The organism is Zoogloea sp., assembly GCF_030157465.1.
GTDB lineage: Bacteria > Pseudomonadota > Gammaproteobacteria > Burkholderiales > Rhodocyclaceae > Zoogloea.
Genome location: NZ_JAOAUU010000174.1, coordinates 1 through 55,408, shown reverse-complemented (window position 1 = coordinate 55,408; position 55,408 = coordinate 1). Strand labels below are relative to the sequence as shown.

Below are 55,408 nucleotides of genomic sequence, written 5' to 3'. Positions count from 1 at the left end.
TTGAGGGGTTTGCCGGACGCGGCCTTGAGCACTCCCTGCCAGCCAGAGAAAGCCGGTTCGCGGCCGGGGGCGTCCCCTTCGCTGTGCTCGCAGTCGAGGCGCAGGGCGCACACGGCCAGCCGGCTTGGGGTGCCGTCCGGTGGCGCCAGGGCGGGGCCGGCCTGCACGTCTTGTTCGGCATCGAGGCTGGCCTGAATGGCGGGTAAAAGCAGGTTTTCGATGGCGCCGAGCATGGTTCAGCCTTCTGTTGTGATGGGGCCCAGCACGCCGGCCTGAAGTTGCAGCCACGGCATGTCGCCGGGTTCGTCCAGGGGCAGCCAGGGGCCGCCGGCCTTGCGGAAGAAGCTGCCGGTGACGGTATCGGGCCGGTTTTCGTCGGCGTACCACAGGGCTTCGCCCTGCGTGACGGTGAGCACCAGCCACCAGGGCCGGGCGGGCAGGTTGAGGGGGGCGGGCAGGCGCACACGAAACCATGCGGCCGCGGGTGCGGCGCCTGCCAGTTCCAGCGCCCAGGCCAGGAGGGGCGTTTCGACGGGGCCTGCGCTGCTGTCGGCGTGAATGCTCAGGCGGCCCACGATCTGCGCCGCGAGGGGGCGCAGGCGCAGCGCGACGCTGGATAACGCGATGTTCTTGGGCAGCGCGGCCAGTTGCACTGCGGCCGCATGCTGCGGGCTGCACAGGCGGGCGATGCGGCTTGCGCCGGGGCCGGCGGGCAGGTGTTCGTGCTCGCCCTGGCGGGGCTGGTCGACGGGCTCGACAGGCGGCTCCGGCGGCGTGGCGGGCCGGGGCGGCGCTTCCAGTTCGGCCTCGAAGGCCACGATGCGCAACAGCTCGGCGTTGGCGGCCCGGAGCTGCAGCGGCACGGCCGTGGCGTCCGGGTGGTCGCCCAGGTAGCGGTTGGCGGCGCGGGCCAGGCCGGGCACGTCGAGGGCGGCGGCCGGCAGCGGGCCGTCGGGGCTGAAGAAGGGTGGATCGTCGCCGATGGCCAGGCTGACAAGGCAGGGCTGGCGGGTGAAGCGCAGGCCTATCCGGCGGCCGGTGAGGGCGCCGGGAATCAGCACGCCGGTACGTTTTTCCGCGGCATCGCCCTCGATCAGCATCTCGGCCATCAGGCGCGCTGCGCACTGGGCTGGAAAGCGCTGCTCGGTGCCGGCGGGCAGGGTGTCGAGGGGCGCCAGGGGCAGCCAGTTGCTGCTGCTGAACAGGCGGATGCGGGCGCCGGTCTTGCGCGCCGGGACAAGGGCGCCGGCGGTCGGCGGCGAGGCGTCGAGGATCAGCCCGACGAGGGCGCGGGTCTGGCCCCAGTCGGCGCCGGCCCACAGCCACGGGGCGTCGGCCTTGCCCGCCATCGGGCCGGAATCGGCCACCAGCGCCGGGAATTCGGGCGTCAGTTCGCTGGCGTCGGCGGCGGCGAGTTGCAGGCGGACGCGGGCCAGGCGGCGCCCGGCCGGCACGTTCAGGCTGAGTGCCAGGCCGCTGCCGGCGGCAAAATCGCGCCCTGCGGCGGGTTTGCCGTCGGGGGCGAGGAGGGTGGCCGCGTCGCCCACGGTGGCAGGCTCAGCGGGCCACCAGGCGCGGGCCGGGTGGGTCGGCGCTGTCGTCTTGCGGGGCATCCGCGGCGAGCACTTCTTCGAGCACCTGGATGGCGCCGCTGATGCGCATCAGGGTGGTGCGCAGTTCGTCCTGCTTTTTTTGCAGGTCGTTCATCACGCCAACGCCGGTTTCGTACTCGGTGCGCAGTTCCTGCAGACGGGTTTCGATCTGGGATTTCATGGGGGCTCCTGGTGGTGGCGGTCAGCGAAGAAAGACGAAGACGTCGATGATGCCGGTGTGGCCGTCGAAATCTTCGAGGGCCTTGCCGATGGTGGTGCCGGCAGCGTTGGCGTCGGCGCGCATGGCGTGGCCCGGCGGGGTGGCGGCGGTGAGCAGGTCGCCCCGGCGGATCGGGCCGTTTTCGCCGCTCACCTTGCAGGGTACGCGGCCGGCGAGGGCCACCGGGTATTCGCCGGGCTGGGGCACCCGGCGCGCCGGGTCGACGCCCAGCAGCACGCCCGGTTGCGAGGAGATCACTCCCAGCACCAGCGGGTCGCGGCAGCGCCGGCAGCGCAGAATGCCGCGGCCGTCGGGGTCGAGGCTGACGACGTCGCCGGCTTCCAGCACTTCACGGGTGTCGAAGTTTTCGGCCAGGTCGCGGTTGCCGCTCTGGTAGCCGTTCCTCGACCAGATCGTGCCTTCGGCCTCGACGTCCCAGGTGTGGATGCCGCCGGCCCAGCCGGGGGTCTTGGGTGTTGGCGAGAAGCCGTGGGTGCCGAGATTGCCGTCGATGAACACGTTGTCCCACATCTTTACGACACGGTTGAGGGGCGCGCCGGTGGAGCGGCCGAGGATCATCAGCGCCTTGTAGTTGCCGCCGTCGTTCTCGATTGCGGCGTAGCCGGCGGTGTTGCCGAAGCCGGTGTGATTGTGGGTGGTTTCGGTGAAGTAGAGGTCGGAGCCGCCGGCGTGAATGGCGCCGCGCACGTCCAGCCGCCCGGCCGGGGCGTCGGTGCCGATGCCGACGCTGGCGTCGTTGAAGGCGCAGACCTTGCTGCCCAGCGTGACCACGTTGTGGGCTCTGCTGCCATCGGCTTCCATGCGCAGGAAGCGGAACTCCTGGCCCGCCCCGTCGGCGCTCATGTGCAGGTTGACGCCGGCCCGGGCGGGGTCGAGGCGCTTCCAGGCGCCGTCGAAGTAGGTGTTCCAGCCCAGGTTGGACCAGGCGTTGCCCTTGGCGCCGGCATCAAGGGCGGTCAGCTCGCCCAGTTGCAGGCGGCAGGCGCCGGGCTTGTCGTTGCCCACGGCGAGGCGTTCGGTGATGGCGAGGCTGCCGCGGATGGTGTCGCCGTTGCGGCTGACCAGCGTTTTAATGCCGGCCAGGATGCCGTCGATCTCGGCCAGCAGCACGCGGGCGTTAACTTTCAGTTCGCCACGCACGTCGAGGGCCTGCACGGTGACGCTGGCGGCGGGGTCGATGCGGCTGCCGTCGATGGCCTTTTCGCGGATGCCTTCGCGGGGAACCGGTGCGCCGCCGCTGTGGTCGTGGCGGGCGAGCTCTTCGCGGGCTTGCACCTGGGCTTCGTTCCAGTCGTCGGCGCGGATGATGTCGCCAGCGCTGCGTTTGACGTAGGGGTCGGGGCGGTCGGCCATGGTCGTGCTCCGTCAGCCCTTGGCCGGCAGGCCGGCGCGCAGTTGGTCGATCATGGCTTGTTGTTCCTTCACCGCCTGCACCAGCAGCGCGATGACGCTGGCCGAGTTGATGCCCTTCCAGCCGTCGGGGCCTTCGGTCACGGCTTCGGGCAGCGCGGCCTCGACGTCCTGGGCGATCAGGCCGATGGTCTTGCCGCCCTCGCCGGAGCGCCAGTCGAAGCTGACGCCGCGCAGCCGGCATAGCTTGCCGATGGCGTCGCCGATCTCGTGGATGTTGTCTTTCAGGCGCAGGTCGGACTGCTGATACTGCCCCTGCATCGTCCACATCTTGGATGTAGCGAAGCCGCCCCAGTAGGCGTTGTTGGCAACGTTCTTGAGGCGCAGCCAGTCGTCGTTGGCTTCGTGGTCGCCAATGCCGGACAGCCGCCACTTGTCGCCAAGCCGAAGGATGTCGGTCTTGAAGATGCCGTTGGTGGTGTCGAAGTGCATGCGCACTTTGTTGCTGGGGATGTCGCGGATATACAGGTTGTCGTCCACGCCGATGTAGGCCTGGCCCTTCCAGCGGTAGAAGACGCCGTCACTCTTCAGTGGGTCGGCGACCTCTGCGCTGACGTCGATGCCCTGGCTGAAGATGCTGCCGTTCACGTCAAGCCGGTCCCACACCGATACGCGCCGTTCGGCGCCGGCGCTGCGGTTGCCCACCAGCATCAGGCTTTTGTAGGTCTGGGTGTCGTTGCTGATCTCGGCGCCCCGCGGGCTGGTGTCGAATTTTCCGGTCCAGGCCGAGGACAGGCGCAGCGGGTTGTGGGCCGGAAAGAGATCCAGCACCGGGGTTTGCGAGCCGTCCTGGGCCGTGTCGGAAAACAGGCGTGCGCGCAACTCGCCACCGGTTACAAAGGTGAGCGGGTGGGCGCTTCGGGTGCCGACGATCATCCCCGGCTCGGAGCCGAAGATGCCCTCGGTGTGGGCCATCAGCCGCGCATCCACGTCGCCGGCGCGCACCGACAGCTTGGCATGGGCGCCACCCAGCACGTCCACCACGCGGCTCCAGCCTTCGGCGTTCTCGGGGGCGTCGGTGCCCACGCCCAGGTCGCCGGTGGTGGTGAGGCGGGCGCCCGAAAAATTGGCCAGCGCGGCCTTGATGTCGGCCAGCTGGCTGGTGCCGCTCACCTTGAGGGGGCCGGCAAGGGTGAGGCCCTTGAGCGTGAGCTTGCTTTCAGGGTCTACCTTGCTGCCGTCGATGGCCTTGTCGGCGATGCCCTCGCGGGGAATCCGGCTGGCGGCGTCGTCGCTGTGGTTGTGGGCGCGCAGTTCGCTGCGGGCGCGCACCTGCATTTCGTTCCAGTCGGCGGCGAGCATGATGTCGCCGGGTTCCTTCCGGACGTAGGGGTCGGGGGTATCGGCCATCAGAAGATCACCTCCCAGCTGAGCGTCATTTCCAGGTTTCCGGCCCGATTGACGAGCGGAAAGGTGACGCGGTTGTAGAGCACGGGTTCCATGCCCGGCAAGCTGACCACGATGCCGGCCTCCTGGAGGGCCTGGGGGTCGGCGCTGCCGGTGGGCGGCAGGGTGGCAACGACGCGGGCGATGACCCGCGGCTGGCCTTCGTAGTCGCCAATGGCAACGCTCGGAATGGTGGCGGGTGCGGCGTCCAGCTGGGCGCCGAGGGTGGTGTCGCCGGGCTGCACCTCGCCCCCCTGGCTGCCGACGGCGATGCGCAGTTCGGGGCCCTGGGCGGCGCCGGTGAACAGCCGGGCCAGCAGGTCGCGGCCGGCCCGGGTGATGAGGTTGTCGATGCGGCGCTGCTCCACCACCCGTCCGGCGGGGTCGCGCAGTTCGATGGAGAGGCGTCCGGCGAGGCCGTTGCATTCCTTGATCGGCATGTCAGTTCACTCCTCGGTGGGTTGGGGCGGGGTGGGGGTGGGTTTCATCCGGCGTGGCTCCAGTCGAGGCGGGTGGTGTCGAAGACGACCTGCAGCGAAAACGGGCCGTCTGCCGTGATGTGTTCTTCTTGCTGGCTGGCGGTGACGCCGAACTGGAGTTGGCTGTCGGCGACGCCGTTGTCTTCCTGCCAGGTTTGATGCGTGGCCGCGGCGAAGGCTTCGCCCGGGGCCACGGCTTCGCGCCGGGTGGGCTCCGGGAAGTCCACCAGCGCGCGCACGCCGGCAGCCGTGGCGCGGGCCACGTCGGCGCGTAGCAGCGGCAGGGCGCCACGGGCTGCGGCGGCCATCACCCATTCGTTCTTGGGCACGCGCAGGCGGATGCTGGCGGGCGGCCGGGTCATCCAGTCGAGGCTCAGGCTCAGGCGGGGCGCGTTGGCGGTGTCGCTTTCACTGGTGTTGCCGGTGTCGGTCTTGCTGAAGGATTCGAACAGCACCGAGGCGTAGCGCGAGTCGCCCTGGCCGATGCTGCCGTCGAGCAGCGCGAAGCGGGTGCCGTCCGGGTCGTCGCTGCCGGCGAAGCGGGAGCTGTGCACGGTTTCGGTGCTGTCGGCAAAGGCCGCGTCGGGCTGGGCGAAGGTGAGCAGCATCCAGCTGTTGCTGCCCGCTTGCAGGCGCGGGGTGACGACGCGCTGCTCGAGCACGCCGCAGCGCATGCCGCCAAAGGTGGAGTCGGGGTCGTCGAGGCGGTTGCCCCACAGGTAGAAGATGGCCGAGCTGACGTCCCGTTCGTTGCCGTTGCGGTCGACCAGCAGCGCCTGCCCGTTTGGGTGGGCCGCGCGCCAGGCGTGGTGGCCGGGCGAGTCGAAGCCGTCGAAGGGGGCGGTGTCGGCGGCGCTGACGGCGGGATAGAGAACCAGCGTTTCGTCGGGCCGCAGGGTGCCGGCGTAAAGGGTGATCTCGCCGCTGTCGATGCTGCGCACGGCGGGGTAGGCAGCGGGCTGTTCGCGCACCGTGAGGCTGAGCACCGGTCGGTCGGGGTGCAGGCTGGGGTTGGCCACGCTGAACACGCGGCGCAGGCGGGGGGCGGGTTCGGTGTGGCGGGCGGCGAGTACGGGGTTTTCGGTGAGCCAGGCTTCGACGACGGCCTTGTTGCGGTTGGGGCAGGGGGTGGCGTCCTTGCCGCCGCAGGCTGCGCAGCGTTTGCGGGTGCCGGGCGGCATGCCGAGGGCGAAGGTGCTGTCCTGACGCCGCTGGAGGCGTGGGCAGGGTTCGGCGCCCAGGTCGGCAATGGCCAGCGAGAGCAGCGCCCGTGGCGTGGTGAGGCCTCCGGTGCGCACCCGCGCGGTGACCTGCAGGCGCTGGCGGAAGATCTCGCCGGGTTCCGGGTCGAGCACCGCCTGAAAGCGTGCCAGGGCGGCCGGGGCGGCTTCGGGGGGCGTGTCCGGATCGGGCCCGGCAAGGAGGTTGGCGACGAGGGCAGCGCTGTCGTCGCCAAGCCGGAAGCTCAGGCCCGGAAACTGGGCTTTGAGCTGCGTGGCAGGGTCGGCGGCGGGCTGGCCCTGGCGGGGGCGCCGCCATTCGGCGCCGATCAGCTCGTCCAGGGCGTCGGAAAGGGGGGCGGTGTGATCGAAGCGCACGTCCAGTTCGCCGGTGCCGGTTTTCTCGTAGCCCGCGTGGCGAACCCGCGGCGGCAGGCGCTCGACCTGCAGCAAGCGGCCCAGCCCTTCCAGCGCGCTGGGCGATTCCGGATCGGGCTGCTGCGGGCTGGCGAGGCCGGCCCAGCGGTCGTACTGCACGCGGGTCAGCGCGTCGTCGAGCCGGGAGAGGGCGGCGGCCATGCTGTCGATGATGGCGCCCACCGCGCTGTTGCCGGGCTGCGCGGTGTAGATGCGCGGCAGCAGGCCGAGCAGGCGCTCGCGGCGCAGGCGCGGGTCAGCCATCGCCGCTCTCCACGTGTAGCGTGAGGTTGCGCTGCACGGGCTGTTCGCGGGTGCCCAGCCGGGCCAGGCCGGCATCGCCGTCCAGCTCTTCGGCCAGGCCGTCCCGGTCGTGGGTGACGGTGACCCGCAGGCGCACGATGGCGGACTGCGGCACCACGCCGGTCACGGCGGCGCGCACGTCGGCAAAGGTGATTTCGGCGGGTGTTTCTGGCGCGGCGCGGCGGGCGGCCTTGTCGAACACATCCTTGATGGCGCTGGTGATGCGGGCCTGCAGGCCGCTGGTGGCGCTGCCGGCAACGAGGGTGAGGGTGGTGTCCACCCACAGCGGGGTTTGCGGCGGTTCGAGGCTCAGGCGCAGCGGCAGAGCTTCGACGTACAGGCCGATGCGCTCGCCGGGGCCGGCCAGCACGTCGCCGTTGCCCAGCAGTGAGCGGAAGGCCACCGATTCCAGCCCGCTGCCGTCCTTCCATACAAAGGGTTCCAGCAGCGGGCGCTGGCCGGTTTTCTCGCAGCCCACCACCGCGTCGTGGCCCAGCAGCAGCGAGCGGATCTTGGCGTCGCGCACGGCTTCGCCCACCTTGAGCTTGCCGAAATAATCGGCCAGCACGCCGCCGAGGTGTTTCTCGATGTCGGCGTGTTCGCGTTCGGAGAGCGCGGCATTGAGGGTGAGGGTGGCGGTGATCTGCACGAATACCGGCGTGGCCGGGCCGCAGCGCAGCACGATGCCGGCCGGGCGCACGTCTTCGAGGCGAATCCGTACTTGTTCGAGCAGGTCGGCCGGAATGTCCCGGTCGCCCAGGATCACTTCCACCTCGCCGGGCCGCCCGCCCGGGTTTTCAACCACCTGCACTTCGTTGATGCCGAGGCTGCGGGCGGCCTGCTCCAGCGCCGACACGGTGCCGGTGTTGGAGGACTGCACCAGCCGGCGGGCGCGGGCGCGCAGCTCCTCGTCGGTTTCTTCACGCTGGCGCAGCACCAGGTCGCCGGGGTTGGTCACGCTGTCGATGCCGGCGATGGGCCGCGGCAGGGTGGCCAGGGCGCCGGCCTTGACCGCCGCGCCGCCGGGCTCCACGGCCCGCACGCCCACCGCCACGCTGCGCTCGCCCTTGTCGAGCACGGCGTTGGCGGAGGTGGCAAAGAGCGGCACATCACGCCCGGCAACGAGGGTGCCGAGGGGAATGTGGATGTCCTCGGGGGCGGGCTGGCCGCGGCTGAAGTGGGCCAGGCCCTCGAGGTGGCCGCCGCGCTGGCGCTCGATGCCGAGCAGCGCCACCACGTTGTCGAGCGCCGGACCGCTGGCGCTGTCGAGGTAGGCGTTGCGATATACCGAGTCGAGCTGCTCGTAGCACACCGCCAGCTCGCGGGCGAAGGCCTCGGCCAGGGTGCGCACCACGCTGCCTTCGTTGGCGTCGGTGAGGGCGAGGCGCCCGCCCATGCCGGAGCCGATGTCGGCCAGAAGGGCGTCCACCACTTCGGCAAAGCCCTTTTTGAGGAAAACCCGTTCAAGTGCCATCGACATGCACCTCCAGGCTGGCTTCCTGTCCGGTCACCGCGCGGACGCGGGCGAGCACATCCACGCCGTCGCGCCGGGCGTCGTGGGGTGTGACGCTGACCTGCAGTACCTCTTCGACCCGCGGGTCGCGCAGCAGCTCCTGGCGCACGTAGCGGCGCAGCAGTTCGAGGTTGGCCCGGTCTAGCGGTTCGCCGATCAGGTCGCGGATACGGCTGCCGTAGCGCGGGTGGGCGAGGCCGGCCAGCTCGCCCCGGTCCACCAGCAGGCGCAGGGTGAGCGCCTGGACGAGGTTTTCGAGGCCCTCGACGGTTTCGAGATCCTGCAGTCCTGTCGCCAGGTCGGCGCCTTCGCTGTCGCGGGCGAAGACGAGGCGCAGATCGGTGCCGAAGAGGTCATGGGCCATCAGCGTGTCCTCACATCAGCCGGCCGGGCCCGGCGCTGGCGCCTGGCGGGCAGGGGATTCCCGGCGCCACCATGGCCTGCGCCGCGAACTGGGTGAGGGCCAGGTCGACGCCCTGGGCCAGCGCCTTGCCCAGGTCGGGCGCGGCCTCGCCTGCGATTCCGTTCTGCTGCAGGAGGCCGTTGGCGATGCCTTCCAGCGGCGAGGCGAGCGGCACCGGCTGGAGCATGCCCGGCGCGGTGCTGACGAAACCGGCCACCGCGATGCCGGGCATCACCATGGTCTGGGCGCAGAACAGCGCGATGCCCTGGGCGATGGTGCCGGCGATGGCCTTGGCGAGGCCGTCGGCATCTTCGCCGCGCAGGCCCTGGGCCTGGCACTGGCTGCTGGCAAGGCCTTCGAGCTGCGAGGCCCCCGGCCCGCCGGCCGGCGGCGGCATCAGCTTGCCGGGGCCGGCGCTGGCGCCGCTGCCGGTGATCGGATCGGCTGCCACCGGAAGGCCGGGCATCACCATGGCCTGCGAAAGAAACATCGTGAGGGCCTGGCCGGTGGTGTTGGCAATGGCGGCGGCGAGGCCGGGGATGTCCTCGCCCTGCAGGCCGGCGGCCTTCAGAAAGCCGCTGGCGGGGGATTCGATTTGCGAGGCGCCGGGTGCGGGCATGGTGTCAGGCCTTGGCTTTGACGGTGCCGGATGGAACCAGCGCCTTGCCGGTGAAATAGCACTTGTGGGATTTCTCGGTAATCACGCCGGCGCCATCCTTGCCCAGATCGACGTTGCCGGAGGCGTCCAGCGTGAAGTCGGTGCATTTGATCGTGACCTTGCCCTTCACCTCGATGGCGAGATCCGCCTCGCCCGTCACTTCGACGTTGCCGTCCTTCTTGACCGTGACGACCGTTTTGCCGGCGGTCACGATGCAGGATTCCTCCTCGTCGATGGCAAAGCTGCTGACCCCGTCGGCGGTGGCAAACACGTGCCACTCCTTTTCCTTGTGGAGTGGCGGGTTGATCTTCTCGGAGTACAGCCGGCCCACCACCACCGCCCGGTTCGGGTCGCCGCCCACGTAGCACAGCAGCACCAGATCGCCCACCTGCGGCGCGCTCGCCATGCCCACGTGGGGCGTGGCGATGGGCACCTTGCGCAGCTCCAGCCCGCCCTCGCGCAGCTGGACCGTGCATTCGTGGTTGTTGCCGTCGTCCGCCCCGGTGTGGGGAAAAACACTGGTCACCACGGCCAGCTCGCCGAGTCGCAGGCTGCGCAGCTCGTCGCGGACCACCGCACGGATGATGTCGATCGGGTCGCTCACGATGGCTTTCTATTTGGCGCTGTCATTGTTGTCTGTGGAATCTTTGCGTTGCTTGCTGGTGCGTTGATGTGCCCTTGTAGGGGCGACTTCAGTCGCCCAGCCCCGCGTTGAATCACAGGCAAGCCCTTGATCAGAGTCCGCGGGCGACTGAAGTCGCCCCTACATGACCCCTCGGTCAATATGGCTTTCTATTTGGGCAGTGCGTCGGCCTTGAAGCGCTTGGCGCGCTTGAGGTTCTTGGCGTCGAAATCCAGGTGGAACAGGCGGTTCAGGGTTGCGTTGTCGAGCTTGCCGGTGACCGGGATGTCGTTGATCTGCTGGAAGGCGCGCAGCCGGCCGGCAAATTCGTCGCCAAAGATTTTGCGGTCGGGAACGGCGGGCGTGGCGTAGCCGAGGGCTTCGAGAATGCTGTTGGCGTCCTGCACGTCGATGCCGGCCTTGTCGGTGGAAAAATCCAGTTCCCACACGTTTTCCACGTTCGGGGCCTCACCAAACTTGCCCACCGACTTGCCCGGCAGCTTGTCGGTGGCCACGGCCCACAGGCGGCGGGCGCCGAGGCGATTGACGTCCAGCGACGAAACGCTGGCGCCTTTGCCGAAGTTTTGCAGCCGGAAGCTCTGGTCGAAGCCGAACTGCAGCAGGCGCAGCTTGCCGGTGCGCTCCAGCACGATGTGGCTCTCGGTGGTGGCGCCCAGCTTGGCTTCGTCGAGGGGCGCCTGTTCGATGGCCAGCAGTTTGTAGAGCGCCGCACCGATCACCTTGAGGTCTTCCGGTTCGGGCACCTTGTCGGCGATCTGCACGATCTTGTCGATGATGTTGGCCACGTCGGGAATCGGTGAGTCGGGGCTCGGGTCCTGGCCGACGGCCACCTCCAGCGAGTTGATGAATTCCTTGCTGGTAGCGGTCTTGATGAATTCGGCCGAGACCTCGACCAGCGCCTTGGCGGCGTCGCCCTGGATCAGCAAATCGTTGGCGTCGAGGGTGAAGCGCTGCAGGTAGGCGACGGCCAGGGTGAGCACGTCCATCGCCTTCATCACGCCCTTGGCGATGGCGTCGTCGCGAAACTCGCGCACCCGCACCACGCGCACCCAGCGGGGCGCCTGATCCTGGCGCTTGCTGCTTTCGAGGCCGATGCGTACGCCGTCGAGCAGGATGGCGACGGCGCGGAAGGGGTTGTCGGCGCGTCCGTCGGACGTGGCGGGAAGGGTGTCGGCCATGATCGTTATCCTTCAGAAAGGGCGGCGCCGGAGGCGGTGGGCGCTGCGGGGTTGGCGGGGGGAGTGGGCGTCTTGAGCGCCTTGAGGGATGCGGACAGGCGGTCGAGGGCGGCGATGAGGCCGCGCCACTCGCCGGGGGCGAGCATCGAAACGGCGCCTTCGGCCGCGTCGATGCCCATGTCGAGCACGCCGGAAACCTGCTTGAGCGGGCCAGATACATTGCGGGCGGCGCCGGCCGCGTCGCCCAGGCCAAGGCCCATGCCGGCCAGCCAGGCACCGGACGAATCGACCGCCTGGCTCACGCCGGTGACGAACTCCGGCAGGCAGCCGAGCAGCGCAACCAGCGCGTCGGCGTCGAGGGCGGTGCGGCGCAAGGGCACGGCGCCGGCGCGAATTTCGCCGAGCACCCGCCCGAGGGCATCGACGCCCTGGGCCAGCTGGGGCTGGGCGCCCAGGTCGCGGGCGATGTTGGGGATTTCCTTCGCGGTTTGTGTTTCGAGCAGGGCGGCCAGCTCACGCACCAGCGCGGCGAGGTCGCGGACCACGTCGGCCGGGGTGCTCATTTCGGGCCTCCCTTCACGATGCGTTCGATTTCGGGCGGAAGTTGAAGGTGGGCGATGTCGCCGGCGAGGTGGCTGGCGGCGTCGGCTACTTTCTTGAGCTGGTTGAGAAATTCCAGCCCGCCCGAGAAGGCCTTCATCAGCGAGCTGAGCTTGGACGGATCGAGCTGCTTGAGGAAGGCCGCGCCTTCCTGCGCATACTTGGCGAGCATGCCGCCGAGGGCGCCGGCCTTGCCAAGGGCGCTGAAAAGCCCGCCGGCCTTGCTCGGGTCGGCCGCGGCGATGCTGTTGAGCATGCCGTCGAGCTGGCCGGCGTCGAGGCTGTCCAGGTTGTTGGCCACGGCGTCGCCGAGGGCGTCCATGTCGAGGCTGTCGAGCAGCGCGGGGTTGGCGGAAAGGGCCGCGGCGAGGGAGGCCGGATCCTGCAGCACGCCGGCGGCGGCGAGGCTGCCATCGCCCCACGCCGCGGCATCGGTGGCCACGCCGGCGTTCACGTCGGCCATGGCCGCGTCGCTGGCCTGGGGCGGCTCGATGTGTTCGCGCAGGCGCAGGCTGAAGCGGAAACGATCCCGGTAGCCGGCCAGCTGGCGAACGCGAAAATCCTCGATCACCACTTCGGTGAGGTCGGTGCCCACCACCAGATCGGCGGCGAAGGATTGCGGCTCGGCCTTGGCGTGGGCCTGGCGCAGGGTTTCGAGGGATGACAGCGCATCGCTGCCGAACAGCAGGCCGTCAATGACGATGGTGACCGGCTCGCGGCCGAGATCCTGGAAGACGCTGCCCTGCTGCTCGGGAACGCGTTGCTCGACGAGGGTGCGCGCTTCTTCGGTGTGCAGATCCTGCACGCCGGTGAGCTCGATCTTGCCGATGCGCACGCTCATGGTTGGCTCCGCTTAAAAGGTCAGGCGGGTGAGGGCCCCGCGCTGGCGGTCGAGCACGTGGCGCACGCCGCGCACGTGAAGCACCTGCCCCTGCTTGAATAGACCGGCGGCGGCGTGGCCGTCGGGCAGGCCGGTGATGGTCACGAGATCGCCGGGAAGCACCTTGGGCGCGGCAAACACTTCAAGGCTGCCGCGCACGAGGCGCGCCGCCAGGCTGGCCGCCCAGGCCTTGGCGACGGCTTCGACGGCCTCGCCGGAGCGCAGCGCGCCTTCGCGAAGGCGCAGCGGGCGGGCGCCGAGCTTGCCGGCCTGCACCGTGCCGTCGGCCGCCACCGCGGCCTTGGCGCTGACGCCGGAAAGATCGGTACTCAGCCAGTGGGCTTTGTCGGCGCCCTTGGCGCTGGCGGCGCCTTCGCCCCACACCTCGACGCTGTCGAAGGCGGGCGCGATTTTTTGCACGGCCAGGTGGGTGATGGTTTCGCCGAACTTGAAGCTGTGGTCGGCGCTGCCTGTTTTGGGCGCGGCGCAGTGAATTTTGCCGGCCCCGTCGGCAAACAGCCCGGCGCCGCACAGCATGGCCAGGTGGCGCAGGTGGCCGAGGGCGGTGGGGCCGCGGTGCACCGCCCAGGCGGCCAGATCCGGCCCCTTGGCCACCGTGCCGGCGGTGGCGCCGGCCTTGCCGATCAGATCCTTGACGATGAAGTCGGCCGACACGCTTTCGTAGGCGCCTTCCACTTCGCTCTGCCCCAGCAGGGCGAAGGCGCCGTGGGCGAGGATGGTCTGGCCGGTGGCGCCGGCCTCGACGCAGGCCACGATGCCGGTGAACACGGCCTGCAAGCCGTCGCCGGCATCGAGCTTGACCTCGACCGCATCGCCGGGGGCGGGCGGGGTGCCGTCGGCCAGCTCAATGAAGCAATGGGCGGACGGGCCGTCCATGTCCAGGTCCACCCGCAGTTGCAGCAACTGGCGCTGCGATTCGCTGGCCGTGCTGCTGGCCAGGGCGCTGCCGATCTGCACCTTGAAGGCGGTGTGGTTTGCGGCGGCTTTCATACGTCCAGCCCCTGGCGCCGGGCGGCGTCACGCAGGAGCGCGACGAGGGCGTCTTGAAGTTGCTGCGGATCGCGGCCGGCGGCGCTGGAGGTATCGCCGAGGGCGACGGTGACGTTGAAATTGTTGCTGACGCGGGGGGCGTCGGCGCCGGTCGGGGCCGGGGTTTGGTCAGGGCTCAGCGCCGCGTCGGTGAGTTGCCAGGCCTTGTCGAGCACCGGGTCCATGGCCTGCAGCACGCGGGTCAGGGCGGGGTTGCGGGGGAGCTGGCTGGGGGCGGTGGCGGGGCTCTGGCGCGGGGTTTCGGTGGCGGTTTCGAAGGTGGCCTTGCGGGCTGGGTTGCCTTGGGCCGTGCGGGCGGCCGGGGTGGCCAGGTCGGCATGGGCGGCAGGGCGCAGGCGCCAGTGACGGGGCGCAGTTGGCGTGGCGGCAGATTGCAGGGGCTGCCGGGCGGCGGTACCGGAGGCCGGGCCTGGCGGATTTGCGTCGGGCGCGGGGGCCGCTGCCTGATGCGGTGGCACCGGTGCGAGGCGTGGCGCGGGGGGCGTGGGGCGGGTGAGGGGCGTGGCGGCAGGCCCTGTCTCGTCGCCCGCCAGGGGGGCGGCGTGGGGGGCGGCCAGCACACGGAGTTGCGGCGTGTGGGGCGAAGTCGGGTGCTTGCCCGTGGCGACTCCGGCTGCGGCGATCCCCGGCGGTGGGCTGTTCGGCGTGCGGGAGGTGATGCCGGCTGCAGCCGCAGCGCGTGTGGCGTGGCGGGCGAAAAACGCGGGCAGGCTGGCCGGCGGTGGGGCGAGCCGGGCGGTGGTGGCGTCGGTGTCGCTGGCGGGGGTGTTGTCGCGATGGGGAGGCGTAAGCCGGTTTTCTGTGACGACGCGCATGAAGCGGGGCGCGGGTGTCGCGCCGGGGTTATGGGCCGCCGCGGCTGCGTTGGGCTGGGGTGTGCTTGCTGATGCCACGCCCGGCCAGGTTTCGGGTGCGTCCGGATGTGCGGCTGGGGGCGTGACGAGCGCGGTGTCGCCCTCGCGGGCGGCGATCCGGTCGAAGGCGCGGCGGGAGCCCGGGGCGGCAAAGTAGGGTGGTGCCGGGGCGGGCGCAGGGGCGGTGTCGTCAGTGGCTTCGTCGCTTGTCACCGTTTCCAGATCCAGGTGGCGGCGGGCTTCTTCCAGGCTGCGGGCGAGCGGCTGGAGGATGCGGGCGACAAGAAGGGCGGCGTTGCCGATGGGTGTCATCAGGCACGCTCCTGAGGGTCGTCGTCGATGCGGATCAGGGTGGCGTCCGGATGGTCGGCGAGGCTGCGGCGGCCGGCGGGGCGTGGTGCGGCGGCTGAGGGCTGGACGAGATCGAGCATGCGCAGCAGGCGGTCCACTTCGACGGCCGGCGTGGCCCAGACGCGGGCGGGTGTCCAGCCGAGGGCCTGGCACAGGCGCAGGGTGCGGGCGGCGCATTCGCGGGCGGCGGGGCCACCCTGGAGCAGGGCTTCGTCTTCGTCGTCGCAGAGGTTGAGGGCCACGGTGGCGTGGAGCAGCACGGCGGTGGCGCGGGCGTCGAGATCGTCAAGGCCGGTGGCGGCATCAAGGGCTTGCAGGCTGGCGCGGACCATGCCGTCGAGGTAGGTGACGGGGTCGAACCAGCTTGCGTCGCCATCAGCGGCGAGGCTGGCGTTGAGGGCACTCAGGCGTTGGCGTTCGCTCCACGGGCGCAGGCGGGCGCGGGCTTCGCCGCCGCTGTCGTCGCTGGGGCCGAGGGTGAGCCATTCGCCTTCGGCCGGTGCCGGGGGCTGCGGGTCGTCACCGCCGGCGGCCCACCACAGGGCAAGGGGCGCCAGCAGGCGGCGGGCGTCGTCGGCAAGGCCGGGCGCATCCAGCACGGCATCGCATAGCTGCCGGCTGTCGAGCTGCAGATCGTTGGCTCCGGAGGCGGTGGTGCACGCGCGGAGGGTGTTCAGGTGGCGGCGGTAAGTCCAGGGGGGCAGGGTGAGCGTGAGGCTGCCGGCAACGATGCCCAAGGGCCGGTGAAAGCCGCTGAACGCCAGCATGCAGGGCGTGCCGGAGAGGTCGAACTCCAGCCGGCCCATGGCTCATTCCTCGCGAACGCGGGTGGCGCTGAAGGTGTAGGTGGTGACCACGGTGCCGCCGGCGCCAAGCCCGAAGGCTTTGTCTTCGATGTAGCAATCGTCGAAGGAGAGGGTGCGCTTGGGGGAGTCGGCGGCGTCGTCTTTCTTGAGGTTGGCGACGAGCTGGAACTTGGCCTGTTTGTCGAGGTGGCCGTCGAGCTTGAAGCTGGCGGAGCGCACGGCGAGTTCGCCTTGCACGGTGCGCAGCCCGAAGCTGACGGCGACCCGCTCGTCGCTGCCCACGGCGCGAATGTCCTCGCGCTCGGTGACAACCCGGAAGGCCAGCGACTGGAGTCCTTCGATGGCTTCCCCATCGACCAGCACGCTGGAGCGGTTGGCTGAAAAAACGGTCGGCATGGCGGGCTTCTCCGTTGAGGCTGGGGTTGGCGAATCCGGTCAGGGTGCGGCGGCCCGGCTTAAACCTGGACGAGGACGGTGGCGTAGATGTAGTCGATGGCGCGTACCGGGCGCACTGCCAGGTCGACCCGCACGATGCCTTGGGCGAAATCCTGCTGGCTGGAATACACGTTCACCTTGAAAGCGGGGTCGGTGCCGTCGGTGGAGGGCACGATGGCGCCTTCCTTCTGCATCTGCACCAGAAACTCGACCAGCTTTTGCTTGAGTGCGCCGCGGCCTTCCTCGTTGTTGAGGCGGCCGATGAAGAGTTCGCCGATGGTCTTGATGCCGCGCACGGCGTGGTCGGCCACCCGGCGCACGCTGATCTGGTCGTTGTCGGTGGTGAGGCCGCGCAGGACGATGACACCACGGCCGCGCTGGGCGACGACGGGGACGACGTTCTTGCGCAGAAGCTCCTGCTGGGATTCGACGCCGAGGGCCGGGGAGGGCTCGCCAAGGCCCGACAGGCGCTTGAAGGTGGGCGACTGGAAGTAGTCGAGGCTGCCGGTCATGCCGGCCACCGCGCCCACCACGCCGGCCGGGGCGACCAGCACGAAGCGGTCGGAGACGAGGGAGGCGATGAGCTTGTCGGCCGCGGTGGCGATGGCCTTGGGTGTGGCGCCGGGCACCTGCCCAAAGCCGATGCGGCCCTGGCTGAGGGCGCTGAGCCGGTTGCAGTGGCTGATCACATCGGCATAGATGCCGCCGACCCGGGTGATGTCGGTGGTGTCCTGGACCGAGACCAGCACCATGTCCACGTCGGCTTCGTTTTCGAGCAGGGCCAGGGCCTGGCGGTAGGCGCCGGCGTCGGCGTCGGTGGCGCCGGCAAGCGCATAGGCCGCGCCGGCGGCGGTGGTGTCGGGGCTGTCCTTGGGGATCTTGAGCTTGTCGCGCGTTTCGTCGATGCGCACGAGCTGGGACTGGACGGCGAGCACGTCACGGGCGTTGCGGATCGTGTCGGCGGCGTCGGTGGAGAGATTGCGGTGCACTTCCTTGTAGTCGCTGCCGGCGTAGCGCACGGTGAGGTCGAAAACGGTGCGGGTTTCGTCTTCGCCGCTGTCGAGCTTTTTGCCGGTGGCGACCTGGCGCGAGGCAATGCTGGCCAGGATGGCGTTGCCCCAGGGGCCGGGGGCCTTGGCGACAAGGGTGAAGGCGCTGCCGGCGCCGCTCACGGGCGGGAGCTTGACGCTGGCGAAGCTGTCGCAGGCGACCGGGCAGACCACCAGTTCGAACACGCCGTTGCCAAGGGCCTGGGCAGCTTCCGGCAGGCTGAAGGCGCTGGCGCCCCCGAAGCCGTCGATGAAGCTGCGCCAGCTGGCCGCCCGGCCGAGGCCGCCGGCGCTGTTTTCGACGATGCCCACCAAACCGAGCACGCCGGAGGGGGCGAGCTGGGGAGCGAGGACTTCCTTGACGACCTTGACTTCGACGCCCGGGATGATCAGTGCCATGGGAAGCCTCCCGATCTGTGTGTTGAGTGACGGCGATGAACGTGACAGCGATGCTTCGGCGCAAGCGTATTTCGTATGACAGGAGCCTGCCCTGAATAGTCGAATCAAGCCTGCTTACTCAGACTAGATCGCGGCTTGCCGTTGTCAAGGACGGTTTGGTGCGGTGCAGCCGTCGGTGGGCGTGCCCGCGTCGGCGGCGGGCGGGTTATGGCGGACGAGGGCGCAGGCCAGCGCGGCCCAGTCGGCGGGGCGGATGCGCGAGATCATGACGCCGCGATCCCAGCCGGCCGAGGCGATGCGGCTGCCGTCCGGGGCCCACGCGAGGGCCAGCACCGGCCCGACGTGGCGCAGCAGCGGGTCGCGCAGGGGCTGGCGGGTGGCCATGTCCCACAGGCGCAGGTGGCCGTCCTTGTCGGCGCTGGCGAGGGTCTGGCCGTCGGGCGACAGGGTGAGTTCGAGCAGGGCGCTGGTGTCCTTGCCCAGGGCTTGGGGCTCTGGGCTGCCAGGCTGCCACAGCAGCAGGCCGGCGCGCTGGCTGGCGATGGCCAGGTGCTGGCTGTCGGCCGTCCAGGCGATGCGGTAGAGCGCGCCGGCCTGGGGCAGGCTGATCTGGCCGGCGGCTTGCAGGCCGTTGCCGTGCCACAGGCGCAGGTGGCCGTCGAAGCCGGCGCTGGCGAGCAGCTTGCCGTCGGGGGTCCAGGCCAGGTCGGCAACCGGGCCGCCGTGTTCCGGCGTGGTGGCGAGCGGGGCGCCGTCGGGCAGGGACCACAGGCGGATGCGGCCGTCGCGGCCGGCGGCGGCGAGCTGGCGGCCGTCGGGGCGGATGATGACGCGGCGCAGCGGCGGGCCGGCGTCGAGGAGCCGGGTGGGCGCGGCCGCCGGCGGGTTCAGGTTCCAGAGCAACAGGCGGCCGTCCTGGCCGGCGCTGGCCAGCTGCTGGCCGTCCGGGGTAAAGGCGAGGCTGGCGGTGATGGCGGTGTGGCCGTTGAGCGGCGGGCCGAGGGCTGCGCCGCTGGTGGCGTCGCGAAGGCGGAGGCTGGCGTCTTTTTCGACCGTGGCGAGGCGGTGCCCGTCGGGGCTCCAGGCCAGGGCCCAGGCGGCGTCGGCCACGCCGGGCAGGGGCTGGACGAAGGGGCCGCGTTGGGGCTGGGCGTGGCGGATCAGCACGTCGTCGCTGCCGCCGCTGACCAGGCTGCGGCCGTCCGGCGCGAAGGCCACGGCGGTGATGTCGCCGCCATGGCCGCCTGCGAGGCGGGGGGCGGTGTCGCCGGGGGGCAGGTTCCACAGCAGCAACTGGTGCTTGTCGCCGGCCGTGGCCAGGTGGTGGCCGTCGGGGCTGAAGGCGACGGCGCGCACGGCGTCGCTGTGGCCGGAGAGCGGTTCGCCGACGGGGCTGAGCCGGGCGCTGTTCCAGAGCTGTACGTGACGGTCGGCGCTGGCGGTGGCGATGAGGGCGCCATCGGGCGAGAAGGCGACGGCATTGAGCACGGCCGGGTGGCTGGCGTGCTGGCGCGGTGCGCCGCCGGCGCTGCTCCACAGGATCAGGGCGCCGTCGTAGCCCACCGAGGCGAGGGTGCTGCCGTCGGGGCTGAAGGCGATGTGGGTGATGGTGTCCTGGTGGCCGACGAGCGGGGGGACGCGCAGGGCGCCGTTGTCGGCATCGCGAAGCAGCACGCGCTGGTCGGCGCCAGCGCTGGCCAGCAGGCGGCCGTCGGGCGAGAAGGCGACGCTGAGTACCGCGCCCTGGTGCTCGTCGAGGGGCTTGCCGACGGGCTGGCGGGTGGCCACATTCCACAGCCTTACGCTGCCGTCGGCGCTGGCCGAGGCGAGGTGCTGCCCGTCCGGCGCGAAGGCGAGGCCGAGCACGCGATCGGTGTGGCCGCGTAGCGTGGCGGCCAGCGTGCCGTCCGGTTGCCACAGTTTGATGCTGCCGTCCTTGCCGCCGCTGGCGGTGAGCGTGCCGTCGGGGCTGTGGGCCAGGGCGAGCACGCCTTGCTGGCCGGCCTGCGTCCAGGTTTGCGGGGCGCGCACTAGGGCGGCGAGCAGGCTGTCGCGGGCTTCGAAGCTGGGCGCGTGGGCAAAGCCGGCGGCGGCCAGTTGCAGGGCCCGGTTGAGCTTGGCGCCGGTCAGCTCGGTGGCCGACTGGGCGGCGAGCTGGCGCGAGATGGCCACTTCGGCGGCGTGTTCGGCGCGCTTCCAGAGCACGCCGGTGACGCCCGCGAAAAGGGTGGTGGCGACGATCGCGATGATCGTGAGGCGCAGGGCGCGGCGGTTGCGGTTGCGGTCTGATTCTGCCCGGCGCTCGGCTTCCAGGCGGGCCTCTTCGGCGGCCAGGGCGGCATCGCGGGCCTGGCGGCTGGCGTCGAGAAAACTTTGCGTGGGGGCCAGTTCGCGGCCGTACTGGCGGGCCCAGGCGGCGGTGGGGTGGCTGCGTTCGCGCCAGTCGAGGGCGAACTGGAGTTCCGGGTCGCGCCACAGGCTGGCCTGGCCGGCGGCGTGGAGTTCGGCGGCGTCGGCCAGGCGGCGCAGCATGCGGGCGGCGTCGGCTTCGCGCTCGCCCCATTCGCAGAGGCGGTCCCAGATGCGCATGAGGCTTTCGTGGGAGAGGTCGACGATGGTGTCGGGGAAGAGTGCGTCGCCGGCCGGGGGCATCAGGAAGGCGGCGCCGGGGGCGCGGAAAGGGGCGAGGGTGGCGGCGAGTTCGTCGTCGGTGCTGGCGGTGATGGCGGCCAGATCGGCGAAACGGGTGGGGCGGCGGATGCCGCGGCTGTCGGTGCTTTTGTCGGTGAGGGCGCTAAAGGCGGCGGCGCAGCGCTGCTGGCCGGTTTCGGGGAGCGCGCTGAAGATTTCTTCGGCGTGCTGGTTGAGGGCGTGGGCGAGGGTGCCGATGGCGTCGTAGTGGCGTGCCTCGACGGGGCTCGGCTCGCCGCTGGCCTGCCAGTGGGCCCAGCAGCGGGCGAGGGCGTGCTGGAGGAGCGAGAGCTGGTCGGGGTCGTCGCCCACGTCGTTGACGAGACGGGTGAGCAGGGTGGGGGCGATGTCGGCGCCGCACACCCGCGCCGGGCCCTGGATGGCGGCGCGGCGTTCGTCGCGGCTCATGCGTGGCACGAGGTACTGGCCGCCGTTGATGGCTTCGGGCAGGCCGGCAAAGCGCGCGCAGTCGCCAAGAAAATCGGAGCGCATGGTGAGGACGATGTAGATCTGTACGTCCTGGGCGCGGGCTTCGAGCAGCAGGTTGACGAAGGCGGTGGTGGGGTCGCCGTCCTCGGCCTGGTCGGTGAGAGTGCGGTAGCGGAAGAGCTCTTCGAACTGGTCGACGATGACCAGCAGGCGGGTGCCGGCGGGCAGGGCGGCCTGACGCCAGGCTTCGACAAGGCCGAGGCGGCTCATGGCGAGGGTGGCCTCAATGAGTTCGGCCTGGCTGAACGGGCCGCTGGGGGCGGCGCTGCCGAGGGCCGCGGGCGCGGCCAGTGCGGCGGCGAGGGCGCGCAGCGGGTTGCCGCCAGGCCGGCAGCTGGCCATGCGCCAGGCGCTGCCGGCCCGGGTGAGCAGGCCCCGGTGCAGGGCCGGGCGCAGGCCGCAATTGACGAGGGAGGATTTGCCGCAGCCGGAGCTGCCGATGACGGCCAGGAAGCGGCCGCGGGCGAGGGTGTCCACCATCGCGTCCACCTGGGCTTCGCGGCCGAAGAAGAGAAACTCTTCGTCTTCGCGGAAGGGGCGGATGCCGGGGTAGGGCGCGCCGGGCTTTGGGTTCATGACCTGACCCCTTCGGCGAGGGCGGTGAACAGGGGGGCGAGGGTGGCCTCGTCGAGGCCGCCCAGCGCGTCGAGCACGTCGGGCTCGGCGAGGGCCTGGAGGACTTCCTTGTCGTCGCTGGCGGGCGGCGCGAGCAGCGTGAGGCTGGCGCGCAGGGGGCGCTGGCGCGGGCTGCCGCGGAGCTTGAGCAGATCGTTTTGCTGGTGGTATTTCCAGGCTTCGTCGCCGGCGCCGTAGTAGAGCAGGATGGCGTCGCAATCCAGCGCGAGCTGGAGGTTGGCCTCGCGAACCTGGGCGGCGTCTCCGACGAACACCGGCAGGCTCACCGCCAGCCCGCGGCTGCGCAGTAGCTTGATGAGGGGCACGGCGGCTTTGCGGTCGGCGGCATCGCAGAGCAGGTGCACCTGCTGCGCGGTGCCGGCTGCGGGCGGCGGGGCCTCGACCGGGGGCGGCTTGAGGGCGGCATGGATGGCGGCCTTGGCGGTTTCGATCTCGCCGGTGACGAGGTCGGCGCCAAACTGCAGCGCGGCGTCGTTTTGCAGTGCGTCGATGAAGGCCTGCTGGGCGGGCTGGGGCGAGGTGAGGCCGGCGGGCAGCCAGATGACCCGGCGCAGGCCGGCGCTGCGGCTCCTGGCGGCGGCGAGTTCGTTCTGCAGCACGACCACCGATTGCTGGCGGTCGCCGTCGGGTACGCGGCCGACGCCGCTGCCGATGAGGTGGATGGAGAGCACACAGCGGGCCAGCAGGGCATCGACGGCGGCGAGGTGTTCGTCCTCGTCGTCGGGCAGGCGCTGGTCGGGGAGCACGGTGTAGCCGCAGCAGGCGAGTTCGGCTTCGATGCGCTCGCGGGCGTCGCGGCGGTCGCGGCTGCATTCGGCCAGGAATACGGCGGGCTTGGCGGGGGCTGGGTCGTTGGCGGCGGGCTGGCCGCGCTGCAGCTCGTCGAGCTGGGCGGCGAGATCCCAGGCGAGCTTGTTGGCCTTGCGCAAAAAGGCCTGGCGGGGCTTGTCGCCGTAGGCCGGGTCGAGTTCGCGGGGGGTGTGGTCTTCGTCGAATTCGTAGAACTCGTAGCCGAGCTGCTGGCCGACCACCGGCGGCAGGCTTTGCCCGGTGTCGACGGGCAGCTTGAGCACCTTGATGACGCGGGCCTTGTTGTCCACCACCAGGCTTTGGCCGGCTTCGGCCTGCTGGCAGAAACTGCGGATTTCCCGGGTGCACCATTCGGATTTGAGATAGCGCGGGGTGAGGATGGAGACGAAGATCGCGGTGCCGGCGAGCTGCTTGAGGATTTCGTCGGAGAAGCTGTCGTTGCCGCGCAGCTTGTCGTCGCGCCAGATGTCGGCGGGCGCGCCGAGGCGCTGGCTGAGCAGGGTTTGCAGGGTGCTGTGGAACAGGCTCACCCAGCCCGCCTGGTCGGCCGTGAGGGGCTGGTTGTCCAGGTGGGCGTAGCTGATGAAGATTTGCCGGTCGAATTTCATCGCGGTGGCGCAGCAAAGACGGGCAGCGTGACGCCGGCGGGCCGGTAGCGCTGGAGCCAGCCCAGGTAGGCGTCGGGCTGCCAGAGGCACAGGCCGCTTTGGCGCAGGGCTTCGAAATCTGCCGGGGTGGGCATCGAGCGGTAATGGCGGTGTTTGCGGTCCTGGGGGGTGCCCTCGGGGCGCTGGCCGGCGGCGCAGGCGTCGATGAGGGCCAGCAGGGCCGGGATGGCGAGCGGGTAGAGCCCGGCAATCTGCTGGAGCAGGCAGCAATCCCAGGCGATGGGGTGCTCGATGAGGCTGAGCAGCGGGCCGTTGTCGATGCCGGGGTCGATCCAGTAAAGACTGCAGCCGAAGTTGCGGGTGTCGCTGATCACGGCGCGCAGCGGGGCGTGGAGGCCGGCGAATTCCGGCAGGCGGCCGGGGTGGATGTTCACCATGCCGAAGCGCGGCAGGGCGATGGCGGCGGCATCGAAAATATGGCTGAAGCGGGCGATGATGACGAGATCCGGGGCCAGCGCGGCGAGGCGGGCGTGGGTGCCTGCGTCGAGCGCGGTGATGACCTCCACCGGCACCCGATGGCGCCGGGAGAGTCCGGCGAAGGTGGCGTCCGGCGCGGTGTCCTGCAGGGTTTCGGGCAGGGCGTCGATGAGCGGAAAGAGCAGGTCGAGGGGCAGCGTGCGCTCGAGAAAGCGCAGTTCGACGAGTTCCTGCACGCTGTTTTCGGCATCGCGGTTTTTTTCGGATAGCCAGATGCCGGCCAGCTCATGCCCCGCCAGCCGGGGCAGCAGGCGGTTGAGGAAGTGGGCGCCGTGGAGGTCGCGCTTGGTGCAGACGAGGATGCGCATCAGCGGTCTTCCTGCTGGATGCCGATGATCTCGGCGACATCGAGGAGCTTGAGCGGCGGGTAGCGGCCCAGTTGCAGGGCGACGGGCAGGTTGATGAGGTAGGAGAAGTTGCGCGGCAGCTCGACCGGGATCTGCGAGGGCGGGGTTTTGTCGCGCAGGATGCGCAGGGCCTGGGCGGCGGTGAAGCGGCCCACGTCTTCGTATTTGTTCACCACGCCGAACAGCGCGCGGGCTTTTTGCACGGGCGCCTCGGCGGCGGCGAAAACCGGAATGCCGAGGGCCAGCGCGCCGTCGGTGAGCTGTTCGCGGCGCACGTTGAGGAAAGTGTCCGGCCCCTGGTAGATGAGATCCACCTTCTCGTCGCGGAAGGCCGCGAGGATGGCCGGCAGCGCGCTTGCGTCCGGCGTGCCGGCGGCCGACAGCGGCAGGCTGCGCTCGATGAGCGTGAATCCGTAAGAGGGCGCGAGGGCTTGCAGTTCGTGGCGGGTGGACACCGAGTTGGCCTCGGTTTCATTGAGGATGTAGCCGACCCGCTTGAAATCCAGATAGCTGCGGGCGGCCTTGATCTGGGTTTCCATTGGCAGCAGGTAGAGGGTGCCGGTGACGTTCTTGCGCGGTTTGGCGGGGCTTTCGACGACGCCCAGCGCAACCGGGTCGGAGACGATCATGAAGATCACCGGCAGCTCGGTGAGGTGACGTTTCGGGTCCACGGCCTTCCAGTTGCCGACGGTTTCGTAGGTGACGGTGGTGCCCCAGGTGACCACCAGGTCGGGCTTCTGGTGGCGCACTTCGTCGATGAAGCCGGCGATCCGGTGCTTGTCCTGGGCGGCGTCGCGCAGCGTGAATTCGGCGGCGATGCCGTGCTGGCGAAAGTAGCCCTGGAAGCCCTTGCAGGCTTCCTCGCAGCCGCGGTAGAGCAGCATCGTGATGCGGTAGGGCGCGGGGTCGGCGCTGGCTGCCGACGCGCTGCCGAGGGCTGCCGCGGCGAGGGCAAGTGCGGCGAGCTGGCGCTTCATGGCGAAGTCTCCTTTGTGCTGCCTGACAGCATGAACACGAGGGTGGCGGCGAGAACGATGCTGCCTATGGCGGCCATGGCCCCGCCGTAGGCCATGAGGGTAAGCAGGCTGCTGGCGAGGAGGGGCCCGATGACGGCGCCGAGGCGCTCGCCCGCGCGCAGCAGAACCAGCGCGGCCGGGCCTTCGCGGCCGACCATCGACTGTAGCGCAGCTGCGCCGAGTCCGGTGCCGATACCCAGCGCCACGACGCCGGCAATCAGCGCCGGCGGCCCGCCTACGAGCCCAGCAAGCCCGCCCGCGGCGATGCTCAGGCCACCGATGGCGACCAGCCGCCGGTTCCAGCCAAAGCGGTCGGACAGCCACGAGGCCACCGGGTTGGCGGCTGCGACAAGGATGAAGTAGACCATCAGCGCCCGCCCGGTGGTGCTGCTGCCGTAGCCTTCCTGGCGCAGGGCGAGGGGCACGAGATAGAACAGGAAGCCGGCCAGCACCAGCTTGACGGGGATTGCCGCGGTAATGAGCGGCACCAGTACCGCCGGGTTTCTGAGCGTTGCCAGCAGGCGGCTTGGGGGCGCGTTGCCGGGCGCGAGCGGCGGCAGCGTGTCGATGCGCTGCACGGCGAGGGCCAGGGCGCCCAGCGCGGCGGCGCCGGCAAACACCGCGGCAGCGCCAAAGCGTTCGGCCAGCAGGCCGCCGACGGCCGAGCCGCAGATGGCGGCTGTTTGCAGTGCGCCCACGTAAAGGGCGAGGGCCCGGGTGCGCTCGCCGGCGGCCGCTGCACTCATGAAGTGCTGCTGCATGGCCATGGTGCCTACGGCGTAGCCGGCGGCGCACAGGCAGCGGGCGGCGACGAAGGCCCAGTAATCGCCGGCGAGCATCGCCCAGGCAAAGCCCAGCGCCGACAGCCCGGTGCCGACGGCAAAGGTGCGCGCCACGCCGAAGCGCTCGGCCCAGCGCCCGGCAAACGGCGTGAGCAGCGCAAAGCTCAGCATGTAGGCGGAAATCGGCAGGCTGATGGCGGTGCTGCCGGTGTGTCCGCCGGCTTCGGCGAGGCTGGCGATGTGCAGCGGCATGAAGGCGCGGGTCAGCTCTTCGGAGAGGATCAGCAGGAACACGGCCAGCCGTGCCAGGCCCAGGCGGGCGCGGCTGGCCACCGGGGCCAGTTCGTCGCTGGCGAGAATGGCGCCCAGGGCTTCGTTGAACAGCACCAGGGCGACGAGATAGACGATGGCCAGGTCGATGGCCAGATCGCGCAGTTCGCGGGTCACCACGTCGGCGTCGATGCGGGTGGCGAGCTGGGCGATGAGCCGGCCGTCGCTGCCTGCCACCGGCACTTCGATGCGGCTGCCGGTGCTGCCGGGCCGCTCGGCGCTGTAGCTGTGACCAGGGCCTTCGAGGCGGAAGGCGAGGATCTCCGGGTGGCGATCGAGGGTTTCGTCGAAGTAGTCCTCGACGCCGTTCAGCTTGTCGAACGGAATGCCGAGGGCCAGCGCGTTGCCGATGCGGCCGGCGAGCAGGCGGGCGAGGCTGTGGGCCTTGGCGTCGAGGGCCGGCGCCAGTTCTTCGGCGAAGCTTGGCAGGGCTTGCAGGCTGAGGGTGAGGCTGCTGGCGCCGGCCAGCAGCAGGGCGGCGGCCAGAAGGCGCAGGCGCAGCCCGAAGCGTTGGCGGCCGAAGCGCGCGACGGCCCGGAGCAGTAGCGGCAGGGCCGCGGCAACGCCCGCCAGCGTGAGGCCGAGGCGGGCGAGGGTGGCATTGCGGGTGGCTTCCTGGCGGGCCTGGAGGGCGTCGGTCTTGACGGTGAACAGCACGCCGCCGGCAATCCGGCCTTCAGTGTCGGTAAGGCGGTGGCCGACGTGGAGCGGCCCGGCCGGGTCGAGGCGGAACCACGTGCCGCTTTTCTTGAGGATGGCGGCGCTGGCGTCGGGCGGTGACGGGGTGGTGTCGGTGGCGAAGAGCGTGTGCCGGTCGGCCGCATCGAAGATATGGATGGCCGCGATGTCGCTGTCGTCGGCCATGAGGCTTGGCAGCATGCGTGCCAGGCCGCGCGCCTCGCCCAGCAGCAGGCCGTTGGCTGAGGCGCGGGCAAAGGCGCTGTCGACCTGGTCGGCGGCAATCCCGATGCGGGAGACCGTGATGCCGACCAGCAATTCGCCTTCCTTGTGGACCAGCAACAGCGCCTGGAGGCACAGGGCGAGGGCCTGGGCGATGAACAGAAGAAGGCCGATCCGCAGCCAGCGGGGAGCGCTCGCGGGGGCTTCGGGTAGCGGGGGTGACGTCTGGCTGGCGGGGTCTGGCATCCGCGTCTCTCCTGGAGGAGGGCGTGGATGGTCTTGCCTGTTACAGCCCCCTCATTCCATAAGGATAGGCGATGCCATGCTGCGCCGCACGCCTGGCTGCGTGCGGCGGTTTGCGGTGGATCAGGCCTGCGGGGTGTCGCTGCCGCCGATGGGCGTGAACAGCGCGTCGACGAACTCCTTGGCACGGAAGGTTTGCAGGTCGTCGATCTGTTCGCCAACGCCGATGAAGCGCAGCGGCTTGGGGCTCTGGCGGGCGATGGCGGCGACCACGCCGCCCTTGGCGGTGCCGTCGAGCTTGGTGAGCACCAGGCCGGTGACGCCGATGGCGGCGTCGAAGGCCTTGACCTGCTGGAGCGCGTTTTGCCCGATGTTGGCGTCGAGCACCAGAAGCACTTCATGCGGGCCGGAGGGCTCGGCCTTCTGGATGACGCGGCGCACCTTGGCGATTTCTTCCATCAGGTGCAGCTGGGTGGGCAGGCGGCCGGCGGTGTCGGCCAGCACGATGTCGATGTTGCGGGCGCGGGCGGCGTTGATCGCGTCGAACACCACCGCGCCCGGATCGCCGGATTCCTGGGCGATGACGGCTACGCCGTTGCGCTCGCCCCAGGTCATGAGCTGTTCGCGGGCGGCGGCGCGGAAGGTGTCGCCGGCGGCCAGCAGCACGCTCTTGCCTTCGTTCTGGAAATGCTTGGCGAGCTTGCCGATGGAGGTGGTCTTGCCCGAGCCGTTCACCCCCGCGATCATGATGATGTAGGGCCGGTGGCCGCTGATCTCGAGGGGCTGCTCGAGCGGGGCGAGGATGGACAGCAGGCCTTCGGCCAGCGCGCTTTGCAGCTGGTCGGCGGTTTCGAGCTTGTCACGCTTCCAGCGCAGGCGCAGTTCCTTGAGCAGGTGCTGGGTGGCATCCACGCCGCAGTCGGCCATCAGCAGCGTGGTTTCGAGCTCTTCGAGGAATTCCTCGTCGATCTTGCGGCGCGAGAACAGGCTGGTCAGGCCGCCGCCGATCTGGTCGCGGGTGCGCGACAGGCCGGAGCGCAGGCGGTCCATCCACGAGCGTTTTTTGTCCGGATGGGGGGCGGGTTCCGGGGTGCTTGCAGCGGGCGCCTGGGGCGCCGCAGCGGGGGCAACGATTGTTTCCGGCGCCGGGGTCGGCGCAGCGGGAGACTTGTCGCCACCCTTGAGTGTTTTCTTCAGGAAACCAAACATGAGGTGCCGGGTCAGAGTGAGGGTCGATCGGGACGGGCTGCGGATGAAATGACCGCGTTACCCGGTTGGCCGGGCCGCCGGAATGTCGCTATGATGCCGCGCGGCAAGTTCGGCCGTTGGCCTTAACCTTTGAATTTTACCAGATGCTTCAAGAGCCTATGATGAATCGCAGTTTGCGCATCGGCGCCGTGGTGTGCGCCCTGTCCGCGACCTTCGCCGCTCCGGCCTGGGCCAACCCCTTCGAGAGCACGCTTCCCAACGGGATGAAGCTGATCGTCAAGGAAGACCGCCGGGCTCCGTCGGTGGTGCATATGGTCTGGTACAAGGTGGGGGCGATGGACGAGGTGGATGGCACTTCCGGTGTGGCCCACCTGCTCGAGCACATGATGTTCAAGGGCACCCGCAAGGTGGGCCCCGGCGAATTCAACAAGCGTGTGGCCGCCGTGGGTGGCCGCGACAACGCCTTCACCAGCTACGACTACACCGCCTACTTCCAGCAGGTGCCCAAGGAGGCGCTCGGCAAGATGATGGCGCTCGAGGCCGACCGAATGGCCAACCTGCAGGTGACCGACGATTCCTTCAAGAAGGAAATCGAGGTGGTCAAGGAAGAGCGCCGCCTGCGCACCGACGACAAGCCCCGTTCGCTGGTGGTGGAGCAGCTGATGGCCACCGCCTTCCAGGCCCACCCCTACCGCCGGCCGGTCATCGGCTGGATGAGCGATCTGGACAACATGACCGCCCAGGACGCCCGCGACTGGTACCAGCGCTGGTACGTGCCCAACAACGCCACGCTCGTGGTGGTGGGCGACGTGGATCACCAGACCGTTTTCAAGGACGCTGCGCGCACCTACGGGGCGATCAAGACCCGCGCGCTGCCGCCGCGCAAGCCGCTTTCCGAACCCGAGCAAAGCGGCCCGCGTCGCACGGTGGTCAAGGCGCCGGCCGACCTGCCCTACGTGGCCCTGGCCTGGCGCGTGCCCACCCTGCGTGATGTAAAGGCCGATGGCGATTTCTACGCGCTGCAGGTGCTCGCCGCCGTGCTCGACGGCTACGAAGGCGCCCGCCTTGCCAAGAACATCGTGCGCGGCAGCCGCGTGGCGGTTACCGCCGGCGCCGGCTACGACGGTTCGGCCCGTGGCGAATCGCTGTTCGTGCTCGACGGCGCACCGGCGGCCGGCAAGAGCGTCGCCGACGTGGAGGCGGCGCTGCTGGCTGAAGTCACCCGCATCCAGAACGAAGGCGTTTCCGAGGACGAACTGCGCCGGGTCAAGGTGCAGGCGGTGGCCGGCCAGGTTTACAAGCGCGACTCGCTGATGGGCCAGGCGATGGAAATCGGCATGGACGAAATGGTCGGTTTGTCTTGGAAGCTCGACGCCGAGATGCTCGAGCGTATCCGTGCCGTGAGCGCCGCCGAAGTCCAGGCCGTTGCCAAAAAATACTTCCGCGCCGAAACCCTCACCGTCGCCCAGCTCGACCCCCTGCCGATGGACCCGCAGGCCCGTGCCAAGGCCGCTGCCGCGCCCGCGGCACACCGTCACTGAACGCTCCAGCTCTACAGGTTGATCAATCGATGATTCCCCACCGCACGCGTTTCGGTTTTGCCCTCGCGCTCACCGTCGCAACCCTTTTTTCTGCATCTGCCGCGCGCGCCGGGCTGGCGATCCAGACCTGGACCACGCCGGGCGGCACCAAGGTGCTTTTCGTAGAAAGCCGCGCGCTGCCGATTCTCGACGTGCAGGTGGATTTTCGCGCCGCCGGTGCCGAGGCGCCGGCAGGCAAGGCCGGGATTGCCGGCCTGACCCGCGGGCTGCTCGAGTCCGGCGCCGGTACGCTTGACGAAGACGCCATCGCCAACCGCGTCGCCGATCTGGGCGCCCAGATCACCGGTGGTGCCGACATGGACCGCGCATCCCTGAGCCTGCGCACGCTCAGCAATCCGGCCGAGCGCGACGGCGCCGTTGACCTGCTCGCCACGCTGATTCGCCAGCCGGCTTTTCCGGCTGCCGCCGTCGAGCGCGAAAAATCGCGCACCATCGCCGGCCTCAAGGAAGCCGCGACCCAGCCCGATGCCATCCTGGCCCGGCGCTTCGCCGCGGCGGTCTTCCCGGATCACCCCTACGGCCGCCTGCCGACCGTCGAAAGCGTCGCGTCCCTGAGCCGCGAAGACCTCGTTGATTTCCATACGCGCTACTACACCGCCGCGCGGGCCACGATCAGCATCGTCGGCGATGTTTCCCGCGCCGATGCCGAAGCCATCGCCAGCCGCCTCACCGCCGGCCTTCCCGCTGGCGAGGCGCCGCTGGCAAGCCTCAACACCACGCTGCCGGAGCGCCAGACGATCCGCGTGCCGCACCCCTCGGCCCAGGCCCACATTGCCGTCGGCCAGCCGGGCATGCGCCGCGGCGATCCGGATTTCTTCCCGTTGCTGGTGGGCAATTACATCCTTGGCGGTGGCGGCTTCGTGTCGCGCCTGACCGCTGAAGTGCGCGAAAAGCGCGGCTACGCCTACAGCGTCTACAGCTACTTTGCCCCCCAGCGCGATGTCGGCCCCTTCCAGATCGGCCTGCAGACCAAGGGCAGCCAGGCCGACGACGCCCTGCGCGTGGTCGGCTCCACCCTCGACGATTTCCTTGCCAAGGGGCCGACCGGGGCCGAGCTGCAGGCCGCCAAGGACAACCTGATCAATGGTTTCGCGCTGCGTCTCGACTCCAACCGCAAGATGCTCGAACAGGTGGCGGCGATCGGCAGCTTCGGCCTGCCCCTTGATTACCTCGACACCTGGCGCGACCGGGTGCGCGCCGTAAGCGCCGCGCAGATTCGCGACGCCTTCAAGCGCCACGTTGCGCCGGAGCACCTGGTTACCGTGGTGGTGGGCGGCGACGGAGACAAGACCGCTGCACCGAAGAACGGATCTGCACGTTGAGCCGCATCCGTATCATCGGCGGCGACTGGCGCTCGCGCCTGATCGACGTCCGCACCGTAAAAAGCCTGCGCCCGACGCCCGACCGCGTCCGCGAAACCCTGTTCAACTGGCTGGGCCAGGATCTCGACGGCAAGCGCTGTCTCGATCTCTTTGCAGGCAGCGGTGCGCTGGGTTTCGAGGCCGCTTCCCGAGGGGCCGAACAGGTCGTGATGATCGAATACGACCCGGTGGCCGTGGCGGCGCTGCAGGCCAATGCAAAAACCCTGCAAGCGACGCGTGTACAGATTGTGCGGGGCGATGCGCTAAAATTCGCGCGTTCTGCCAATCAGACCTTCGACGTCGTGTTTGTCGATCCGCCCTACCGGGCGGGCTGGATTGAGCGGATAGCGCCGTTGCTGCCGGATCTCCTCAGTGCCAAAGGGGTGGTCTACGTGGAGGCGGAGTACCAAATCGACAATCTCGAGCGATTGACGCGAATCAAATACGGTACGGCCGGGCAGGTGTATTACCACCTCTTTGCCCCCGCAGCCTGACAAGCGCGCGCTTTCGGCCGACAGGGAAAGGCAGCACCATGAGGGACGGTATCGCGGTTTATCCGGGAACTTTCGATCCATTTACCCGCGGGCACGAGGATCTCGTCCGACGGGCCTCCCGGCTTTTCGAGCGGGTCATCGTCGGCGTTGCGGCGAGCGGCGGAAAAGGCCCGATTTTCAGTATGGAAGAGCGTGTCGAGATAGCCCGTGAAGTGCTGGCGGCTTATCCGAACGTCGAAGTGCAGGGTTTTTCGTGCCTGCTGATGGACTTTCTCCATCAAAATGGCGCCCGAGTCATCCTGCGCGGCCTCAGGGCGGTGTCGGATTTCGAATACGAGTTCCAGATGGCCGGCATGAACCGCAAGCTTTACGGGGATGTCGAAACGGTGTTTTTGACGCCTTCCGACGAGTACATGTTCATCTCGGCCACGATGGTGCGCGAGATTGCGCGGCTCGGTGGCGATGTCAGCAAATTTGTGCAGCCCGGCGTCTTGGCCCGGCTGCGCGCAAAGATCAACAAACAGTGAGTAACGAGGAAGCAAAATGGCCTTGATGATTACCGACGAGTGCATCAACTGCGACGTCTGCGAGCCGGAATGCCCGAATGGCGCCATTTCCCAGGGTGACGAGATCTACATCATCGACCCGAACAAGTGTACCGAGTGCGTCGGCCATTTCGACGAACCCCAGTGCCAGCAGGTCTGCCCGGTCGATTGCATCCCCTTCGATCCGGAGCACCCGGAAAACAAGGACGATCTGATGGAAAAATTCCTCAAGCTGACCGCCGACAAGTAAGTCAGGTCGCAGCCAGCCCGGATATTAAAAAACCGGACGCACTTTTCAGTGCGTCCGGTTTTTTTGCGCTGTTTTTTGGATGGATTGTCGCGTCAGGCCGCGCGGGCGGATGTTGCCGGAGCATCGGCCTGGGGCATGTCCAGCGCACGTTCGATGCGCTTCGCAAGACCGTCGAGCTGGCCGAGCTGGCGAACGAGGAGTTCTTCGGCCTGCTGCAGCTCGCGCACCCGGTCTTCCAGCGTGTCGGTGGCCTGATGGATGCGTTTGACGCTTTCGAGGCGGCGCTTCAACTGGAGCTGGTATTCGCGGACTTGGGTTTCGAGCGGCGCCATCACGGCGCGCAGCCACTGCTCGGCGTCCCGGTTGGCCACCTCGAAGGTGCGGCGGGCTTCCACCGCCACGGTTTCGAAGAACTTCTGGGTCAGGGTGTGCTTCTCGGTGGTGACGATGGTCAGCACCGTGTTGAACTGGCTGTTGAAGGCGGCCTCGAGGCGCTCGATCTCCTTTTCGTAGCGCAGCGTGGAGAAGGCGGTTGGCGCGGCCAGCTTGAGGCCGTGCTCGACGGTGAAGCGCTTGTACATGGCGTCGAGCATTTTTGAAATTTCGCCGATCTCGTCGGTGGATTTCTTGAGATTGCCGCGCAGATGCAGGAAGAAGCCCTTCATCGCCTCGCGCAAACCGCGGGAGAAGGCCGCGTCCAGCATGGCCTCGCGGGTGCGCCGGGTTTCGTCGCGCAGTGCGTCGAGGCCGAGGTGGCCGAACAGGTTGTTGGAGAGGCTGGAAAACACGCTGCGCACGGCGTAATACTTTTGCAGGCCCTGCTCGAACTCGTTTTTCTCGGAGCGCACCTTGCGCATCATGTATTCGATGACGTTCTGGTTCTTGCCGCGCAGGTCGGTGAGTTCCTGCAATTGTTCCTGCAGGCCGCTGAGGCGTGCGTTGAGCAGCTCGCGCGAACGGCCGACGATATCGGTCACGTCGCCGTAGGTGTTGTCGCGAACGATGTCGCGCTTGGTGGGCAGCAGCTCGGTGGACAGCGCCCGTTCCAGCTGGAGAAGGCGGCTGCGCTCAAGCAGCTCGGCGTCGTCGTTGACCTTGGCGACCAAGCCCTTTTGCGCTGATACGGGATAGACCTGGTCCGGCTCGATTTCGAGGGTGGCCGCGACGCTGGCGACCTGGCCGGCAATCTCGCGCTCGATGTCGGCCTCGCTGCGCAGGCCGTCCCACAGGCCGTCGATCTTGTTGAGCGCAACGATGCGGCCACGCTGGCGCCGGCCGGCATTGACGTGCTCGCGCCACACGGCGAGGTCGCTTTGGGTGACGCCGGTGTCGGCGGCGAGGATGAACAGCACCGCGTGGGCGTTGGGCAGCAGGTTGAGGGTGAGTTCGGGTTCCGCGCCGATGGCGTTGAGGCCCGGCGTGTCCAGGATCACCAGGCCCTGTTCGAGCAGCGGGTGCGGAAACTGGATGACCGCGTGGCGCCACAGGGGGATTTCGACCTTGCCCGCGGCGTCGGGGCGAATGCCATGATCGCCGCTCTCGTCGATGGGAAAGCCCAGTTCCTCGGCTTCGGCGGTGCTGGCCATGCGCGTTTCGCCAACCTGGGCGAGCGCAGCCTGCAGGCTTTCGGCCGAGGTGGTGTCGAGGGTGCGAACCTGCCACTCCTCGGGGTAGCGCTTGAGTTCGGTGATGCTGGCGTTGGTCTTGCGGCTTTCGATGGGCAGCAGGCGGATCTCGGGCTTGTCGCCTTCCTTCCACTGCAGTTCGGTCGGGCACATGGTGGTGCGGCCGGCGCTGGAGGGCAGGATGCGGTTGCCGTAGCCGGCGAAGAACACGGCGTTGATGAGTTCGGACTTGCCACGGGAAAACTCGGCCACGAAGGCGACGATCAGCTTGTCCTCGCGCAGGCGGTCGAGCAGGTACTGCAGGCGCAGGTCGGACTGGGCATCGCCGATCTCGTTTTCCTGCAGCCACTTGCGCAGCTCCCCGATTCCTGACGCGACGGCCCCGCGCCACTGGGTGTAGGCCGAGAAGTGTTCAGCGAGCATGTGTGCGTTTTTCACGAGCTTCATTCCTGGCGGGTGCCGCATTGCCGGCGCAGTTTTCCAATATTGACAGCATAAACGGGATCGTGCCCGACCGGAATTGCTTTCAGCGCTGGCAGCGCGGGCAGTAAAAGGTGGCACGCTGACCCATGATGCGCTTGCGGATCGGGGTGCCACATTGCCTGCAGGGTTCGCCGGCACGCCCGTAGGCAAAATACTGCTGCTGGAAATAGCCGGGCGAGCCGTTGCTGCCGACGAAGTCACGCAGCGTGCTGCCGCCTGCGGCGAGGGCGTCCTGGAGGGTTTCGCGGATGCACGCGGTGAGGCGTGCGCAGCGACGCGGCCCGAGTTCGCCGACCGGCGTGGTCGGGTCGATGCCGGCGCGAAACAGGCTTTCGGACGCGTAGATGTTGCCGATGCCGACCACCTGGGTGCCATCCATGATGAACAGCTTGACCGGTGTCTTGCGCCCGGGGCTCGCCTTATATAACCAGGGGCCGTCGAATTCGTCGCCGAGGGGTTCGATGCCGAGCGCGGCAAGCTGCGGATGCGGCGTGTCGCCGGCCTGCCACAGCACCATCCCGAAGCGCCTTGGGTCGCGCAGCCGAAGCGCCCGCATGCCGAAGACGATGTCGATGTGATCGTGTTTCTCGGGTGGTGTGGCGGCCGGCACGATGCGCAGGCTTCCCGACATGCCGAGGTGTACAAGAAGGCTGCCGCCGGAAAACCTGAGCAGCAGGTATTTGGCCCGGCGCTCCACCGCGACGAGCTGCTGGCCGGCAAGGATGGCGTCCAGATCCGGCGGTATCGGCAGGCGCAGGCGGCCGTTGCGGATGATGGCGCCGGTGGCGGTGAGCCCGGTCAGTTCAGGGGCGATGCCCCGGCGGGTCGTTTCTACTTCGGGGAGTTCTGGCATGGCGAAACGGCAGAGGCTGGGAGGAGGAAAGTGCCCGGCAGGGGCTTGCTTGCTGGCCTTCCTGAAAGCGCCTAACATCGGGCGAACCCTATTGTAGCGGCGCAATCCAAGCGGGTGTGGGGCGTGCACCTGCCCCCGTCCGGCATGCCTGAAGCATCCACTCCAGAACGTTTTGTCCGAGTCTTTGATGAAGCCAAATTTCCGCCTCGCGCGTCCGGTCCGCCTGCTTGCTTTTCTGTTCTTTACCGCCGGGCTGCCGGCAGGGGGCGCCCATGCCCAGAGTCCTGACGCCACACCCGATGGTGCGGAGGAGGCGAGCGAGGGCGTGCAGGCGATCTATCCGGCCCAGGAGCTGACGCCGCAGATCTTCTATCAACTCCTGCTTGCCGAAGTGGCCGGCGCCCGTGGCCAGAGCGTCATGGCGGCCCAGTCCTATCTCGACCTGGCCCGGCGTACCCGCGATGCGCGGATTGCCCGGCGTGCCGCCGAGATAGCCGTTTTTACGCGCCAGGCCGATCTCTCCGGCGACGCGTCGCGGCTGTGGCTGGAACTCGATCCGGGTTCGCTGCAGGCCCAGCAGCTTGCCTCCGGCGCGGTTGCCAGCGGTGCGCGTATCGACGAGCTGCAAGCTCAGCTGGCGAAGGCCTTGTCCCAGCAGGGTGACAAGATCGGCGCGGCGCTGATGGGGCTCAACCGCGGCCTGGCCCGCATTCCCGACAAGGTCCTGATCCGCAGCCTGGTTGTCCGGCTGACCGAGCCCTATCTAGACCACCCAGAAGCCCATTTTGCCCGCGCCAACGCGGCCTACATTGCCGGTGACCCGTCCGGGGCCACCGAAGCCCTCGACAGTGCCCTGCGCCTGCGGCCGGACTGGGAGCAGGCGGTGATCCTGCAGGCCCAGCTGCAGCAGGAGGTCTCCCCCGGCAAGGGCCTCGAAACGCTGCGTGACTACGTAGCCCGCAATCCGGACGCCCGCGAGCCCCGCATCACCCTGGCGCGCCTGCTGGTGGCGGCAAAGCAGTTCGCTCCCGCGCGGGATCAGTTCGAACTCCTGCTCAAGCGCAGCCCGGACGATCGCGACGTTGTTCACGCCGCCGCGCTGCTGGCCATGCAGCAGGGTGACCGGAGCGCTGCCGAGCGGCATCTGCGGCATTTGCTGAGTCTTGGTTTCGGTGACCAGGACACGGTTCGCATGTATCTCGGGCAGATTTCCGAGGACGCCAAGCGCGCCGACGATGCCATCGGCTGGTACCGCGCGGTCGAGCCCGGCAGCCAGTTCGTTGGCGCCCAGGGGCGCATCGCGCGGGTGCTGGTCGCGCGCGGCAAGCTGGCCGAGGCCCGGCAGCATCTGCAGACGATCGCCCGCGAGGCGCCGGCGGATCGCGTTCAATATGTGCTGATGGAGGCCCAGCTGCTGCGTGACGCCAATCGCAATGACGACGCCTTCGAGGTGCTGGACAGCGCTTTGCGCTCCGAGCCGGAAAACATCGACCTGCTTTACGAGTCCGCCCTCACCGCCGAGCGGATCGGCCGCGTCGACGTCATGGAAGGGCGGCTGCGCAAGCTCATCGCCCTCAAGCCGGATCACGCCCATGCCTACAACGCCCTCGGCTACTCGCTGGCTGATCGCAATCAGCGTCTCGACGAAGCTGAAGCGCTGATCCGCAAGGGCCTGGCCCTGACGCCGGACGACCCCTTCATCATCGACAGCCTGGGCTGGACCCTGTTCCGCCGGGGCAATACGGGCGGCGCGCTGGAGCAGCTTCAAAAGGCGTATGGCCTGCGTCCCGATCCGGAGATCGCTGCTCACCTCGGCGAGGTGTTGTGGGCGCTCGGCCGACGCGACGAAGCCGCCAGGGTCTGGCGCGACGCCGCCAAGGCGAACCCCGACAGCAGTGTGCTCGTCGATGTGATCAAGAAATTCAAACCCTGACCCCCGCGCCGTGAGATTCCTGATATTGGCTTTTGCCCTCGGCATGGCGGGCTGCGCCGTGTCCGAGATTCACCCTCCCGCCGCCGAAAGGCCGGTGGCCGCCGAGTTGCCGCGCTTCGCCCTTGAAGGCCGCCTGCAGGTGCGTGACGGCGAACGTACGGCGGCCGTCGGCATCGACTGGCAGCACGATGTCGCCCGCGACGACTGGCTATTTACCGGCCCCCTCGGTCAGGGGCTGGCGCGCATCGAGGCCGACGCCGCCGGCGCACGCATGACCCTCGCCGACGGGCGTCGATCGGAAGCGGCCTCAGCCGGCGAGCTGGCCGAATCCCTGTTTGGCGTCGAGGCGCCGTTTGCGCGCCTGCCGCGCTGGGTGACCGGTCGGCCGGATGCCGGCGCCCGGGTGCGTGAGCTGGACGCCCTGGGTCGCCTGCGCAGCGTCGTCGACCAGGGCTGGAGCATCGAATACACCGAATACGCGGACGAGTCCCCCGACTCCCTGCCGCGCAAGATCGACATTCACCGCGGCGATACCCGCCTGCGCCTGATCGTTGATGCCTGGAACCCCTGACTCATGACGCTCCCCGAACTGGATCCCGCCTTGCCGCTGCGCCTGCCCGCGCCGGCCAAGATCAACCTTTTCCTGCACATCGTCGGGCGCCGCCCGGATGGCTACCATTTGCTGCAGACGGCCTTCCGCCTGCTCGACTGGGGCGACGAGATCACCTTGGCCCGGCGCGACGACGGCTCCATCGTGCGCACCACCGAGGTGCCGGGCGTGCCGCCCGAATCCGACCTCGTCGTGCGGGCCGCCCGCGCGCTGCAGGCTGCCACCGGTAGCCCCTTCGGCGCCGATATCGGCGTTCTCAAACGGATTCCGATGGGCGGCGGGCTGGGAGGTGGCAGTTCGGATGCGGCCACCGTGCTGATCGGCCTGAACCGTCTCTGGTGCTGTGGTTTGTCCCGCACCCGTCTGCAGGAAATCGGCCTGAATCTCGGTGCGGACGTGCCTTTCTTCATCTTCGGCGAGACCGCTTTTGCCGAGGGTGTCGGCGAGGATCTGCAGCCCATGAGCGTGCCGCCGGCCTGGTATGTGGTGGTCGCGCCGAACGTCGCCGTGCCCACTGCTGAAGTTTTTTCTGAAAAGGGGTTGACGCGCGATAGCGAAATCCTAATAATGCGGGCCTTCGCGATGCACACAACGCGAAACGACATGCAGGCAACAGTCTGCAAGAAGTTTCCCGAAGTGGCTGAAGCGCTAAGCTGGTTGTCTCAATATGGGGCAGCAAGAATGAGCGGTTCAGGTGCCTGCATATTCGCAACCTTCAATTCGAAGGAAAAAGCGGAGCAGGTTGCAGGCTTGGCCCCGCAGGGCTGGAAGGTCTGGGTAGCCGAAGGGCTGGACAGGCATCCACTGAAGGGTTGGGTTGTGTAGGTAGCGAAAACGATTATTGGGGAGTCGCCAAGTTGGTCAAGGCACCGGATTTTGATTCCGGCATTCGAAGGTTCGAATCCTTCTTCCCCAGCCAAATTCAGCGGGCAGGCCAAAAACCTGCCCGTTTTTGTTTTACGATTTTCATTTTGCAGTAACGAGAGGTGATCATGGCTTCGGGCAGCCTGATGGTTTTCACCGGCAACGCCAATCCCAAACTGGCCGCAGACGTAGTTCGCCGCCTTGGGAAATCTCTGGGTTCCGCCACTGTCGGGCGGTTCTCTGATGGCGAAGTCAATGTCGAACTTCTCGAGAACGTACGCGGCAAGGACGTCTTCGTCCTCCAGCCGACCTGCGTTCCCACCAACGATAACATCATGGAATTGCTGATCATGGTGGATGCGCTCAAGCGGGCTTCCGCCGGTCGCATCACCGCAGCGATTCCCTACTTCGGCTATGCCCGTCAGGATCGCCGTCCCCGTTCGGCCCGCGTGCCCATCACCGCCAAGGTGGTGGCCAACATGCTCCAGGCCGCCGGCGTCCAGCGCGTCCTTACCGTCGATCTTCACGCCGACCAGATCCAGGGCTTCTTCGACATTCCGGTAGACAACATCTACGCCGCCCCCGTGCTGCTGGATGATCTGGAAAAGCAGAAGTACGACAACCTGATGGTCGTCTCACCCGACGTGGGTGGTGTGGTTCGTGCCCGTGCCTTTGCAAAGCGTCTCGAGTGCGACCTGGCGATCATCGACAAGCGTCGTCCCAAGGCCAACGTGTCCGAGGTGATGAACATCATCGGTGAAGTCGAAGGCCGTACCTGCGTGATCATGGACGACATCGTCGATACCGCGGGCACCCTGTGCAAGGCAGCCCAGGCGCTCAAGGAAAACGGTGCCAAGCGCGTGATGGCCTACTGTACCCATGCGGTGCTGTCCGGCCCGGCGATCAGCCGCATCAACGAATCCGATCTCGACGAGCTGGTGGTGACCGATACCATTCCGCTGTCCGACGAGGCCCGTGCCTGCAAGCGCATCCGCACTGTCTCCATCGGCGAGCTGCTTGCCGACACGATCCTGCGGATCAGTAACGAAGAGTCGGTCAGCTCGCTGTTCAACGAGTAAGCCGCAAAAGCATTCGAGCCGGTGGGTGAAAACCTTCCGGCTTTTTTCAGCCCGTCTGGTCGCGGACGGGTCACTTAACTGGAGTTCCAAGAATGACCATTCAATTCAATGCCAAGACGCGCGTTCTGCAGGGCACGAGTGCGAGCCGCCGCCTGCGTCGCGCAGGTAGCGTTCCCGCCATCGTTTACGGTTCCGGTGCACCGGTCCAGATCGAAGTCGATCACAACGAGATCTACCACGCCCTGCGTAACGAAGCTTTCCACGCTTCCGTGCTGAGCATGGTTCTCGACGGCGCCACCCAGACCGTCATTCTGCGCGACACCCAATGGCACCCGTACAAGCAGCAAGTGCTGCACATGGACTTCCAGCGCGTTGACGCCACCCACAAGATCCACGTGAAGGTGCCGCTGCACTTCGTGAACGCCGACATCGCCCCGGGCGTCAAGCTCGACGGCGGCATGGTTGCTCACCAGATCACCGAGCTGGACGTCGAGTGCCTGCCGTCCGCGCTGCCCGAGTTCATCGAAGTCGACCTGAAGAACCTGGCCAGCGGCCAGTCGATTCACGTTTCCAACCTGAACCTGCCGAACGGCGTGAAGGCCCTGACCCACGGTGAAGACCCGGTCGTGGCCAGCATCCTGGCGCTTCGTGGTGGCGAAGCCGCTGCCGAAGAAACCCCGGCTGCCTGATCGCCTGACGGGTTTGCAGGGCGTTTGAGACGATGAGCCAGCTTGCACCGAAGCTCATCGTCGGCCTTGGCAACCCCGGCGCGGAGTACGCTGAAACCCGGCACAACGCCGGGTTTTGGTTTTGTGAGCGCCTGGCCCGCGAGCTGGGCGTCTCATTCAGCAAGGAAGCACGTTTTCACGGCCTTGCCGCCAATGCCCGCGGCGATGGCGTGTGGCTGCTGATGCCCCAGACTTTCATGAACCGCTCCGGCCAGTCGGTGGCTGCACTGGCGCGTTTCTATCGCATCACTCCGGCGGAAATCCTCGTCGTACATGACGAGCTCGACATTCCCCCCGGCCAGTTGCGCCTCAAGTTCGGTGGCGGACTCGGTGGCCACAATGGTCTCAAAGACATCACCGCCCACATGGGCACCCAGGATTTCTGGCGCCTGCGGGTTGGCATCGGCCATCCCGGCGACCGCAACGAAGTGGTGAATTTCGTTCTCAAGCGGCCCGGTCGCGAGGAGTCCGACCTCATCGACGATTCCCTCGACCGCGCGCTCCAGGCCTGGCCCCTGATGGCAAAGGCCGACTGGAACGCCGCGACCCAGCGCCTCAATACCCGCCCGGCAGTCCCCAAGCCGGCGCGTTGATCCGCCCCTCCGCCGGCCTTTGCGCTCAGCCTGCGCGGCCCGCACCTCAAGAGACCCCGCCGGATTGCCGTAAACCTGGCCACGACAAGTACGGCGTGTGCCGCGCAATGTCGCCTTGAGGATACGAAGATGCGCAAACTTGCCGATACGCCGATCTGGCTGCGCCTGACCGGCGCGATCTGGCTGATGCTGGTGATTGCCTGGATGGGCATGATTGCCTGGGAAACTCGTGTCAACCGGACTACCGCCATCGCCCAGGCCGAGGATTTCGCTCACAGCATTCACGAAATGACCATGGCCGGCCTGACCGGCATGATGATCACCGGCACGATCGGGCAGCGGGAAGTCTTTCTCGACCAGATCACGCAGCTGTCGGTTATCAAGGATCTGCGGGTGATTCGCGCAGAGGCGGTGAGCCGGCAGTTTGGGGCGGGCAGCCGCGCCATGCCGGTACTCGATGCCGACGAGCAGGCCGCGCTGGCCAGCCGGCAAGAGGTGGTGCGTGTCGAGCACGATGCGACAAACGGTGAATACCTGCGGGTCGTCAAGCCGGCCCTGGCCGCCGAGAACTATCTCGGCAAGAACTGCATTGCTTGTCACCAGGTGCCGGCGGGCACGCCGCTCGGCCTTGTCAGCATGAAGGTCTCCCTCGAGAAGGTGAATGAGGCGGTCGATGCCTTCATGTGGAAGAGTGTCGTCAGCGCGCTGGTGCTGTCCTTGCCGCTGATCGGCTTCGTGATCATCTTTATCCGCCGCTTCGTGGTCATTCCGCTTGCCGCGATGAATCGCGGCCTTGCCGAGATCGCCAAGGGCGAGGGCGACCTGACCCGTCGCCTGCCGGTGGCGGGGCGCGACGAGATCGGCCAGATGGCGACCGCCTTCAACGAGATGCTGGGCACCATCGGCCAGCTTGTACGCCAGGTGAGCGAATCCGCGGCGCAGGTGACCGGCTCGGCGCAGCAGTTGTCGGCCAGTGCAGACCGTGTGGCCGATGGCTCGCGTCGCCAGCATGACCAGACCGAGCACGCCGCGACGTCGGTGGACCACATGGCGGCCAACATCGCCCAGGTTGCGGCCAGCGCCGAGCGCGTGCATCAACGTTCCCAGGAAAGTCTGCGCCGTGCCGAGGACGGCAGTTCGACGCTCGTTTCGCTGGTGACCGAAGTCGGTCATGCCGAAGACGCGGTGCGCCAGATGGCAAATTCCGTCGAGCAGTTTGTCGAATCCACGACAGCCATCACGAGCATGACCCGGGAAGTGCGTGAAATTGCCGAGCAGACGAACCTGCTGGCACTCAACGCCGCCATCGAGGCCGCCCGCGCCGGGGAACAGGGCCGCGGTTTTGCCGTGGTGGCGGACGAAGTGCGAAAGCTGGCCGAGAAATCCGCCCGGTCGGCCGGAGACATCGATGCCGTCACGGCCCAGTTGAGCCGTCAGTCGGTGGCCGTGCGCGCGGCGATCCACCAGGGGCTGGACCACCTGGCCTCCAGCCGCGATGCGGTGAGCACGGTGTCCGGTGCCATCGCGTCGGCCAACGAATCGGTGGCCGCGGTTGGCCATGGCCTCGACGAGATTGCCGAGGCGACCGAGCAGCAGCGGGGTGCCAGCGCCGCGGTTGCGTCGAGCATCGAGGCGATTGCCGCGATGGCCCGGGACAACAACGCAGCGGTCGAGTCCACGGCCAGCGCGGCCCGGGACATGGAGAGCCTGGCCAGCCAGCTACAGCAGACCGTCGCCCGTTTTCGGGTTTGAGCGGGGCGCCCCGACTGAATTGTGGCGCGGCGGGGCTGGCGCAAAGCGCTAGAATGGTAGATTGGCAATAATCAATTTGTTGAACACGGAGTCCGCCGAAATGCCCCAGTACCGTTCCCGCACTTCCACCGCCGGTCGCAACATGGCCGGCGCCCGCGCCCTGTGGCGCGCCACCGGCATGAAGGATGGCGATTTCGAAAAGCCGATCATCGCCGTGGTGAACAGCTTCACCCAGTTCGTGCCCGGCCACGTGCACCTCAAGGATCTCGGTCAGCTGGTCGCGCGGGAGATCGAGAAAGCCGGCGGCGTAGCCAAGGAATTCAACACCATTGCCATCGACGACGGCATCGCCATGGGCCACGGCGGCATGCTCTACAGCTTGCCCAGCCGCGACCTGATCGCCGACAGCGTCGAGTACATGTGCAATGGCCACACCGCCGACGCGATGGTGTGCATCTCCAACTGCGACAAGATCACCCCGGGCATGCTGATGGCCGCGCTGCGCCTCAACATCCCGGCAATCTTCGTATCCGGCGGGCCGATGGAGGCGGGCAAGGTCAAGTGGGAAGCCAAGGTGATCTCCCTCGACCTCGTCGATGCAATGGTCAAGGCGGCCGACAGCAGCTGCTCCGACGAGGAAGTGGACGCCATCGAGCGTTCGGCCTGTCCGACCTGTGGTTCCTGTTCCGGCATGTTTACCGCCAACTCGATGAACTGCCTGACCGAAGCGCTGGGCTTGTCGCTGCCGGGCAACGGCACCGTGCTGGCGACCCACGCCGACCGCGAGCAGCTCTTCAAGCGCGCCGGCCAGACCATCGTCGATCTTGCCCGCCGCTATTACGAGCAGGATGACGAGTCGGTGCTGCCGCGCTCCATCGCCAGCTTCCGGGCCTTTGAAAACGCCATCACCCTCGATGTGGCGATGGGGGGCTCGACCAATACCGTGCTGCACCTGCTGGCTGCGGCTAAGGAAGCCGGTGTCGATTTCACGATGAAGGACATCGATCGCATCTCGCGCAAGGTGCCCTGCCTGTGCAAGGTGGCTCCGGCCGTGGCCGATGTGCACATCGAAGACGTGCACCGCGCCGGCGGCATCATGGCGATCCTGGGCGAACTCGCCCGCGCCGGCCTGCTGCACACCGACCTGCCCACCGTTCACACCAAGACCATGGCTGAAGCCCTGGCCTCGTGGGACGTGATGCAGGCCCATGATTCCGGCGTCTTCAACTTCTACAAGGCTGCGCCCGGCGGCGTGCCGACGCAGGTGGCCTTCAGCCAGGATCGTCGCTGGAACGAGCTGGACATGGACCGCAGCCACGGCGTGATCCGCGACAAGGCCAACGCCTTCAGTCAGGACGGCGGCCTTGCCGTGCTCTACGGCAACATCGCCGAGAAGGGCTGCATCGTGAAGACCGCCGGAGTCGATGAATCGATCTGGAAGTTCACCGGCCGCGCCCGCGTGTTCGAAAGTCAGGAAGATTCGGTCGCCGCGATCCTTGCCGACCAGATTGTTGCCGGCGACGTGGTGGTGATTCGCTACGAAGGCCCGAAGGGCGGCCCCGGCATGCAGGAAATGCTCTATCCGACCAGCTATCTCAAGTCCAAGGGCCTCGGAAAATCCTGTGCACTGCTCACCGACGGGCGTTTCTCGGGCGGTACTTCCGGCCTGTCGATCGGCCACGCCTCGCCGGAAGCCGGCTGTGGCGGCGCCATTGGCCTGGTGGAAGAGGGCGACATCATCGAGATCGACATTCCCAACCGCCGCATTCACCTGGTGGTCAGCGAGGCGGATCTCGCCACGCGTCGTGTTGCACAGGACGCGCGGGGCTGGAAGCCGGCCAACCGGGTTCGTCACGTGTCTGCTGCGCTGCAGGCCTACGCAGCGCTGACCACCAGTGCCGATACCGGCGCCGTGCGGGATGTGACCCAAGTCCAGCGTTGATGAGTGTTGTCGTGCAGTAAAAAGAGCCTGGCGCGAGCCGGGCTCTTTTTTTGGTGCTTTCTTCTGTGGTGCCTGGGCGGAAAGTGTGTCCAATCGTGACTCCCTGCCGTGGCTTGCCGGCCGCTGGCAGGTAGCATCGCGGCTCATTCAGTATTTGCCTGCGATGTCATGAAAGAAGCGGTTACCTGCGCCAATGTTCAGTCTGCTGCGGCCGTGCCGGTCGGCGCATGTTCTATCCGGGAGGTGCGTAGCCGCCAGGAATGGGATGCGCTGTTCAACCGGATCGAGGCGCCGGCCATTGTGCAGTCCTGGGCCTATGGTGAAGCCAAGGTGGCGTCGGGTGGCTGGTGCGTCGAGCGAATGGTTTTCGAGCGGGTCGGCCAGCCGGTGGCGATCTGCCAGGTGCTCGTCAAGCGGGTTCTGGGCTTGGCCGTGGCGGCGCGGATCAACCGCGGGCCGCTGTTGCTGGCCGTCAGCCCCGCTGCGGAGGAGGTGCAGGCGGTGTACGCGGCACTGCGTCAGCGCTGGCGCTTTGGCCGGCGCGGGGTGCTGGTGATTGCTCCGGGATTGGCCGATTCCGAAAACCACCGTGCCTGGCTGTCGGCGGCCGGCTTTCGCTCCCGCAGGGCGGCGGGCTGGTGTTCGGCGGTGCTCGATCTGCGGCTCGACGATGAGGCGCTGCGCAGAAAGCTCAGTTCAAACTGGCGCAATCATCTCAAGGTGTCGGAGCGGGGCGGGCTCGAATTCGATGTGTCCACCGAGCAGGCTGCGGTCGACTGGATTCTCGCCCGCCATGGCGAGCACATGCAGGAGAAGGGTTTCTCCGGGACGCCGGTGGATTTTCTACGGGCGCTGCAGTGCCATGCGCCCGAGGATTTCTTTGTGCTCCGGGTGCTGCAGGGCGGGCATCCGGTGGCGGGCATGATCGCTTTTCGCTTTGGGCGCAGTGCCGAATATTTTATCGGCTGGTATGGCCCCGAGGCGCGCCAGGCCAAGGCTGGCAACTTCCTGCTGTGGCACGCGGCGCGGGCCATGCGCTCTCAGGGCTGCGAGCGTTTCGATCTGGGCGGCTATTCCTCGTCTGACGGCTACGGCCGCTTCAAGCAGGACATGCGCGGCGCCGAGTACCGCCTGATCGGTGAGTGGCTGGCCTTCTGAGCGGGCTTTGTGCGGGCTGGGGGTGTGGCGCTCAGCCGACGGAGAACAGGTAGATGAAGGAGGCGAGGACGAGGATCAGCGCCAGTGCAAGGCCGCCGCCGGTGAGCACGATCGGCGTGTAGCTGACGATGGCGAAATGCCGGCCGCACGCCCTGCAGCGAAAATAGTCGGTGAAGTTGATTCCGGCGAACTTGTGCGGGTGCATCTGTGACGGCCGCACGTTCTCGCTCTTGCAGTGCACGCAGCGGGGCTTGGAGCCCTTTATGAGCCGGACTTCGCGGGCCGGCTTGCGTTTTTCGGGGTATTGCGACTTGCGCTTTACCGGGGGCGCCTCGCTGTCGGGCGCGTCGGGCTTGAGTTTGGCCAGCTTGCGATTGGTTTGGGCGCGCCGGTAAAAGAAAAACGCCAGGCCGCCGGCCATGATGGCCAGCATGGCCAGCAGGCCGAATTTCAGGAAGGGGCCAAGAATCGCCCACGCGCCGGCCGCACTGAGGGCCGCCGGTGCCTCCGGGGATGCTCCGGCGCCGTTTTGCGGTTTGCCTGCCCCCGGTTGATCGCCGCGCAGTTCCTTCAGCTTTTCCTGGCCGTGCCAGGCTGCCTGGACGGGCGTCATGCCGGCGCGGGCCAGAAGGACTGCGTCATCGAAGACGAAACCGGCATCCCACCAGGCGAGCCGATCCTGCGGCGAGAAACCTTCCCGTTTCCAGGCGGCGGGGTCGGAGTGGTCCAGGTCGGCCATCATGGTCCGGCTGCTCCGGGCCGAGTCACGCCAGACCCGGGCCTCATCGGCGTCGAAGCCCTTGTCCGACCAGCTGCGTGCGACCAGGGGTAAGAAGCCTGCCTGCTGCCAGTTCATGGCTTCCTGGGGCGCGAACTTGTAGTCCTGCCATTCCCGCGCCTCTGCCGGCTTCATGCCGGTGTCTTCCCAGCGGGTGACCTTGGGGGGGGCGGGCAGCGCTGTATCAACCGCGGCGGCCTGCGGCGGCGGAGTTTCCGGGGCGCTCAGGGCGTGAGTCGGTGCAGCAAGGAGGGCGAGGGTGGCAAGCGCCGGCAGCAGGTTTTTCATGGGCAGGAAGATTCAATCAGAGCGGCCTGGAACGAATCGGGAACATATCCGGGGCTGCGGGAAAAGTCATATTTTTTGTCGCCCGATCGTGAATTATCCGGTCAAAAACAGTAATTTCCGCTACGTCTGCCGGCCTCCGGATGGGATTGCGAAACATGTCAATGTCTTCATGGCGCGCCTGGCGATCATTGCGGCTTGCGGTGAGGGGAGCGAGGGCGGGTGAAACGGGCGCGCCGAGTCGGGTCGTGCAGGTCGCAGGTTCGCAATTCGGCCATGGAAGAGGGTATCGTGAAAGACCCGCCGGCGCGGATCCAGGGCGCGTGGTGTCGGGTGGAGATCATTGAATGCATGAAATGTCACTGGCGGAAGGAATCCGTCAGATCGTCGAGGATGCAGGCCGCGCCCAGGGTTTTCGCAAGGTGAGAACCGTGGTGCTGGAAATCGGCCAGCTTGCGTCTGTCGAGCCAGAAGCGCTCGGTTTTTGCTTCGAGCTGGTGATGCAGGGCGGTGTCGCCGAAGGCGCCCGGCTGCAGATCGAGGCCGTGCCCGGCTGTGGCTGGTGCCCTGCCTGCGCGGCGACGGTGGCAATCAACACCTTGTATGATCCGTGCCCGCGCTGCGGCGGCTACCAGGTGCAGACCACCGGTGGCACCGAAATGCGGGTCAAGGAGCTGGAAATAGAATGAAGGTGGTGTGAGATGTGCAATGTGTGCGGTTGCGGAACCGGAGAAACCCGCATCGAGGGCCTGGCTCTGGATAAGCCTGATGAGCACGCGCAGGGCCACAAATGGGTGCCGGTCGGCGCGCACGGCCACGTTCATCGCCATGCCGATGGCACCTGGCACAGCCACGGTCACGCCCCGGCCGAAGAGAGCCTGCATTATGGGCAGGGCCCGGCCGGCGCCGACGTGCCGGGCATGAGCCAGGCCCGGATGGTGAAGATCGAGCAGGACATCCTCGCCAAGAATGACGGCTACGCCGCGGGCAACCGGGGCTGGCTGCAGGATCGCGGAATTCTCGCGCTGAACCTGGTCTCCAGCCCCGGCTCCGGCAAGACCAGCCTGCTGGTGCGCACCATCGAAGCCCTGCAGGCCCGCGTGCCGGTGGGGGTTATCGAGGGCGACCAGCAAACCAGCTTCGACGCCGAGCGCATCCGCGCGACCGGTGCGCCGGCGCTGCAGATCAACACCGGCAAGGGCTGCCACCTCGACGCCCGGATGGTTGGCCATGCCCTGGAAAAAATGGTGCCGCCAGAGAACAGCCTGTTGCTCATTGAAAACGTTGGCAACCTCGTCTGCCCGGCCGCCTTCGACCTGGGCGAAGCCGCCAAGGTGGTTGTGCTGTCGGTTACCGAAGGCGAGGACAAGCCCCTCAAATACCCCGACATGTTTGCTGCCGCGAGCCTGATGCTGATCAACAAGATCGACCTGCTGCCCTACCTGAGTTTCGACCTGGACAAGACCATTGAATTTGCGCTGCGGGTCAATCCGCGGCTGCAGGTGATCCAGGTTTCCGCCACCACCGGCGCGGGCTTCGACGCCTGGCTGGGCTGGATCGATGCCCGCCTTGCCGCTCTGCGCGTCGCCCGTGACGAGACGGTCGCCACCTTGCGCGCCCGCGTCAAAGCCCTTGAAGCGGCGCTGGATGCCGCACGTGCCGCGAAAGCCTGAGCCACCCATGCTGATTGTTGTTGATCCGACCCGTGTTGCCCGCCGCCTGCGCGTGCGTGGCGTTGTCCAGGGAGTGGGCTTCCGGCCCTTTGTGTATCGTTTTGCCAACTCGCTCGGCCTTGTCGGCTGGGTGCGCAACGATGGCGGTGGGGTGGAGATCGAGATTGAAGGCAGCGAGCCGCTGGTGGATGCCTTTACGCAGTGCCTCGCCAGCGAGGCGCCACCGCTGGCGCGGGTGGACTCCATCGAGCCCGAGGTGATTCCGCCCGACCACGCGCGCCGGGATTTCGTGATCCTGCCGAGCGCCGAAGGTGCGGTTGCCACCGCCATCGGCCCCGACGTGGGGGTTTGCCACGCCTGCCTTGCCGAACTTTTCGATAGTGACGACCGGCGCTGGCGCTACCCCTTCATCAACTGCACCCATTGCGGCCCGCGCTACACCATCACGCGCAGCCTGCCCTACGACCGGGCGCGCACCAGCATGGCCAGCTTTGTGTTGTGCCCCGGTTGCGCTGCCGAATACGCCCACCCGGGCGACCGCCGCTTCCATGCCGAACCCAACGCCTGTCCGGTGTGCGGCCCGCAACTGAGCCTCTTCGAGGCCCACGGCGTGCCGGCCATTGCCCGCGACCCGCTGGCCGAAACCCTGCGCCGCCTGCAGCTTGGCGAGATTGTCGCAATCAAGGGCCTGGGGGGCTTTCACCTCGCCTGCGATGCCGCCAATCCCGAGGCGGTGGCCCGCCTGCGCCAGCGCAAGGGACGCCCGCACCAGCCCCTCGCACTGATGCTTGCCAACAGCGCCAGCGTGGCCGGCCGGGCCCGGCTGTCGGCGCCCGAAGCCGCCGCGCTCGAGAGCGCCGAGCGGCCCATCGTGCTGCTCGACAAGCTGGAGGGCTTCGATACGGCCTTTCCCGGCATTGCCCCCGACCTCGACGAAGTCGGCGTCATGCTCCCCTACACGCCGATCCATTACCTGCTCTTTCACGAGGCCGCGGGGCGTCCGGCGGGCACCGAATGGCTTGCCCAGGCGCAGCCGCTGGCGCTCGTGATGACCAGCGCCAACCCCAATGGTGAGCCGCTGGTGCAGCGCAACGACGAAGCCCTCGAGCGCCTTTCCGAAATTGCCGACGTGCTGCTGATGCACAACCGCGACATCGTCGTGCGCTGTGACGACTCGGTGCTGCGCCTGCGCCCCGACCTTCCCGCCGCGGCCGGCGAGGCCACTGGCGCCGGCGTGCAGTTTTTGCGTCGGGCCCGCGGCTTTACGCCGCTGGCGATGCCGCTGGATGACGACGGCCCGGCGGTGCTGGCCTTTGGTGCCCATTTCAAGGCCACCCTGTGCCTGGCCCGTGGCAGCGAAGCCTTCTTGTCCCAGCACATCGGGGGCCTCGACAACCCGGCGGCCTGCACGGCGCTGGATGAAGCCGCCGCCCACCTGCAGAGCATCCTGTCGGTGCGTCCGGCGGCCGTCGCCCACGACGCCCACCCCGACTATTACTCGACCCGCGCCGCGCTGGAGATGGCCGACGCCTTCGACCTGCCGTCCGTCGCCGTCCAGCACCACCACGCCCACATCGCCGCGGTGTGCGCCGAGCATCGCCTCGACGGCCCGGTGATCGGCCTGGCTGCGGACGGGGTCGGGCTCGGCACCGACGGCCTGCCCTGGGGGGGCGAACTGCTGTACGTGGATGGCGCCGAGTTCCGCCGTCTCGGCCACCTCAGCCCGCTGCCGCTGCCCGGCGGCGACCGCGCCGCCCGCGAGCCCTGGCGCATGGCCTGCGGCGTGCTCCACGCGCTGGGCCGTGGCGAGGAAGCGCTCCTCCGCTTTGCCGACCGGCCCGGTGTCGAGCAGGTTTTATCGATGCTCGTGCGCGGCACCCGCTGCCCGCCCAGTACCGGCCTCGGCCGCTGGTTCGATGCCGCCGCCGGCCTGCTTGGCGTTTGCGACGCGATGAGCTTCGAAGGCCAGGCCGCGATGCGCCTCGAAACCCTGGCCCGTCGCTTCGGCGACAGCCTGCCGCTGTCCGGCGGCTACTACATCGATGCGCCGCGGACGGACGGCATGGCGGTGCTCAACTTCTACCCGCTCCTGATGCAGCTGGTCGACGAGCAGGACGCCGCTCGTGGTGCCGCCCACTTCCATGCCACGCTGATCGAGGGGCTGGTCCGCTGGGTTGCCGACGCCGCGCAGGCCACCGGCATCCGCCGCGTGGCCCTGTCCGGCGGTTGCCTGCACAACCGGCTGCTTGCCGTCGGCCTGCGTTCCAGGCTGTCTGCGCGTGGCCTGGCGGTTTTCGAAGCCCAGCACGTTCCGCCGGGCGACGGCGGCATCGCCCTCGGACAGGCCTGGGTTGCCCGGGCCGAACTGCGAAGGGGGCTGTTGTGACGCGGGCTGGCAAGAAATCGCTGCACACGGCCGCCACCGTGCGCCGGCTGGAGGATATTCCCAACATCGGCAAGGCCGTCGCCAACGACTTGCGCGGTATCGGCATCACCGCGCCGGCGGCGCTTTGCGGGCGCGACCCCTACGCGCTCTACGCCGAGCTTAACGCTGCTACCGGCATGCGCGTCGATCCGTGCATGCTCGACACCTTCATCGCCGCCACCCGCTTCATGGCCGGTGAGCCGGCCCGGCCATGGTGGGCCTATACCGCCGAACGCAAGGCGCGCCTCGGCCAGAAATAGCAGAAGGACAGAAGGAGCCCCTCATGTGCCTCGCCATCCCGACCCGTGTCATCGCACTTCTCCCTGACGGCCAGGCCGTGGTCGAACTGGGGGGGGTGAGAAAAACAATCTCCGTCGAACTGGTCGACGACCTGACCGTGGGCGATTACGTGATCGTCCACGTCGGCTACGCGCTCACCCGGCTCGACCCGGAAGAAGCGGAGCAGACCCTTGCGCTGATGCGTGAAGCCGGCATCGATACGGCCGGGGTGGCCGGATGAAATACGTGGATGATTTTCGCGATGGCGAGATCGCCCGCGGACTTGCCGCCGCCATCGCCCGCGAAGTCGAGCCCGGCCGGCGCTACGCCTTCATGGAGTTCTGCGGTGGCCACACCCACGCCATCTCCCGCTACGGCGTCACCGACCTGCTGCCGCCCGCGGTGCGCATGATCCACGGCCCCGGCTGCCCGGTCTGCGTGCTGCCCATCGGCCGCATCGACCAGGCGATCCAGCTGGCCCTGGACGAGGGCGTCACTGTTTGCAGCTATGGCGACACCCTGCGCGTGCCGGCCTCGGAGGGCCTGTCGATGCTGCGCGCCCGGGCCCGGGGCGCCGACATCCGCATGATCTACTCGGCCGCCGACGCACTGGCGCTGGCGCAACGGGAGCCGGAGCGGCAGGTAGTGTTCTTCGCCATCGGCTTTGAAACCACGACGCCGCCCACCGCGCTGGTGATCCGCCAGGCGGCGAAGCTCGGCCTGAAGAATTTCAGCGTGTTGTGCTGCCACGTGCTCACGCCGCCGGCCATCACCGCAATCCTGGATTCGCCGGAAGTGCGTGATCTCGGCATCGTGCCCCTGGATGGCTTCATCGGTCCGGCCCATGTCAGCACGGTGATCGGCACCCGCCCTTACGCCGGTTTTGCCGCTGAATACCGCAAGCCGGTGGTGATCGCCGGCTTCGAGCCCCTCGACGTGATGCAGGCCATCCGCATGCTGGTGCGTCAGGTGAATGAAGGCCGGGCCGAGGTCGAAAACGAATTCACCCGAGCCGTCACCGAGGAGGGCAATCTCAAGGCCCAGGCGCTGATGGCCGAGGTGCTCGAGTTGCGCAGCGAGTTTGAATGGCGCGGCCTTGGCGTGCTGCCCAATTCAGCGCTGAAGATCCGCGAGCGTTTTGCTGACTTCGATGCCGAGGCCCGCTTCGGGCTCCGCTATCGGCCGGTGCCCGACCATAAATCCTGCGATTGCGGCGCCATCCTGCGCGGCGTCAAGGTGCCCCTCGACTGCAAGCTCTTCGGCACGGTGTGCACCCCCGAAACGCCGATGGGTTCGTGCATGGTGTCGTCCGAAGGCGCCTGCGCGGCCCATTACACTTATGGGCGTTTTCGTGACATTCCCGTCACGGCGGCGTGACATGGGAAACGGCTTGCCGACCGAGACCACACCTGTGACATGAAAAAAACCTACATCCGTCCCCTCGACCTTCGTCACGGCAGCGTTGATCTTTCCCACGGCGGCGGTGGGCGGGCGATGGTTCAGCTGATCGGCGAAGTGTTCGGCCGAGCCTTCGACAACGAATGGCTGCGCCGCGGCGACGATGGCGCGGTACTGCCGGCGCCCGCGCCTGGCGAACGCCTGGTGATGGCTACCGACGCCCATGTGGTGTCGCCACTGTTCTTTCCCGGCGGCGACATCGGCTGCCTGTGCGTCCACGGCACCATCAACGACGTGGCCGTGATGGGCGCGCGGCCGCTGTATCTTGCCGCAAGCTTCATCCTCGAAGAGGGTTTTCCGCTGGCCGAACTGGCCCGCATTGTTGCCAGCATGGCCGCCGCGGCCAAGGCGGCCGGCGTGCCGGTGGTGACCGGCGACACCAAGGTCGTCGAAAGGGGCAAGGGCGATGGAATCTTCATCACCACCACCGGCCTCGGCGCGCTGCCGGCCGGGCGCGAGCTTTCGGGGGCCAACGCGCGGCCCGGCGACACGGTGATCGTGTCCGGTACGCTGGGCGATCACGGCATGGCGATCATGGCCCGGCGTGAGAACCTGGCCTTCGAATCGGAAATCCGCTCCGACACCGCAGCGCTGCACGGGCTGGTTGCCGCAGCCCTCGCCGCGGTGCCGCAAACCCGCGTGCTGCGCGACCCGACCCGCGGCGGGCTGGCGGCTACGCTCAACGAGATCGCCCAGCAATCCGGCGTCGGCATCGTTCTCGACGAAGCGGCGATTCCCGTCGACCCGCAGGTGGCCGCCGCCTGTGAATTTCTTGGCCTCGATCCGCTCAACATCGCCAACGAGGGCAAGCTCGTCGCCATCTGCCCGGCGGACGCAGCGGATGCCCTCGTCGCTGCGCTGCGGGCCCATCCGCTGGGCGCCCGCGCAGCCCGCATCGGCGAAGTCATCGCCGACGAGCACCGTTTCGTGCAGATGAAAACCGCCTTTGGCGGCCGCCGCATGGTGGATTGGCTGGCCGGCGAGCAACTGCCGCGGATCTGCTGAGCTAAGAAGCCCCACCGGCAGAGGTCGGCGGGGCTTCTTAGCGGGCCGTGCGATCAGGTTTTCAGGGGTTGCCCCGCGGAGCGTCCGGCCGGTTGCCGGATTCCCCCCGGTCGTGGCGCGGCGGAAGGGCGATGTCCCGCTGCGGTCGTGGCGCCTCGATGCGCTGGGGCGGCATCGGCATGGCGGGGGCCGCGCTGGGCGGTGGGGCCATAGTGGGGCGGGGCTGGACGGCTTCCTGTTGACGGGGGGCGTCCACCCTTTCCGTGCGATGCGGGAAGAAGTAGCGATCCTTCTCCAGGCGCGGCTGTGCGGGCGGGGCTCCACCGACGGACGGGGCAGGCGCTGGCGCTGGTGCCGGCGCGACATTGATGCCGCCTCCACCGCGGTTCGGCTCGCGCTCCTGGCGGGGCGGTGGTGGATAGGGCTGCTGGGGTGACTGGCCCTGCGGCGGCGCCACGCGGTCCTGCCGCGGCGGAAACGGGCGATCACGATCCGGCGTGAAGGGGCGGCCCTGATCCGGGGGGAAGGCACGTTCACGGCCATCACGGTGCGGGTAGGGTTGCTGCCAGCCGCCCCACTGCGGCGGCGGTGCCGGCATGACCCTTGGCTGAGGGGGCGGTGGGCGACGCCAGCGGTGATCGTCGTACCAGGGCTGGTTGCGGTAGTGGTTGCCCCAGTAGTCCCCGATGACGAAGGAGATCAGCGGAATGCCGATGACCGAGCCGTATTGCGGCACCGGCAGCGCGTCGCCCCGCCAGGGATAGGACAGGCTGCGGCCGAAAACCCAGCCGCGCAGACCGTCGTAGAGAATCACATCGCACCAGTCGTAGTTTGGCAGGCAGCCTGCAACCTCGACGCCCAGGCCCGGATGGAGCGTGGCGACGATCGGGTAATCGAGATCGGGGCCGGCGTACATCTGGACGGGCGTGTTGATGTAGATCTGCTGGGCCTCTGCGGCCGCAGGCAGGATCAGGGCTGCCGCGCCCGCGATCGTGAGGACTGCGGCGGCCTTGAGGCGGAGAAGGGTAGGGCGAAGGGGCATGACATGCTCCCGGCAGGTCTGGTCGGCCGCCCGACGGGCAGCGCACGCTGTCATCTTAGAGCCTCTCGCGGGTGGCGTCTGCGCGTGTCTGTAAGCGCAGGTTTCC

Annotated in this window: 50 protein-coding genes and 1 tRNA gene (1 of these 51 cut by a window edge); 22 read left to right on the top strand and 29 right to left on the bottom strand. The window is 68.3% G+C overall.

The features are described 5' to 3' along the window. The 25 genes from Q1W26_RS21345 to ftsY all read right to left on the bottom strand — a co-directional run. Nucleotides 1–233: the start of a hypothetical protein gene (locus Q1W26_RS21345; protein WP_300444939.1), read on the bottom strand. The gene continues 538 nt to the left of window position 1, outside the view; the window shows 233 of its 771 coding nt (coding positions 1–233); its start codon is at nt 231–233; its stop codon lies off the left edge, out of view. 3 nt (nt 234–236) lie between these two features. Next, nucleotides 237–1,613: a hypothetical protein gene (locus Q1W26_RS21340; RefSeq protein WP_300444936.1), complete on the bottom strand. Its 1,377-nt coding sequence runs from the start codon at nt 1,611–1,613 to the stop codon at nt 237–239. Continuing rightward, entirely contained in the window at nt 1,558–1,773 is a 216-nt protein-coding gene (locus tag Q1W26_RS21335; protein ID WP_300444934.1) for a hypothetical protein, read from the bottom strand. Before Q1W26_RS21335 ends, Q1W26_RS21340 begins: the two co-directional genes overlap by 56 nt. 21 nt (nt 1,774–1,794) lie before the next feature. Then, nucleotides 1,795–3,186 (bottom strand): hypothetical protein, encoded by a 1,392-nt coding sequence (locus Q1W26_RS21330; RefSeq protein WP_300444932.1) that lies wholly within the window; start codon nt 3,184–3,186, stop codon nt 1,795–1,797. Nucleotides 3,187–3,198: 12 nt separating this feature from the next. After that, nucleotides 3,199–4,593, bottom strand: a complete 1,395-nt coding sequence (locus Q1W26_RS21325; RefSeq protein ID WP_300444930.1) for a tail fiber domain-containing protein — start codon at nt 4,591–4,593, stop codon at nt 3,199–3,201. Further along, nucleotides 4,593–5,069, bottom strand: a complete 477-nt coding sequence (locus Q1W26_RS21320; protein ID WP_300444927.1) for a hypothetical protein — start codon at nt 5,067–5,069, stop codon at nt 4,593–4,595. The genes Q1W26_RS21325 and Q1W26_RS21320 overlap by 1 nt, the downstream gene beginning before the upstream one ends. Nucleotides 5,070–5,113: 44 nt before the next feature. Beyond that, complete coding sequence (locus tag Q1W26_RS21315) at nt 5,114–7,009, bottom strand: hypothetical protein (RefSeq protein WP_300444924.1); 1,896 nt, start codon at nt 7,007–7,009, stop codon at nt 5,114–5,116. Then, on the bottom strand, nt 7,002–8,528 hold the full coding sequence (locus Q1W26_RS21310; RefSeq protein ID WP_300444922.1) for a baseplate J/gp47 family protein: 1,527 nt from the start codon (nt 8,526–8,528) through the stop codon (nt 7,002–7,004). The genes Q1W26_RS21315 and Q1W26_RS21310 overlap by 8 nt, the downstream gene beginning before the upstream one ends. Next, nucleotides 8,512–8,925 carry a DUF2634 domain-containing protein gene (locus tag Q1W26_RS21305; protein ID WP_300444920.1) on the bottom strand — a complete coding sequence of 138 codons (414 nt, stop codon included), beginning with the start codon at nt 8,923–8,925 and terminating at the stop codon, nt 8,512–8,514. Before Q1W26_RS21305 ends, Q1W26_RS21310 begins: the two co-directional genes overlap by 17 nt. A 10-nt stretch (nt 8,926–8,935) precedes the next feature. Next, nucleotides 8,936–9,583, bottom strand: coding sequence for a hypothetical protein (locus tag Q1W26_RS21300; protein WP_300444918.1), 648 nt, complete (start codon nt 9,581–9,583; stop codon nt 8,936–8,938). 4 nt (nt 9,584–9,587) lie between these two features. After that, the gene (locus Q1W26_RS21295; RefSeq protein ID WP_300444915.1) at nt 9,588–10,226 is read right to left on the bottom strand and encodes a phage baseplate assembly protein V; all 639 of its coding nucleotides are present in this window, start codon (nt 10,224–10,226) and stop codon (nt 9,588–9,590) included. Between the two features lie 188 nt (nt 10,227–10,414). After that, on the bottom strand, nt 10,415–11,443 hold the full coding sequence (locus tag Q1W26_RS21290) for a peptidoglycan-binding domain-containing protein (RefSeq protein WP_300444912.1): 1,029 nt from the start codon (nt 11,441–11,443) through the stop codon (nt 10,415–10,417). 5 nt (nt 11,444–11,448) lie between these two features. After that, entirely contained in the window at nt 11,449–12,006 is a 558-nt protein-coding gene (locus Q1W26_RS21285) for a hypothetical protein (RefSeq protein WP_300444909.1), read from the bottom strand. After that, complete coding sequence (locus Q1W26_RS21280) at nt 12,003–12,884, bottom strand: DNA circularization N-terminal domain-containing protein (protein WP_300444906.1); 882 nt, start codon at nt 12,882–12,884, stop codon at nt 12,003–12,005. The genes Q1W26_RS21285 and Q1W26_RS21280 overlap by 4 nt, the downstream gene beginning before the upstream one ends. Before the next feature lie 12 nt (nt 12,885–12,896). Beyond that, nucleotides 12,897–13,934 (bottom strand): hypothetical protein, encoded by a 1,038-nt coding sequence (locus tag Q1W26_RS21275; RefSeq protein ID WP_300444867.1) that lies wholly within the window; start codon nt 13,932–13,934, stop codon nt 12,897–12,899. Further along, on the bottom strand, nt 13,931–15,160 hold the full coding sequence (locus Q1W26_RS21270) for a hypothetical protein (protein WP_300444865.1): 1,230 nt from the start codon (nt 15,158–15,160) through the stop codon (nt 13,931–13,933). The genes Q1W26_RS21275 and Q1W26_RS21270 overlap by 4 nt, the downstream gene beginning before the upstream one ends. Further along, on the bottom strand, nt 15,160–16,005 hold the full coding sequence (locus Q1W26_RS21265; RefSeq protein WP_300444862.1) for a hypothetical protein: 846 nt from the start codon (nt 16,003–16,005) through the stop codon (nt 15,160–15,162). Before Q1W26_RS21265 ends, Q1W26_RS21270 begins: the two co-directional genes overlap by 1 nt. 3 nt (nt 16,006–16,008) lie before the next feature. Continuing rightward, the gene (locus Q1W26_RS21260) at nt 16,009–16,401 is read right to left on the bottom strand and encodes a hypothetical protein (RefSeq protein WP_300444859.1); all 393 of its coding nucleotides are present in this window, start codon (nt 16,399–16,401) and stop codon (nt 16,009–16,011) included. A gap of 59 nt (nt 16,402–16,460) precedes the next feature. Further along, complete coding sequence (locus Q1W26_RS21255) at nt 16,461–17,888, bottom strand: phage tail sheath subtilisin-like domain-containing protein (protein WP_300444857.1); 1,428 nt, start codon at nt 17,886–17,888, stop codon at nt 16,461–16,463. 144 nt (nt 17,889–18,032) lie between these two features. Then, complete coding sequence (locus Q1W26_RS21250; RefSeq protein ID WP_300444854.1) at nt 18,033–21,644, bottom strand: hypothetical protein; 3,612 nt, start codon at nt 21,642–21,644, stop codon at nt 18,033–18,035. Continuing rightward, on the bottom strand, nt 21,641–23,122 hold the full coding sequence (locus Q1W26_RS21245; RefSeq protein ID WP_300444851.1) for a toll/interleukin-1 receptor domain-containing protein: 1,482 nt from the start codon (nt 23,120–23,122) through the stop codon (nt 21,641–21,643). Before Q1W26_RS21245 ends, Q1W26_RS21250 begins: the two co-directional genes overlap by 4 nt. Next, nucleotides 23,119–23,967: a formyltransferase family protein gene (locus tag Q1W26_RS21240; protein WP_300444848.1), complete on the bottom strand. Its 849-nt coding sequence runs from the start codon at nt 23,965–23,967 to the stop codon at nt 23,119–23,121. Before Q1W26_RS21240 ends, Q1W26_RS21245 begins: the two co-directional genes overlap by 4 nt. Then, a complete protein-coding gene (locus Q1W26_RS21235; RefSeq protein WP_300444845.1) occupies nt 23,967–24,983 on the bottom strand; it encodes an ABC transporter substrate-binding protein in 1,017 nt (338 codons plus the stop codon). The genes Q1W26_RS21240 and Q1W26_RS21235 overlap by 1 nt, the downstream gene beginning before the upstream one ends. Then, nucleotides 24,980–27,280 carry an MFS transporter gene (locus tag Q1W26_RS21230; RefSeq protein WP_300444842.1) on the bottom strand — a complete coding sequence of 767 codons (2,301 nt, stop codon included), beginning with the start codon at nt 27,278–27,280 and terminating at the stop codon, nt 24,980–24,982. Before Q1W26_RS21230 ends, Q1W26_RS21235 begins: the two co-directional genes overlap by 4 nt. A gap of 120 nt (nt 27,281–27,400) precedes the next feature. Continuing rightward, nucleotides 27,401–28,486 (bottom strand): signal recognition particle-docking protein FtsY, encoded by a 1,086-nt coding sequence (gene ftsY / locus Q1W26_RS21225; RefSeq protein ID WP_300444839.1) that lies wholly within the window; start codon nt 28,484–28,486, stop codon nt 27,401–27,403. A 161-nt stretch (nt 28,487–28,647) separates the two neighbouring features. Here ftsY and Q1W26_RS21220 point away from each other — a divergent pair, with 161 nt between their 5' ends. The 5 genes from Q1W26_RS21220 to Q1W26_RS21200 are packed head-to-tail and all read left to right on the top strand — an operon-like array spanning nt 28,648 to nt 32,737. Beyond that, on the top strand, nt 28,648–30,027 hold the full coding sequence (locus tag Q1W26_RS21220) for a pitrilysin family protein (protein WP_300444835.1): 1,380 nt from the start codon (nt 28,648–28,650) through the stop codon (nt 30,025–30,027). A gap of 29 nt (nt 30,028–30,056) precedes the next feature. Beyond that, a complete protein-coding gene (locus Q1W26_RS21215) occupies nt 30,057–31,409 on the top strand; it encodes a pitrilysin family protein (RefSeq protein ID WP_300444832.1) in 1,353 nt (450 codons plus the stop codon). Further along, nucleotides 31,406–31,942 carry a 16S rRNA (guanine(966)-N(2))-methyltransferase RsmD gene (gene rsmD, locus Q1W26_RS21210; protein ID WP_300444829.1) on the top strand — a complete coding sequence of 179 codons (537 nt, stop codon included), beginning with the start codon at nt 31,406–31,408 and terminating at the stop codon, nt 31,940–31,942. The genes Q1W26_RS21215 and rsmD overlap by 4 nt, the downstream gene beginning before the upstream one ends. Before the next feature lie 38 nt (nt 31,943–31,980). Beyond that, nucleotides 31,981–32,469, top strand: coding sequence for a pantetheine-phosphate adenylyltransferase (gene coaD / locus Q1W26_RS21205; protein WP_300444826.1), 489 nt, complete (start codon nt 31,981–31,983; stop codon nt 32,467–32,469). Between the two features lie 16 nt (nt 32,470–32,485). Further along, complete coding sequence (locus Q1W26_RS21200) at nt 32,486–32,737, top strand: YfhL family 4Fe-4S dicluster ferredoxin (protein ID WP_299869192.1); 252 nt, start codon at nt 32,486–32,488, stop codon at nt 32,735–32,737. A 92-nt stretch (nt 32,738–32,829) separates the two neighbouring features. Here the strand turns inward: Q1W26_RS21200 and Q1W26_RS21195 are convergent, their stop codons facing one another. Both Q1W26_RS21195 and mutM read right to left on the bottom strand, forming a co-directional pair. Continuing rightward, complete coding sequence (locus tag Q1W26_RS21195) at nt 32,830–34,785, bottom strand: dynamin family protein (protein ID WP_300445001.1); 1,956 nt, start codon at nt 34,783–34,785, stop codon at nt 32,830–32,832. Nucleotides 34,786–34,888: 103 nt separating this feature from the next. Continuing rightward, nucleotides 34,889–35,698 (bottom strand): bifunctional DNA-formamidopyrimidine glycosylase/DNA-(apurinic or apyrimidinic site) lyase, encoded by an 810-nt coding sequence (gene mutM, locus Q1W26_RS21190; RefSeq protein ID WP_300444822.1) that lies wholly within the window; start codon nt 35,696–35,698, stop codon nt 34,889–34,891. A gap of 187 nt (nt 35,699–35,885) precedes the next feature. Here mutM and Q1W26_RS21185 point away from each other — a divergent pair, with 187 nt between their 5' ends. The 10 genes from Q1W26_RS21185 to Q1W26_RS21140 all read left to right on the top strand — a co-directional run bounded on the left by Q1W26_RS21185 (nt 35,886) and on the right by Q1W26_RS21140 (nt 46,357). Then, complete coding sequence (locus tag Q1W26_RS21185; protein ID WP_300444819.1) at nt 35,886–37,631, top strand: tetratricopeptide repeat protein; 1,746 nt, start codon at nt 35,886–35,888, stop codon at nt 37,629–37,631. A 10-nt stretch (nt 37,632–37,641) separates the two neighbouring features. Next, the gene (gene lolB / locus Q1W26_RS21180; RefSeq protein WP_300444816.1) at nt 37,642–38,202 is read left to right on the top strand and encodes a lipoprotein insertase outer membrane protein LolB; all 561 of its coding nucleotides are present in this window, start codon (nt 37,642–37,644) and stop codon (nt 38,200–38,202) included. Nucleotides 38,203–38,205: 3 nt separating this feature from the next. Further along, on the top strand, nt 38,206–39,066 hold the full coding sequence (gene ispE / locus Q1W26_RS21175) for a 4-(cytidine 5'-diphospho)-2-C-methyl-D-erythritol kinase (protein ID WP_300444814.1): 861 nt from the start codon (nt 38,206–38,208) through the stop codon (nt 39,064–39,066). A gap of 17 nt (nt 39,067–39,083) precedes the next feature. Then, a tRNA-Gln gene (locus Q1W26_RS21170) sits at nt 39,084–39,160 on the top strand. A 73-nt stretch (nt 39,161–39,233) separates the two neighbouring features. After that, nucleotides 39,234–40,184, top strand: coding sequence for a ribose-phosphate pyrophosphokinase (locus Q1W26_RS21165; RefSeq protein ID WP_300444811.1), 951 nt, complete (start codon nt 39,234–39,236; stop codon nt 40,182–40,184). A gap of 92 nt (nt 40,185–40,276) precedes the next feature. Beyond that, complete coding sequence (locus tag Q1W26_RS21160; RefSeq protein WP_300444808.1) at nt 40,277–40,873, top strand: 50S ribosomal protein L25/general stress protein Ctc; 597 nt, start codon at nt 40,277–40,279, stop codon at nt 40,871–40,873. A gap of 32 nt (nt 40,874–40,905) precedes the next feature. Beyond that, nucleotides 40,906–41,505: an aminoacyl-tRNA hydrolase gene (gene pth, locus Q1W26_RS21155; protein WP_300444805.1), complete on the top strand. Its 600-nt coding sequence runs from the start codon at nt 40,906–40,908 to the stop codon at nt 41,503–41,505. A 129-nt stretch (nt 41,506–41,634) separates the two neighbouring features. After that, complete coding sequence (locus Q1W26_RS21150) at nt 41,635–43,257, top strand: methyl-accepting chemotaxis protein (RefSeq protein ID WP_300444802.1); 1,623 nt, start codon at nt 41,635–41,637, stop codon at nt 43,255–43,257. A 100-nt stretch (nt 43,258–43,357) separates the two neighbouring features. Continuing rightward, the gene (gene ilvD / locus Q1W26_RS21145) at nt 43,358–45,199 is read left to right on the top strand and encodes a dihydroxy-acid dehydratase (protein WP_300444799.1); all 1,842 of its coding nucleotides are present in this window, start codon (nt 43,358–43,360) and stop codon (nt 45,197–45,199) included. 168 nt (nt 45,200–45,367) lie between these two features. After that, nucleotides 45,368–46,357: a GNAT family N-acetyltransferase gene (locus tag Q1W26_RS21140; protein WP_300444796.1), complete on the top strand. Its 990-nt coding sequence runs from the start codon at nt 45,368–45,370 to the stop codon at nt 46,355–46,357. A gap of 31 nt (nt 46,358–46,388) precedes the next feature. Here Q1W26_RS21140 and Q1W26_RS21135 read toward each other — a convergent pair whose 3' ends face one another. Continuing rightward, nucleotides 46,389–47,423, bottom strand: coding sequence for a hypothetical protein (locus tag Q1W26_RS21135; protein WP_300444794.1), 1,035 nt, complete (start codon nt 47,421–47,423; stop codon nt 46,389–46,391). Nucleotides 47,424–47,767: 344 nt separating this feature from the next. Between Q1W26_RS21135 and hypA the strand changes: the two genes are divergently transcribed. Genes hypA through hypE form a run of 7 tightly spaced genes read left to right on the top strand, consistent with a single transcriptional unit; the run spans nt 47,768 to nt 54,260 of the window. Beyond that, nucleotides 47,768–48,109 carry a hydrogenase maturation nickel metallochaperone HypA gene (gene hypA / locus Q1W26_RS21130; RefSeq protein ID WP_300444792.1) on the top strand — a complete coding sequence of 114 codons (342 nt, stop codon included), beginning with the start codon at nt 47,768–47,770 and terminating at the stop codon, nt 48,107–48,109. A 12-nt stretch (nt 48,110–48,121) separates the two neighbouring features. Beyond that, nucleotides 48,122–49,093 carry a hydrogenase nickel incorporation protein HypB gene (hypB, locus tag Q1W26_RS21125; RefSeq protein ID WP_300444790.1) on the top strand — a complete coding sequence of 324 codons (972 nt, stop codon included), beginning with the start codon at nt 48,122–48,124 and terminating at the stop codon, nt 49,091–49,093. A 7-nt stretch (nt 49,094–49,100) separates the two neighbouring features. Further along, complete coding sequence (gene hypF / locus Q1W26_RS21120; protein WP_300444788.1) at nt 49,101–51,479, top strand: carbamoyltransferase HypF; 2,379 nt, start codon at nt 49,101–49,103, stop codon at nt 51,477–51,479. Beyond that, nucleotides 51,476–51,778 carry a helix-hairpin-helix domain-containing protein gene (locus tag Q1W26_RS21115; RefSeq protein WP_300444784.1) on the top strand — a complete coding sequence of 101 codons (303 nt, stop codon included), beginning with the start codon at nt 51,476–51,478 and terminating at the stop codon, nt 51,776–51,778. Before hypF ends, Q1W26_RS21115 begins: the two co-directional genes overlap by 4 nt. A 23-nt stretch (nt 51,779–51,801) precedes the next feature. After that, nucleotides 51,802–52,038 (top strand): HypC/HybG/HupF family hydrogenase formation chaperone, encoded by a 237-nt coding sequence (locus Q1W26_RS21110; protein WP_300444781.1) that lies wholly within the window; start codon nt 51,802–51,804, stop codon nt 52,036–52,038. Next, nucleotides 52,035–53,174, top strand: a complete 1,140-nt coding sequence (gene hypD, locus Q1W26_RS21105; RefSeq protein WP_300444778.1) for a hydrogenase formation protein HypD — start codon at nt 52,035–52,037, stop codon at nt 53,172–53,174. Before Q1W26_RS21110 ends, hypD begins: the two co-directional genes overlap by 4 nt. A 39-nt stretch (nt 53,175–53,213) precedes the next feature. Beyond that, on the top strand, nt 53,214–54,260 hold the full coding sequence (gene hypE / locus Q1W26_RS21100; protein WP_300444776.1) for a hydrogenase expression/formation protein HypE: 1,047 nt from the start codon (nt 53,214–53,216) through the stop codon (nt 54,258–54,260). A 61-nt stretch (nt 54,261–54,321) separates the two neighbouring features. On the opposite strand, the gene Q1W26_RS21095 is transcribed toward hypE, so the two are convergent. Beyond that, nucleotides 54,322–55,302, bottom strand: a complete 981-nt coding sequence (locus Q1W26_RS21095; RefSeq protein ID WP_300444774.1) for an SH3 domain-containing protein — start codon at nt 55,300–55,302, stop codon at nt 54,322–54,324. Nucleotides 55,303–55,408 lie beyond the last annotated feature (106 nt).

Bases quoted from the DNA above. Each gene is read 5' to 3' on its own strand.
- Q1W26_RS21340 (WP_300444936.1), bottom strand. From the start codon at position 1,613: ATGCCCCGCAAGACGACAGCGCCGACCCACCCGGCCCGCGCCTGGTGG.
- Q1W26_RS21335 (WP_300444934.1), bottom strand. From the start codon at position 1,773: ATGAAATCCCAGATCGAAACCCGTCTGCAGGAACTGCGCACCGAGTAC.
- Q1W26_RS21330 (WP_300444932.1), bottom strand. From the start codon at position 3,186: ATGGCCGACCGCCCCGACCCCTACGTCAAACGCAGCGCTGGCGACATC.
- Q1W26_RS21325 (WP_300444930.1), bottom strand. From the start codon at position 4,593: ATGGCCGATACCCCCGACCCCTACGTCCGGAAGGAACCCGGCGACATC.
- Q1W26_RS21320 (WP_300444927.1), bottom strand. From the start codon at position 5,069: ATGCCGATCAAGGAATGCAACGGCCTCGCCGGACGCCTCTCCATCGAA.
- Q1W26_RS21315 (WP_300444924.1), bottom strand. From the start codon at position 7,009: ATGGCTGACCCGCGCCTGCGCCGCGAGCGCCTGCTCGGCCTGCTGCCG.
- Q1W26_RS21310 (WP_300444922.1), bottom strand. From the start codon at position 8,528: ATGTCGATGGCACTTGAACGGGTTTTCCTCAAAAAGGGCTTTGCCGAA.
- Q1W26_RS21305 (WP_300444920.1), bottom strand. From the start codon at position 8,925: ATGGCCCATGACCTCTTCGGCACCGATCTGCGCCTCGTCTTCGCCCGC.
- Q1W26_RS21300 (WP_300444918.1), bottom strand. From the start codon at position 9,583: ATGCCCGCACCCGGCGCCTCGCAAATCGAATCCCCCGCCAGCGGCTTT.
- Q1W26_RS21290 (WP_300444912.1), bottom strand. From the start codon at position 11,443: ATGGCCGACACCCTTCCCGCCACGTCCGACGGACGCGCCGACAACCCC.
- Q1W26_RS21285 (WP_300444909.1), bottom strand. From the start codon at position 12,006: ATGAGCACCCCGGCCGACGTGGTCCGCGACCTCGCCGCGCTGGTGCGT.
- Q1W26_RS21280 (WP_300444906.1), bottom strand. From the start codon at position 12,884: ATGAGCGTGCGCATCGGCAAGATCGAGCTCACCGGCGTGCAGGATCTG.
- Q1W26_RS21275 (WP_300444867.1), bottom strand. From the start codon at position 13,934: ATGAAAGCCGCCGCAAACCACACCGCCTTCAAGGTGCAGATCGGCAGC.
- Q1W26_RS21270 (WP_300444865.1), bottom strand. From the start codon at position 15,160: ATGACACCCATCGGCAACGCCGCCCTTCTTGTCGCCCGCATCCTCCAG.
- Q1W26_RS21265 (WP_300444862.1), bottom strand. From the start codon at position 16,005: ATGGGCCGGCTGGAGTTCGACCTCTCCGGCACGCCCTGCATGCTGGCG.
- Q1W26_RS21260 (WP_300444859.1), bottom strand. From the start codon at position 16,401: ATGCCGACCGTTTTTTCAGCCAACCGCTCCAGCGTGCTGGTCGATGGG.
- Q1W26_RS21255 (WP_300444857.1), bottom strand. From the start codon at position 17,888: ATGGCACTGATCATCCCGGGCGTCGAAGTCAAGGTCGTCAAGGAAGTC.
- Q1W26_RS21250 (WP_300444854.1), bottom strand. From the start codon at position 21,644: ATGAACCCAAAGCCCGGCGCGCCCTACCCCGGCATCCGCCCCTTCCGC.
- Q1W26_RS21245 (WP_300444851.1), bottom strand. From the start codon at position 23,122: ATGAAATTCGACCGGCAAATCTTCATCAGCTACGCCCACCTGGACAAC.
- Q1W26_RS21240 (WP_300444848.1), bottom strand. From the start codon at position 23,967: ATGCGCATCCTCGTCTGCACCAAGCGCGACCTCCACGGCGCCCACTTC.
- Q1W26_RS21235 (WP_300444845.1), bottom strand. From the start codon at position 24,983: ATGAAGCGCCAGCTCGCCGCACTTGCCCTCGCCGCGGCAGCCCTCGGC.
- Q1W26_RS21230 (WP_300444842.1), bottom strand. From the start codon at position 27,280: ATGCCAGACCCCGCCAGCCAGACGTCACCCCCGCTACCCGAAGCCCCC.
- ftsY (WP_300444839.1), bottom strand. From the start codon at position 28,486: ATGTTTGGTTTCCTGAAGAAAACACTCAAGGGTGGCGACAAGTCTCCC.
- Q1W26_RS21220 (WP_300444835.1), top strand. From the start codon at position 28,648: ATGAATCGCAGTTTGCGCATCGGCGCCGTGGTGTGCGCCCTGTCCGCG.
- Q1W26_RS21215 (WP_300444832.1), top strand. From the start codon at position 30,057: ATGATTCCCCACCGCACGCGTTTCGGTTTTGCCCTCGCGCTCACCGTC.
- coaD (WP_300444826.1), top strand. From the start codon at position 31,981: ATGAGGGACGGTATCGCGGTTTATCCGGGAACTTTCGATCCATTTACC.
- Q1W26_RS21200 (WP_299869192.1), top strand. From the start codon at position 32,486: ATGGCCTTGATGATTACCGACGAGTGCATCAACTGCGACGTCTGCGAG.
- Q1W26_RS21195 (WP_300445001.1), bottom strand. From the start codon at position 34,785: ATGCTCGCTGAACACTTCTCGGCCTACACCCAGTGGCGCGGGGCCGTC.
- mutM (WP_300444822.1), bottom strand. From the start codon at position 35,698: ATGCCAGAACTCCCCGAAGTAGAAACGACCCGCCGGGGCATCGCCCCT.
- Q1W26_RS21185 (WP_300444819.1), top strand. From the start codon at position 35,886: ATGAAGCCAAATTTCCGCCTCGCGCGTCCGGTCCGCCTGCTTGCTTTT.
- ispE (WP_300444814.1), top strand. From the start codon at position 38,206: ATGACGCTCCCCGAACTGGATCCCGCCTTGCCGCTGCGCCTGCCCGCG.
- Q1W26_RS21165 (WP_300444811.1), top strand. From the start codon at position 39,234: ATGGCTTCGGGCAGCCTGATGGTTTTCACCGGCAACGCCAATCCCAAA.
- Q1W26_RS21160 (WP_300444808.1), top strand. From the start codon at position 40,277: ATGACCATTCAATTCAATGCCAAGACGCGCGTTCTGCAGGGCACGAGT.
- pth (WP_300444805.1), top strand. From the start codon at position 40,906: ATGAGCCAGCTTGCACCGAAGCTCATCGTCGGCCTTGGCAACCCCGGC.
- Q1W26_RS21150 (WP_300444802.1), top strand. From the start codon at position 41,635: ATGCGCAAACTTGCCGATACGCCGATCTGGCTGCGCCTGACCGGCGCG.
- ilvD (WP_300444799.1), top strand. From the start codon at position 43,358: ATGCCCCAGTACCGTTCCCGCACTTCCACCGCCGGTCGCAACATGGCC.
- Q1W26_RS21140 (WP_300444796.1), top strand. From the start codon at position 45,368: ATGAAAGAAGCGGTTACCTGCGCCAATGTTCAGTCTGCTGCGGCCGTG.
- Q1W26_RS21135 (WP_300444794.1), bottom strand. From the start codon at position 47,423: ATGAAAAACCTGCTGCCGGCGCTTGCCACCCTCGCCCTCCTTGCTGCA.
- hypA (WP_300444792.1), top strand. From the start codon at position 47,768: ATGCATGAAATGTCACTGGCGGAAGGAATCCGTCAGATCGTCGAGGAT.
- hypB (WP_300444790.1), top strand. From the start codon at position 48,122: ATGTGCAATGTGTGCGGTTGCGGAACCGGAGAAACCCGCATCGAGGGC.
- hypF (WP_300444788.1), top strand. From the start codon at position 49,101: ATGCTGATTGTTGTTGATCCGACCCGTGTTGCCCGCCGCCTGCGCGTG.
- Q1W26_RS21110 (WP_300444781.1), top strand. From the start codon at position 51,802: ATGTGCCTCGCCATCCCGACCCGTGTCATCGCACTTCTCCCTGACGGC.
- hypD (WP_300444778.1), top strand. From the start codon at position 52,035: ATGAAATACGTGGATGATTTTCGCGATGGCGAGATCGCCCGCGGACTT.
- hypE (WP_300444776.1), top strand. From the start codon at position 53,214: ATGAAAAAAACCTACATCCGTCCCCTCGACCTTCGTCACGGCAGCGTT.
- Q1W26_RS21095 (WP_300444774.1), bottom strand. From the start codon at position 55,302: ATGCCCCTTCGCCCTACCCTTCTCCGCCTCAAGGCCGCCGCAGTCCTC.